General features: G+C 61.1%; 54 protein-coding genes (1 of these 54 only partly in view). 26 read left to right on the forward strand and 28 right to left on the reverse strand.

Annotated elements, in window-relative coordinates; genetic code table 11:
* Positions 1-133: 133 nt before the first annotated feature.
* Both IE071_RS01805 and IE071_RS01810 read left to right on the forward strand, forming a co-directional pair.
* Positions 134-622 carry a dihydrofolate reductase gene (locus tag IE071_RS01805; protein WP_189439471.1) on the forward strand — a complete coding sequence of 163 codons (489 nt, stop codon included), beginning with the start codon at positions 134-136 and terminating at the stop codon, positions 620-622.
* Positions 622-1584, forward strand: a complete 963-nt coding sequence (locus IE071_RS01810) for a Nudix family hydrolase (protein ID WP_229792696.1) — start codon at positions 622-624, stop codon at positions 1582-1584. The genes IE071_RS01805 and IE071_RS01810 overlap by 1 nt, the downstream gene beginning before the upstream one ends.
* A gap of 15 nt (positions 1585-1599) precedes the next feature.
* Here IE071_RS01810 and coaE read toward each other — a convergent pair whose 3' ends face one another.
* The 4 genes from coaE to pilB form a co-directional block, all read right to left on the reverse strand.
* Positions 1600-2220 (reverse strand): dephospho-CoA kinase, encoded by a 621-nt coding sequence (gene coaE / locus IE071_RS01815; RefSeq protein WP_189439472.1) that lies wholly within the window; start codon positions 2218-2220, stop codon positions 1600-1602.
* Positions 2217-3074, reverse strand: a complete 858-nt coding sequence (locus tag IE071_RS01820; protein WP_189439473.1) for a prepilin peptidase — start codon at positions 3072-3074, stop codon at positions 2217-2219. Before IE071_RS01820 ends, coaE begins: the two co-directional genes overlap by 4 nt.
* Positions 3075-3211: 137 nt before the next feature.
* Positions 3212-4486, reverse strand: a complete 1275-nt coding sequence (locus IE071_RS01825; RefSeq protein WP_189439474.1) for a type II secretion system F family protein — start codon at positions 4484-4486, stop codon at positions 3212-3214.
* A 141-nt stretch (positions 4487-4627) separates the two neighbouring features.
* Complete coding sequence (gene pilB, locus IE071_RS01830; RefSeq protein ID WP_189439475.1) at positions 4628-6349, reverse strand: type IV-A pilus assembly ATPase PilB; 1722 nt, start codon at positions 6347-6349, stop codon at positions 4628-4630.
* Positions 6350-6662: 313 nt separating this feature from the next.
* On the opposite strand from pilB, the gene IE071_RS01835 reads away from it, so the two are divergent.
* From IE071_RS01835 to IE071_RS01875, 9 genes are all read left to right on the forward strand, one after another.
* Entirely contained in the window at positions 6663-7517 is an 855-nt protein-coding gene (locus IE071_RS01835) for a glycosyltransferase family 2 protein (protein ID WP_189439476.1), read from the forward strand.
* Positions 7518-7717: 200 nt separating this feature from the next.
* Positions 7718-8800, forward strand: a complete 1083-nt coding sequence (gmd, locus tag IE071_RS01840; RefSeq protein ID WP_229792697.1) for a GDP-mannose 4,6-dehydratase — start codon at positions 7718-7720, stop codon at positions 8798-8800.
* Positions 8801-8805: 5 nt separating this feature from the next.
* Complete coding sequence (locus IE071_RS01845; protein WP_189439478.1) at positions 8806-10311, forward strand: lipopolysaccharide biosynthesis protein; 1506 nt, start codon at positions 8806-8808, stop codon at positions 10309-10311.
* The gene (locus tag IE071_RS01850; RefSeq protein WP_189439479.1) at positions 10299-11291 is read left to right on the forward strand and encodes a class I SAM-dependent methyltransferase; all 993 of its coding nucleotides are present in this window, start codon (positions 10299-10301) and stop codon (positions 11289-11291) included. Before IE071_RS01845 ends, IE071_RS01850 begins: the two co-directional genes overlap by 13 nt.
* Positions 11288-12394: a DegT/DnrJ/EryC1/StrS family aminotransferase gene (locus IE071_RS01855; protein ID WP_229792698.1), complete on the forward strand. Its 1107-nt coding sequence runs from the start codon at positions 11288-11290 to the stop codon at positions 12392-12394. The genes IE071_RS01850 and IE071_RS01855 overlap by 4 nt, the downstream gene beginning before the upstream one ends.
* A 2-nt stretch (positions 12395-12396) precedes the next feature.
* The gene (locus tag IE071_RS01860) at positions 12397-12882 is read left to right on the forward strand and encodes a GNAT family N-acetyltransferase (protein WP_189439480.1); all 486 of its coding nucleotides are present in this window, start codon (positions 12397-12399) and stop codon (positions 12880-12882) included.
* Entirely contained in the window at positions 12879-13910 is a 1032-nt protein-coding gene (locus IE071_RS01865; protein WP_189439481.1) for a glycosyltransferase family 2 protein, read from the forward strand. Before IE071_RS01860 ends, IE071_RS01865 begins: the two co-directional genes overlap by 4 nt.
* A gap of 8 nt (positions 13911-13918) precedes the next feature.
* Positions 13919-15181, forward strand: a complete 1263-nt coding sequence (locus IE071_RS01870) for a class I SAM-dependent methyltransferase (protein WP_189439482.1) — start codon at positions 13919-13921, stop codon at positions 15179-15181.
* A gap of 77 nt (positions 15182-15258) precedes the next feature.
* Positions 15259-16470 (forward strand): glycoside hydrolase family 99-like domain-containing protein, encoded by a 1212-nt coding sequence (locus tag IE071_RS01875; protein WP_229792699.1) that lies wholly within the window; start codon positions 15259-15261, stop codon positions 16468-16470.
* Positions 16471-16539: 69 nt separating this feature from the next.
* Here IE071_RS01875 and IE071_RS01880 read toward each other — a convergent pair whose 3' ends face one another.
* A complete protein-coding gene (locus IE071_RS01880; protein ID WP_189439483.1) occupies positions 16540-17370 on the reverse strand; it encodes a class I SAM-dependent methyltransferase in 831 nt (276 codons plus the stop codon).
* Positions 17371-17621: 251 nt separating this feature from the next.
* On the opposite strand from IE071_RS01880, the gene IE071_RS01885 reads away from it, so the two are divergent.
* A complete protein-coding gene (locus IE071_RS01885) occupies positions 17622-18326 on the forward strand; it encodes a class I SAM-dependent methyltransferase (protein WP_189439484.1) in 705 nt (234 codons plus the stop codon).
* A 41-nt stretch (positions 18327-18367) separates the two neighbouring features.
* Here the strand turns inward: IE071_RS01885 and IE071_RS01890 are convergent, their stop codons facing one another.
* From IE071_RS01890 to IE071_RS01940, 11 genes are all read right to left on the reverse strand, one after another.
* A complete protein-coding gene (locus IE071_RS01890; protein ID WP_189439485.1) occupies positions 18368-19420 on the reverse strand; it encodes a glycosyltransferase family 2 protein in 1053 nt (350 codons plus the stop codon).
* Entirely contained in the window at positions 19390-20316 is a 927-nt protein-coding gene (locus IE071_RS01895; protein ID WP_189439486.1) for an NAD-dependent epimerase/dehydratase family protein, read from the reverse strand. The genes IE071_RS01890 and IE071_RS01895 overlap by 31 nt, the downstream gene beginning before the upstream one ends.
* Positions 20309-21421, reverse strand: a complete 1113-nt coding sequence (locus IE071_RS01900) for a glycosyltransferase (protein WP_229792700.1) — start codon at positions 21419-21421, stop codon at positions 20309-20311. Before IE071_RS01900 ends, IE071_RS01895 begins: the two co-directional genes overlap by 8 nt.
* Before the next feature lie 41 nt (positions 21422-21462).
* Complete coding sequence (locus tag IE071_RS01905) at positions 21463-23661, reverse strand: tetratricopeptide repeat protein (RefSeq protein ID WP_189439488.1); 2199 nt, start codon at positions 23659-23661, stop codon at positions 21463-21465.
* Positions 23658-25745, reverse strand: coding sequence for a tetratricopeptide repeat protein (locus tag IE071_RS01910; protein WP_189439489.1), 2088 nt, complete (start codon positions 25743-25745; stop codon positions 23658-23660). Before IE071_RS01910 ends, IE071_RS01905 begins: the two co-directional genes overlap by 4 nt.
* A gap of 69 nt (positions 25746-25814) precedes the next feature.
* The gene (locus tag IE071_RS01915; protein ID WP_189439490.1) at positions 25815-26267 is read right to left on the reverse strand and encodes a pilin; all 453 of its coding nucleotides are present in this window, start codon (positions 26265-26267) and stop codon (positions 25815-25817) included.
* A gap of 351 nt (positions 26268-26618) precedes the next feature.
* Complete coding sequence (locus IE071_RS01920) at positions 26619-27056, reverse strand: pilin (RefSeq protein WP_189439491.1); 438 nt, start codon at positions 27054-27056, stop codon at positions 26619-26621.
* A gap of 88 nt (positions 27057-27144) precedes the next feature.
* A complete protein-coding gene (locus tag IE071_RS01925; RefSeq protein ID WP_189439492.1) occupies positions 27145-28563 on the reverse strand; it encodes an ArnT family glycosyltransferase in 1419 nt (472 codons plus the stop codon).
* A 145-nt stretch (positions 28564-28708) separates the two neighbouring features.
* Positions 28709-29065 (reverse strand): GtrA family protein, encoded by a 357-nt coding sequence (locus IE071_RS01930; RefSeq protein ID WP_189439493.1) that lies wholly within the window; start codon positions 29063-29065, stop codon positions 28709-28711.
* A 34-nt stretch (positions 29066-29099) separates the two neighbouring features.
* Positions 29100-29834 (reverse strand): class I SAM-dependent methyltransferase, encoded by a 735-nt coding sequence (locus tag IE071_RS01935; RefSeq protein ID WP_189439494.1) that lies wholly within the window; start codon positions 29832-29834, stop codon positions 29100-29102.
* Positions 29824-30786 (reverse strand): glycosyltransferase family 2 protein, encoded by a 963-nt coding sequence (locus IE071_RS01940; protein WP_189439495.1) that lies wholly within the window; start codon positions 30784-30786, stop codon positions 29824-29826. The genes IE071_RS01935 and IE071_RS01940 overlap by 11 nt, the downstream gene beginning before the upstream one ends.
* A gap of 217 nt (positions 30787-31003) precedes the next feature.
* Between IE071_RS01940 and IE071_RS01945 the strand changes: the two genes are divergently transcribed.
* Positions 31004-33133, forward strand: a complete 2130-nt coding sequence (locus IE071_RS01945; protein WP_189439496.1) for an alpha/beta hydrolase family protein — start codon at positions 31004-31006, stop codon at positions 33131-33133.
* A 64-nt stretch (positions 33134-33197) separates the two neighbouring features.
* On the opposite strand, the gene IE071_RS01950 is transcribed toward IE071_RS01945, so the two are convergent.
* The 6 genes from IE071_RS01950 to miaB all read right to left on the reverse strand — a co-directional run bounded on the left by IE071_RS01950 (position 33198) and on the right by miaB (position 39486).
* Entirely contained in the window at positions 33198-34220 is a 1023-nt protein-coding gene (locus IE071_RS01950) for a magnesium and cobalt transport protein CorA (protein ID WP_189439497.1), read from the reverse strand.
* A gap of 52 nt (positions 34221-34272) precedes the next feature.
* Entirely contained in the window at positions 34273-35478 is a 1206-nt protein-coding gene (locus IE071_RS01955; protein WP_189439498.1) for a lipoprotein N-acyltransferase Lnb domain-containing protein, read from the reverse strand.
* Between the two features lie 67 nt (positions 35479-35545).
* A complete protein-coding gene (locus tag IE071_RS01960; protein WP_189439499.1) occupies positions 35546-36391 on the reverse strand; it encodes a CorC family transporter in 846 nt (281 codons plus the stop codon).
* 149 nt (positions 36392-36540) lie between these two features.
* Positions 36541-37002 carry an rRNA maturation RNase YbeY gene (ybeY, locus tag IE071_RS01965; protein WP_189439500.1) on the reverse strand — a complete coding sequence of 154 codons (462 nt, stop codon included), beginning with the start codon at positions 37000-37002 and terminating at the stop codon, positions 36541-36543.
* Positions 36999-37982, reverse strand: a complete 984-nt coding sequence (locus IE071_RS01970) for a PhoH family protein (protein ID WP_189439501.1) — start codon at positions 37980-37982, stop codon at positions 36999-37001. Before IE071_RS01970 ends, ybeY begins: the two co-directional genes overlap by 4 nt.
* A gap of 160 nt (positions 37983-38142) precedes the next feature.
* Positions 38143-39486: a tRNA (N6-isopentenyl adenosine(37)-C2)-methylthiotransferase MiaB gene (gene miaB / locus IE071_RS01975; RefSeq protein WP_189439502.1), complete on the reverse strand. Its 1344-nt coding sequence runs from the start codon at positions 39484-39486 to the stop codon at positions 38143-38145.
* A gap of 171 nt (positions 39487-39657) precedes the next feature.
* Here miaB and IE071_RS01980 point away from each other — a divergent pair, with 171 nt between their 5' ends.
* On the forward strand, positions 39658-40878 hold the full coding sequence (locus tag IE071_RS01980) for a lytic transglycosylase domain-containing protein (protein WP_425503416.1): 1221 nt from the start codon (positions 39658-39660) through the stop codon (positions 40876-40878).
* Position 40879: 1 nt separating this feature from the next.
* Here the strand turns inward: IE071_RS01980 and IE071_RS01985 are convergent, their stop codons facing one another.
* Positions 40880-42058, reverse strand: a complete 1179-nt coding sequence (locus IE071_RS01985) for a S1C family serine protease (protein WP_189439503.1) — start codon at positions 42056-42058, stop codon at positions 40880-40882.
* Between the two features lie 164 nt (positions 42059-42222).
* On the opposite strand from IE071_RS01985, the gene petA reads away from it, so the two are divergent.
* The 5 genes from petA (at position 42223) to IE071_RS02010 (ending at position 46049) form a co-directional block, all read left to right on the forward strand.
* Entirely contained in the window at positions 42223-42828 is a 606-nt protein-coding gene (gene petA / locus IE071_RS01990) for a ubiquinol-cytochrome c reductase iron-sulfur subunit (RefSeq protein ID WP_189439504.1), read from the forward strand.
* Positions 42828-44129 carry a cytochrome b gene (locus tag IE071_RS01995; RefSeq protein ID WP_189439505.1) on the forward strand — a complete coding sequence of 434 codons (1302 nt, stop codon included), beginning with the start codon at positions 42828-42830 and terminating at the stop codon, positions 44127-44129. The genes petA and IE071_RS01995 overlap by 1 nt, the downstream gene beginning before the upstream one ends.
* A 13-nt stretch (positions 44130-44142) precedes the next feature.
* Positions 44143-44883: a cytochrome c1 gene (locus IE071_RS02000; RefSeq protein ID WP_189439506.1), complete on the forward strand. Its 741-nt coding sequence runs from the start codon at positions 44143-44145 to the stop codon at positions 44881-44883.
* An 85-nt stretch (positions 44884-44968) separates the two neighbouring features.
* Entirely contained in the window at positions 44969-45607 is a 639-nt protein-coding gene (locus IE071_RS02005; protein ID WP_189439507.1) for a glutathione S-transferase N-terminal domain-containing protein, read from the forward strand.
* A 10-nt stretch (positions 45608-45617) separates the two neighbouring features.
* Positions 45618-46049 carry a ClpXP protease specificity-enhancing factor gene (locus IE071_RS02010; RefSeq protein WP_229792701.1) on the forward strand — a complete coding sequence of 144 codons (432 nt, stop codon included), beginning with the start codon at positions 45618-45620 and terminating at the stop codon, positions 46047-46049.
* A 42-nt stretch (positions 46050-46091) separates the two neighbouring features.
* Here the strand turns inward: IE071_RS02010 and IE071_RS02015 are convergent, their stop codons facing one another.
* The 4 genes from IE071_RS02015 to IE071_RS02030 form a co-directional block, all read right to left on the reverse strand.
* A complete protein-coding gene (locus tag IE071_RS02015) occupies positions 46092-46496 on the reverse strand; it encodes a DUF3301 domain-containing protein (RefSeq protein ID WP_189439509.1) in 405 nt (134 codons plus the stop codon).
* 37 nt (positions 46497-46533) lie between these two features.
* Positions 46534-47391, reverse strand: a complete 858-nt coding sequence (nadC, locus tag IE071_RS02020; RefSeq protein WP_189439510.1) for a carboxylating nicotinate-nucleotide diphosphorylase — start codon at positions 47389-47391, stop codon at positions 46534-46536.
* Positions 47388-49706, reverse strand: a complete 2319-nt coding sequence (locus IE071_RS02025; RefSeq protein WP_189439511.1) for a DUF1631 domain-containing protein — start codon at positions 49704-49706, stop codon at positions 47388-47390. Before IE071_RS02025 ends, nadC begins: the two co-directional genes overlap by 4 nt.
* A 125-nt stretch (positions 49707-49831) precedes the next feature.
* Positions 49832-50104 carry a Trm112 family protein gene (locus IE071_RS02030; RefSeq protein ID WP_189439512.1) on the reverse strand — a complete coding sequence of 91 codons (273 nt, stop codon included), beginning with the start codon at positions 50102-50104 and terminating at the stop codon, positions 49832-49834.
* 66 nt (positions 50105-50170) lie between these two features.
* Between IE071_RS02030 and purE the strand changes: the two genes are divergently transcribed.
* Positions 50171-50674 carry a 5-(carboxyamino)imidazole ribonucleotide mutase gene (purE, locus tag IE071_RS02035; RefSeq protein ID WP_189439513.1) on the forward strand — a complete coding sequence of 168 codons (504 nt, stop codon included), beginning with the start codon at positions 50171-50173 and terminating at the stop codon, positions 50672-50674.
* Positions 50671-51825 (forward strand): 5-(carboxyamino)imidazole ribonucleotide synthase, encoded by a 1155-nt coding sequence (locus IE071_RS02040; RefSeq protein WP_189439514.1) that lies wholly within the window; start codon positions 50671-50673, stop codon positions 51823-51825. The genes purE and IE071_RS02040 overlap by 4 nt, the downstream gene beginning before the upstream one ends.
* Before the next feature lie 80 nt (positions 51826-51905).
* Here the strand turns inward: IE071_RS02040 and IE071_RS02045 are convergent, their stop codons facing one another.
* Positions 51906-52484, reverse strand: coding sequence for a superoxide dismutase (locus IE071_RS02045; protein ID WP_189439515.1), 579 nt, complete (start codon positions 52482-52484; stop codon positions 51906-51908).
* Between the two features lie 113 nt (positions 52485-52597).
* On the opposite strand from IE071_RS02045, the gene grxD reads away from it, so the two are divergent.
* From grxD to IE071_RS02070, 5 genes are all read left to right on the forward strand, one after another.
* Entirely contained in the window at positions 52598-52921 is a 324-nt protein-coding gene (gene grxD / locus IE071_RS02050; protein WP_189440850.1) for a Grx4 family monothiol glutaredoxin, read from the forward strand.
* Positions 52918-53688 carry an SDR family NAD(P)-dependent oxidoreductase gene (locus IE071_RS02055; protein WP_189439516.1) on the forward strand — a complete coding sequence of 257 codons (771 nt, stop codon included), beginning with the start codon at positions 52918-52920 and terminating at the stop codon, positions 53686-53688. The genes grxD and IE071_RS02055 overlap by 4 nt, the downstream gene beginning before the upstream one ends.
* Positions 53689-53746: 58 nt before the next feature.
* A complete protein-coding gene (locus IE071_RS02060; protein WP_189440851.1) occupies positions 53747-54346 on the forward strand; it encodes a YhgN family NAAT transporter in 600 nt (199 codons plus the stop codon).
* Between the two features lie 98 nt (positions 54347-54444).
* A complete protein-coding gene (gene olsF, locus IE071_RS02065) occupies positions 54445-56160 on the forward strand; it encodes a bifunctional ornithine lipid synthase OlsF (protein WP_189439517.1) in 1716 nt (571 codons plus the stop codon).
* Between the two features lie 636 nt (positions 56161-56796).
* Positions 56797-57671, forward strand: the 5' end (the start) of a protein-coding gene (locus IE071_RS02070) for a TonB-dependent receptor (RefSeq protein ID WP_189439518.1). It continues 1588 nt past the right edge of the window; the window shows 875 of its 2463 coding nt (coding positions 1-875); its start codon is at positions 56797-56799; its stop codon lies off the right edge, out of view.

Genomic DNA, 57671 nt, shown 5'->3' on the forward strand with positions numbered 1-57671 from the left:
GGCCATCCAGCGGGTCCTTTCGCAACTATCTGCGCGGAGCCGCTGCAGCCGCATCCTGCTAAGATTCCACGTCATAGGCGGCGCCATCCCCAGGCGCAGGCCACCTCACTGATCAAGCCTTCAAGGACTCGTTATGGCTATTTCGCTGATTGCCGCCCTCGACGAAAATTTTGCCATTGGCCGCAAGGGTCAACTGCCCTGGCATCTGCCCGATGACTTGCGCTGGTTCAAGCAACTGACTACCGGCAAGAACGTGTTGATGGGCTACAACACCGCCGTGTCGATCGGTCGCGCGTTGCCGGACCGGGTCAACCTGGTGTTGTCGCGCCGCCATGAGGCACCGTTCCCCGGTCAGCTCACCGTGCGTTCGGTGGAAGAGGCGCAGGCGCGCACCGACAATACCGGCCTGATGGTGATCGGCGGCGGCATGGTGTTCGCTGAAGCGTTGCCGCGCGCTCGCCGGATGTACCTGACCTGGGTCGGCGCCGCGATCGATGGTGCCGATGCGTTCTTCCCTGGCGTGCATTTCAGCGATTGGACCGAGGTCTCGCGCGTGCATCACAAGGCCGACGCGGAGCACGCCTACGACTTCGACATGGTCGAATATCTGCGCAACGGCTGATGCCTGTTCCCGCCGCGTCGAAGCCAGTCATGCACGTGATGGCTGCCGTCATGCATGACGCTGACGGACGCGTGCTGCTGGCGCAGCGACCGGCCGGGAAACATCTGGCCGGCCTATGGGAGTTCCCCGGCGGCAAACTCGAACCCGGCGAAGCACCGCTGGCGGCGCTGGCGCGCGAACTTCACGAGGAACTTGGCATCACCCTGCAACGTGCCGAGCCGTTGATTCGGGTGCCATGCCGTTACATCGAGCGCGAACTGCTGCTGGATACCTGGCAAACCGATCAGTGGGAAGGCTCACCGCAATCGCTGGAAGGGCAGGCGCTGCAATGGCTGCTACCGACGCAGGTCGATCCGGCGATGCTGACCCCGGCCGATCGGGCGATCTTGCAAGCCTTGCGACTACCCCACCGTTATCAGATCACTCCGGCGGAAGTGCGCCCGGATCAGCGCGGCATCTGGTTCGAGCGGATCGGCCAGACGATCGAGCACGGCGCGCAACTGGTGCAACTGCGCCTGCCGTTATGGCCACGCGAGCTGGTCCGTGAGCTGGCTGCCGCGCTGCTGCCGCTGGTACGTCGGCGTGGCGCCCAGTTGCTGCTCAACGGCGACGTTGACGGTGCGCTGGCACTGGGTATCGGCGTGCAACTCAAGAGCGCGCAACTGGTCGCCTTGTCAGAGCGTCCGTTGCCATTGCTGCAATTGGTCGGCGCCAGCTGTCACGATGCGGCGCACCTGGCACATGCCGCGGATATCGGTGCAGATTTCGCCACCCTGTCGCCGGTAGCCGCCACTCCCAGTCACCTGCTAACGCCACCGCTGGGCTGGTCCCGCTTCCATTCTTTGGCGGAAGCCGCTGCGTTGCCGGTCTATGCGCTTGGTGGTATGGCGCCTTCGCTTAGCATGCAGGCCCGCCAGTGCAGCGGGCAGGGCGTGGCAGGCATTCGCGAATTCTGGCCCTAGCAGCGCAGACCCGTGTCAGCGCGCATTGGCCAAGGCCAAGTAGCGCTGATGCAGTTCGGCGACGGCGTGGTCCAGCGCGGATTCGTCGCCACTGTTCTCGATCACGTCGTCGGCCAGTGCCAGTCGTTCGGCGCGGCTGGCCTGCTGGGCCAGCATGCGCCGGGCCAGCGTTTCGTCGATGCCGTCGCGTGCGATCAAGCGTGCCATCTGCACCGATTCGGGCACATCGACCAGCAGCACGCGATCGACCCAGCGATAGTGCGCGATGTTTTCAGCCAGCAACGGAATCGCCAGCAGGCAATACGGTCCACGTTCGGCCAGTGCGCGCTCGCGCAGCCACTGGCGCACGCGAGGGTGAATGATCGCCTCCAGCGCCTCGCGTGCGGAGGGGTTGGAAAACACGTGTCGGCGCATGGCTGGGCGATCCAGTCGCCCCGCGTCGTCCAGTACGCCGACACCAAACGCATCGACCACGGCAGCGAGACCTGACGTACCTGGCTCGATCACTGCGCGGGCGGCCACGTCGGCGTCGTGCACAGATACGCCGAGCGCCTCGAAGCGCCGTGCCACTGCCGTCTTGCCGGCAGCTACACCGCCGGTCAACGCAATCACCACGGCATGTGGGTGTTCGTTCATCGCAGGCCGGTCAGCTGCATATAGCCCTGCAGCAGGCCATCACCGGCGACGAACCAGACCCAGCCGGCGGCGGCGATGAAGGGGCCGAATGGTATCGGGATTTCTCGCTCATGCTTGCGCAATGCGATCAGGATGCCGCCGAGCAGCGCGCCGATCAGCGAGGAGAGCAGGATCATCGGCAACAACGACACCGGCCCCATCCATGCGCCGAGTGCGGCGAGCAATTTGAAATCGCCGTGGCCCATACCTTCCTTGCCGGTGAGCAACTTGAACACCCAGTACACGCTCCACAGGCTCAGGTAACCGATGGCAGCCCCGATGATCGCCGAGGGCGCGGTGACGAACATCGGCAGCAGTGCCAGCAACAGGCCCAGCCATAGCAGGGGGAAGGTCAGTTGGTCGGGCAGCAGCTGGGTGCGAAAGTCGATGCCGGACAGCGCGATCAGCGTCCAGGTTAGCGCCAGCCCCGCCAGCGCGGCCCACGATGGCCCGAATTTCCACACGATCACGGCACTCAATACGCCGCTGAGCAATTCCACCAGCGGATACTGGATCGAGATTTTCGCCTTGCAGTAACGGCAGCGCCCGCGCAGCAGCAGCCAACCGAACAGCGGAATATTGTCCGACGCCGACAACGGGTGCTTGCATTGCGGGCAGTGCGAAGGTTCGCGCACGATGCCTGGCGGCAGCGGTGTTGTATCAGCCTCAAGCTCCAGCACATCATGCGCCTCCCGCCGCCAGTCCGCCGCCATGCGCTCGGGCAGGCGCAGGATCACCACGTTGAGAAAACTGCCCACCAGCAGGCCGAGCACACCGGCCAAGGCGATCCACAGGGCAAAGGGGAGGTCGGGCATGTGTCAGCCTTGTGTTTTGGTCCCCGTAGGGTACGGTGCTTCGTGTAGGAGCGCACCTCCGGACTTGATCTGGGAGACGCCTACAACAAAAAAACGGCGGGCAATGCCCGCCGCTCTTGTATCGTGCATTCGGTAGCCTAGAACGTGCCGGCGAGCTTGAAGATCGGCAGATACAGGGCGATCACCATGCCGCCGACCAGGGTGCCGAGCACGACCATGATGATCGGTTCAAGCAGGGTGGACAGCGTGTCGACGGCGTTGCTGACTTCTTCCTCGTAGAACTCGGCGACCTTGAACAGCATGTTGTCCAGAGAGCCGGATTCTTCGCCGATCGCGGTCATCTGCACCACCATGTTTGGGAACAGGTTGGTCTGTTTCATCGCCAGCTGCAGCTGGTGGCCCACCGAAATGTCGTCGCGCATCTGCTTGACGGCATCACCGTACACCACGCTGCCGGTGGCGCCGGCCACCGCGTCCAGGGCCTCGACCAGCGGCACACCGGCTCGGAACGTCACACCAAGCGTGCGGGCGAAACGGGCGATCGCCGAGTTGCGCACGATGTTGCCCATCACGGGCATCTTCAAGGCCATCCGATCGAGGAAGTGGGCGAATTTCACCGATCGCTTTTTGGCGATGACTAGTGCGGCGATACTGCCGCCGATAACGACAATCACCACCAACCAGTAGCTCTGCATGAATTCGGAGGCATTGACTAGGATCTGGGTCGGTGCAGGCAGCTGCGCTCCGGCATCCTGGAAGGTCTTGGCAAATACAGGCACCACGAACAGCAGCATGATCAGGCAGACCATGAATACCACCGCCAGCACCATCATCGGGTAGAACAGCGCCTTCTTGATCTTCTTCTTGATCGCTTCCGTGCGCTCCTTGTAGGTCGCCACGGTGTCCAGCACAGTATCCAGCACACCCGACGTCTCACCAGCATGCACCAGATTGCAATACAGCTCGTCGAACTGCACCGGATAGCGGCCCAGCGCTTCATGCAGTGCTGCGCCGCCCTCGATGTTCTGCTTCACATCGAGCAGGATGTTCTTGAAGCGGACGTTCTTCTGTCCATCGGCAATGATGTCGAACGACTGCACCATCGGTACGCCGGAGGCCATCATGGTGGCGATCTGGCGACTGAAGACGGCGACGTCGCCCGGTTTGACTGTGCTTCCGGTGGCGCCGAACAACGGTTTGGAACGCTCCCGCACGGTTTGCGGGTTCATGCCCTGGCGACGCAATTCGGCCTTGACCAGCGAGGCGTTCTTCGCCGGCATGTCGCCCTTCATGCGTTTGCCGCGCTTGTCCAGCGCCACCCAATCGTAGGTGGTCAGCTTGCTGACCTCGGCACGTTGCGCGCCGAGCGCACGTGTCTTGTCTGCGTTTAGCTTTGCGGTAGCCGTGGCCATGCGCTCTTCCCCCTGTTATTTAGTCCCGGAGCCGCCCAAGTCAGCGACTGGCGAGCTATTCGTACAGCTTATGTCATTTCTGCGGCAGTAAACCGTGGCGTCTGACGCAAGTTCGATGCTACGGATGTCCCATTCCGCGGCTCATTCCTTGGTCACGCGATCGATTTCGGTCAGGCTGGTCAGTCCATTCTTCACCTTGAGCAGGGCCGACGCGCGCAGGTCATTTACGCCAGCGGCCTTGGCCACCTCGCTGATCTGCAGCGCATTGCCGCCTTGCAGGATGATTTTCTGGATGTCCTCCAGCATCGGCATCACCTGATAGATACCCACGCGGCCCTTGTAACCCTCGTTGCAACCGTCGCAACCGACAGCTTCATAGACAGTCAGGCCGGCGTCGATGTCGGCCTGACTGAAACCCGCGGCCAGCAGCACGGCCGGAGGCAGGTCCATGGGTTTCTTGCACTCGTGAAGGCGTCGCGCCAGGCGCTGGGCGATGATCAGGGTGACCGACGAGGTGATGTTGTACGGCGCGATACCCATGTTCATCAGGCGCGCGATGGTCTGCGCGGCGTCGTTGGTGTGCAGGGTGGACAGCACCATATGGCCTGTCTGCGCGGCCTTGATCGCGATCTCCGCAGTTTCCAGATCGCGGATTTCGCCGACCATGATCACGTCTGGATCCTGGCGCAGGAACGAGCGCAAGGCGCTGGCAAACGTCATGCCGCGCTTCACGTTCTGCTGCACCTGGTTGATGCCCTCGACGCGGATTTCGACCGGGTCTTCCACCGTCGAGATATTGCGCTCGGCGGTGTTCAGCATGTTCAGGCCGGTATACAGCGACACGGTCTTGCCCGAGCCGGTCGGGCCGGTAACCAGCACCATGCCGTATGGTTTGTGGATGGCGTCGATGTAAAGCTTCTGCTGCTCCGGCTCGTAGCCGAGTTTCTCGATACCGATCTTGGCCGATGAACCGTCCAGGATACGCAGCACGATCTTTTCGCCGAACAGGGTCGGCAGCGAGCTCACACGAAAGTCGATCGCGCGGGTCTTGGACAGGTTGAGCTTGATGCGGCCGTCCTGCGGTACGCGCTTCTCGGCGATATCCAATTGCGCCATCACCTTGATACGCGAGGCAATGCGGTTGGCCATCTTCATTGGTGGACTGGCCACGGCCTTCAGCATGCCGTCCATGCGCAAACGCACCCGATACTGCGTTTCGAACGGCTCGAAGTGGATGTCCGAAGCGCCACGACGGATCGCGTCGACTAGGATCTTGTTGACGAACTTCACCACCGGCGCGTCGTCGTTGGCGTTCGCGTCGATGCCGGTCGATTCGACTTCGTCGTCGCCGACCTCGAGCTCAAGGCCGTCCAGATCCCCACCACCCATGTCGGGCATGGTGTCACGCATGCTGTTCAGCAGGCCCTCGATTACCCGCTGCAGCGAGCTGCGTTCGACCAGGATCGGCTCCACCATGCAATTGGAGTGGAACTTGATCTCGTCCAGCGCATGCGACTGCATCGGGTCGGCGATGCCGACAAACAACCGTTTGCCGCGTCGGAACAGTGGCAGCGCCATGTGCTTGGTGATCAGCGCTTCGCTGATCAGATCCAGCGGCATGGTTGCTGGATTCAGTGCCGCCACATCCATCATCGGCATGCCGAATTCGGCCGAGGCGATCTGGGTCAACTGGCCACTGTCGACCAGATTATGATCGAGCAACCAGACGCCCAGCGAGGCTTTCTGCTGGCTGCTATCGGCCATCGCCTTGCGTACATCGGCCTCCGGCAGCACCCCTTCAGATACCAAGCGGCGCGCCATGCCGGACAGACCTGCGAGCGACGGTTGTAACTGAGATGACATAACCTACTCGACCTTGCCCCTGTATGTAGTTGAATCTACCGCAGTCCAGCCCGCAGGTCATCCATTCCCTGCACCCGGAACCCGCCTGGATGATGCGGCGCACAAAGTTTTTATGTGCTGGCCCTTTAGTGTTTTGTGCCTCCCCCTGCAAGCAGAAGGAGGTTTGGAGGGGGTAAATCTCACGCCAAGCGCAACGTTGCCTAAGCGCTTCGCAGTGAACAGGGATAGGGAGAAAAGCACAAATCCCCAACTCATCCTCAACCCGCACCCAGCCTTCACGCTATGATCCCAGATCACCCGAGGGAGCCATCTGTTGAATCGCCTGAGCATCATCCTGCCCGCCAAAAACGAGGCGTCCGCGCTGGCCGCACTGCTGCCGCGCCTGCGCGCTGCGCACCCCGAAGCCGAGATCATCGTGGTCGACGACGGCTCTACCGACGATACCCGCAGTATCTGCAGAAGTAGCGGTGTCGAATGCCTGTCCTCGCCGTATTCAATGGGTAACGGTGCGGCGATCAAGCGTGGCGCGCGAGCGGCCACCGGCGGCATCCTCATCTTCATGGATGGCGACGGTCAGCACGATCCAGCCGACATCGTCCGCCTGCTTGATCAATTGAACAGCGGCTACGACATGGTGGTCGGTGCCCGTGACTGGAACAGCCAGGCCGGTGTTGGGCGAGGCCTCGCCAACACCTTGTACAACTGGCTGGCTACCCGCATGACCGGCCACCCAGTACTCGACCTGACCTCCGGCTTCCGCGCCGTGCGTGCGGACAAGTTTCGCGAATTCCTACACCTACTGCCGAACGGCTTCAGCTATCCCACCACCAGCACCATGGCGTTCTTTCGCAGTGCCTACCCAGTTGCGTACTTCCCGATCAAGGCCGCACAGCGTGTCGGCAAGAGCCACATCAAACCTATGCGGGATGGCCTACGCTTCCTGCTGATCATCTTCAAGATCGCCACGCTGTATTCGCCGTTGAAGTTGTTTGTACCCACCAGTGCGCTGTTTTTCCTGCTTGGTTGCGCGAATTACGGCTGGACCTTCTTACACGACGGAAGGCTCACCAACGGCAGTACGCTGCTGTGGAGTGCGGCGGTGATTGTGTTCCTTATCGGACTGGTGTCAGAGCAGATCACCGCGCTTACCTATCGACGTGACAGGTGAGGTCGTGCTTTGAAGAACACAATTAAGAAGCTCTTTGCTTTAGCGTTCGCTACAGTGCATGACGAATCTGTTTCTGAAAGGGATAGTGGCCAGAACGATTGGGCGGAATACCGAATTCGAGATTCTGGTATTGGTTTCATTACGGTTCACCGGGCCGATCCGAAGACACGACGCAAGAATGCAGTTATCCGGAGAGTTTGATGAAGCGAGCGTTGATCACTGGGGTCACCGGGCAAGATGGCGCCTATCTGGCGGAGCTGCTGCTCGGAAAGGGCTACGAAGTGCATGGCATCAAGCGCCGCGCCTCATCATTCAATACGAAGCGTATCGACCATTTATATCGTGATCCGCATGAATCTGATGTGCGTTTTTTTCTTCATCATGGTGACGTCACGGACTCATCAAGCATCATTCGGATAATGCAGCAGACTCAGCCGGATGAGGTCTACAACCTCGCAGCCCAGAGCCATGTGGCAGTATCGTTCGAGCAGCCGGAATATACGGCGGACACCAACGCGCTTGGTACGCTGCGCGTATTGGAAGCGATTCGCATTCTTGGGATGCAGCAGCGGACACGTTTTTATCAAGCATCGACGTCGGAGCTGTACGGCTTGGTACGGGAGACGCCGCAACGTGAAACTACGCAGTTTTACCCGAGATCTCCTTATGCAATTGCCAAACTCTATGCGTACTGGATTACCGTAAATTACCGCGAGGCTCACGGAATTCATGCGAGCAATGGCATCCTGTTCAATCACGAGTCGCCGGTCCGCGGGGAGAATTTCGTTACGCGCAAAATCACCCGTGGTCTAGCTCGCATCAAGCTTGGCCTGCAATCGTGCCTGTACCTTGGCAACCTCGATGCGCGCCGCGACTGGGGTCACGCTCGTGACTATGTGATTGCTCAGTGGTTGATCCTGCAGCAGGGCCAGCCAAACGATTATGTCATCGCCTCGGGTATCCAGCACAGCGTGCGTGAATTTGTATCTGCGGTAGCACGCGAGCTGGAAATCCCGATAGTTTGGCGCGGCACAGGCTTGGACGAACAGGGTCTGGATGTCGACGGACGCGTCATCGTAGCCGTCGACCCGCGCTACTTCCGTCCAGCGGAAGTTGACACGTTGCTCGGCGATTCTAGCAAGGCGAAGCTTGAACTCGGCTGGGAGGCTACCACCGGATTCGACGAGCTCGTTCGTGAAATGGCAGAAGCTGATCTACGTACTGCACAGCGGGATGCCCTCGTTACCAAACACGGCTATCGCGCCGACGACTTCAACGAATAGCATTAATGCGCATTGCTAAAAACATGGCAGCGGCAATGGCCAACTCGGTCGTTGTTGCGCTGATCAACATCCTCGCACTGCCGTTCTATCTACGCTATCTCGGCATGGAAGCCTATGGATTGATCGGCTTTTACGCAATGCTGCAGGCGGTATTGCAGGTACTTGATGTTGGGCTCGCACCCACCGTCAGCCGCGAAATAGCGCACAACGCCGAGGTCGGCGAACAACGGCGGTCCGCGTCCCTGCTGCGGACGCTGGGTGTGGTCTACCTCGGTGTCGCGTTCGCGATAGCCACTTTCGTTGCGCTGGCTTCGCCGTGGATCGGAGCGCACTGGCTGCAGGCAAAGCAGTTGCCCGAGGTGACAGTCGTACAGGCGGTTGCGTTGATGGGCCTTAACCTCGCATGCCGCTGGCCGATAAGTTTGTACAACGGCGCACTCATCGGTGCGCATCGTCTCTCGCTTTCCAGTGCAGTGAGCATCACGATCAACATCGCTGCAGCCGTGACGACGATCTGCGTTCTCGCATTCGGCCCACGCAGTATTCTCGTGTTCTTCCTTGTGCAAGCAGCATTTGGCTTGCTGTACGCGATGGTCATACGCAACGTCGCGCGGCATGTCATCGGTGAGCGGGATGCGCCATGCGACTTTGGCGACCTGCGACGGGTATGGAGATTTTCGGCTTGGATGGGCGGTGTTGCCATCACCTCGCTGTTCTTCACCCAGCTCGACAAGGTATTGCTTAGTAATCTCATCAATCTCGAATCCTTTGGTCATTACATGCTCGCGGTTCTGCTGGTAAGCGGGATTCAGATCGTAATCGGCCCAGTGTTCAGCGTGATCTATCCGAAATTCACCACGTTGCTCGCGCGCAACGACCAATCGTCTCTTGCCCGTTTCTACTCAGATACGAGTCGCATGTTCGCGGCAGTGGTGTTTTCGCTTGCGCTAGGACTGGCATTACATACTCGAGCGATTGTGACCTTGTGGACTGGCCGGCCGGATGTCGCGTTGGACGTAGCGCCAATCGTTGCATTGCTGGCTACCGGTTCCGCGCTCAATGGCATCATGTATTTTCCATACGCGCTTCAGATCGCGAGCGGGCGGCCACGCATTCCATTCACGATCAACACGGTGCTGCTGGCCTTGGCGGTGCCGACCATCGTCTGGCTAGTCACGCGTGAAGGTGCAATTGGCGGCGCGCTGTCGTGGGCAATGCTCAGCGTCCTATATGTCATCGTCGGCACGGTGGTAACGGGCCAGAGGATCGCCGAATTCGCTGGCGTCAGGTGGATCTCGCGCGACATCGCGGTGCCGCTCCTGCTCGCCTTAGTTCCGGCGCTGGTGGGCGCGTGGCTGGGTGATGCGATCAACGCGTCGGTGTGGATCGATACGCTCGTCGGGATATTCGCCGGCTGCATTGGAATCGTCGCTGGCGCGCTATACAGTCCATTTGCGCGCCAATGGGCGCGGGCGTTTCTTGGAGTTCAACGCAGGTCATGTCCGAAATGAGCGAGCCTTTTGTGGAAAATGCGTCCGTGCGCCAGCGACGTTTGTGTTTTCCGCCATCGGCGCCAGCGCTGCAGGGATTCCAACGTGTTGCCTATCTGTTGTTTGGCCTTGCCGCATTCCCGTTTTATTGGGTAGCAGGCGCAGTTCGCGGCGTGCCTGGTCTGCGGTTCCGGTGGAAATGCTTTGAAGTTGGTGTGCGTCTTCTGTTTGTGCGTGGACATCTCGCAGATGCATATCACTGCATCGTTGCACCAATGGATTCAGTCAGGTATTTCGAGATGGACTTCTTCTGGCGGCGAGCACAGGCGCTGCAGCCTGCTCGCGTGCTCGACGTCTCATCACCGCGTTTGTTCACGCTTCTGCTTCTGCGCAGTGATCAGTGGGTGCGGGCCGATCTGCTGAATCCCGATGAAAAGGACCTCGCCCGTACGAGTTCGCTTGCGCAGGCGTTGCAGGTCGATGCGCGCTGCCGCTTCCTGGAGCTTCGTATCGACGCGCTCCCGGTGGATGCGTCGAAGTATTCCCTGGTCGTGTGCATGTCGGTACTCGAACACATTGTCGAGGATATCGAGGCGTTACGTATCATGTGGGGCCGCGTCGAGCCGGGTGGTCGCCTGTTGCTATCAGTGCCATGCTCACACAATGCCGTTGATGAATTCACGAATGTCGACGAATATGGGTTGCTCGAGCACGACCATGAAGGATTTGTTTTCTGGCAGCGTTATTACGATGAGGCACGGTTACAGGCGCTGTTTGCCGTCACCGGCGAGCCGGTGAGCCGGGCCATCTATGCCGAACGCAACCCTGGCGCTTACGATGCAGACGTCTACGCCAAGCGGACGAATTCGCATTATCCACGTTGGCGCGAGCCGTACTCAACGGCGAAGACCTACGCGTACCGCGATAATGTGGCTAATCTACCTGGCATGGGGGTTGTGGCCATGGAGTTCACGAAACCGACAGTGACTGAAGAGCCATGACGCGCATGAACAATGCAATTCCGTGGGCCGAACCTACTCTGTGGGGTCGGGAAGAGGAGTACGTAGTCGATGCTTTGCGCTCCACGTGGATATCTGGCGGTCCCTATGTTGACCGTCTCGAACGTGACTTTTCGCGTTTCGCGAAAACACCACAAACTCTTGCTGTAGCGAACGGTACTGCCGCGCTGCACCTTGCTTACCTGGGTATGGGTATCGGTGAGGGTGACGAAGTTATCGTCCCCGGGTTTGCCTTCATGGCAGCAGCCAACATGGCGCTAATGGTAGGCGCCACGCCGATATTTGCTGACGTTGATCCAGATAGTTGGAACATGACCGTTGACACCGTTGCTCCGCTGGTGACCGAGCGGACGCGTGCAATCGTCCCGGTGCATACGTATGGCAACGTGTGTGCTCTCGAACCGCTGTTGCAACTGGGGCGTGATCGCAACATTTTCGTGATCGAGGATGCCGCCGAGTCGATCGGCTCGACGTACCGTGGACGCATGTCCGGCACGCTCGCGCGGTTGGGTGTGTACAGCTTTCATGCCACGAAGACCATCACCACGGGCGAGGGTGGCGCTGTCGTCACGTCCGATGACGCACTCGCCGAGCGCATGCGGCTCTATCGAAGCCATGGCGTGGCGCGAACTCGCTACTTGCACGAGGTTGCAGGCCACAATTTCCGGCTCACCAACCTTCAGGCGGCTATCGGCTGTGCTCAACTTGAACAAATCGACCGCATCGTTGCGAAGCGAGCTGAAGTCTATGAAGCTTACCGGACCTGCCTGCAGTCGATGCCGGGACTCACAATGCAGACCGTCGAAATGGATGTCTCGCCCGTGATGTGGGCGGTTGGCGTGCGCTTGGATGCGGCCAAGTATCCACAAGGCCGGGATGCGGTGATGGATGGCTTGTCAGTGCTGGGTATCGAGACACGCCCGGGATTCTATTCCGCCAGTGCGATGCCGCATCTGTACGGACCCCAGAGTTTGCCTGTGAGCGAAGCGCTGGCGTCGTCTATCCTTGTTCTGCCCTCGAGCCCGACCCTCGACGCGCCTCGCATCCATCGCATTTGCGACGCCTTGGCGTCGCTCGCGCACTGATCATGAGCGAAACGACTGCGATTGAGTGCATCGCCTTCCGGCCAGGGTGGGAATGTGGTCTCGCACGCTTCTTTGCGGCGTTGGACGAGGAAGGCGACGACGCTTTTTTCCACCCGCACAGGTGGGATAAATCGACGCTACGCTCGCTAGCGCGCAACGCTGGCACTGATCTGTATTATCTGTTTGTGCAATCGCGCAATGTGCTTGCGTATGGGCTTCTTCGAGGGTGGGACGAAGGCTACGTCATTCCCAGTCTTGGTATCGCCGTTCATCCGGCCGCGCGGTCGGCTGGGCTCGGAAGCCTGATGATGGAATACCTTGAGGTAATGTCGCGGCATCGTGGTGCCCCGGCCGTGCGCTTGCGTGTTCACAAGGTAAACGTCCACGCATGCAGAATGTATATGCGTCGCGGGTATCGCCTAACTCCGGACGAAGGCGATGAGCGCTTGCTTGTTGGCCTCAAAACTTTCGATAGGGTTGCGACGTGAGTATCGAACTCAGCATCTGCATTCCTACGCTCAACCGTGCTGCTTTCATCGGCGAGACGCTCGACAGCATCGTGTCGCAGCTAGAATCAGGCGTGGAAATCGTCATCGTCGACGGCGGATCGAAGGATGATACCGAGGTCGTGGTCATGCGTTACGTCGAGCGCCACTCCTGCATTAGGTACATCCGGCGTGGCGAAGATGTTATCGCATCGAATACGGGGTTCGATCGCGATTGCAGTTACGCCGTGGAAATCTCGGCTGGCACCCACTGTTGGTTGATGACCGATGACGACGTCCTCCGTGCGGGTGCGGTTGCGCGCGTCCTTTCGCAGATTCGCGCGGGGCACGACATTGCCATCCTGAGTTGCGAGGTGCGGGACCTGCAGCTGCGCGAAGTTCTTGTCGTGTCGCGTCCCGGTTTCAAGCATGATCGCGTATTCACGGCGGCCGAGTGGGACGACTTTTTCTGTAGCGTTGTTGTGCACTTGACGTTCGTCGGCGCTGTCATTGTGCGTCGGTCGTTGTGGCTGGCGCGTCATCCGGACACTTACTTCGGTACCGGTTTCGTACATGTCGGCGTACTGTTTCGTGCGCCAGTCCCCGGTACAGCGGTTGTAGTTGCCGAACCGCTGATCGTGATCCGCAACGGTAATGGGCAGTGGAACGCGAGGGCCTTCGATATCTTCATGCTGCGATGGCCGCAGTTGCTGTGGTCCTTTGACGGCATCTCGGATACCGCGAAACAAGCCGTCACTCCTCGTGAGCCGTGGCGGCTCCTACGAGTACTCCTGTTGCAACGTGCGTTCGGCCGGTATTCAATGCGCGAGTTTGAGACGGTGCGTGATCGCCTCGGGCCACCGTGGAAGCGTGCGATTGCGCGCGTTATCGCTCGCATTCCACTAGGACTTCTGTACTGGCCGGCGCGGCTCTACGGTCGCTTCAAACACGTCGATCCCCGCTATTTCGTCGAGACGTTGAATGAGGCGATGCGCGTCGCCATCAAGCTTCGGACGTCCTCTTCCGGATGAACACCTGAATGTCCTCTCTTTCGTATACTGTCATCAGCTGTTGCCGCATCTGCGGTGGCACCGAACTCGCCCCTGTGCTCGACCTCGGCGAACAGATGCTTACCGGAGTATTTCCACGCACTCGGGATGAGTGCGTCACGATTGGTCCGCTTCGCCTAGTGAAATGCATGGGCGATCAGGCTTGCGGTTTGCTGCAGCTGGAACACTCTTTCGATCTCGGGGAGATGTACGGCGACAACTACGGGTATCGTTCCGGCCTCAACCAGAGCATGGTGTTGCATCTGCGCGAGAAAGTCCGTCGCATCGCTCATTGGGTGGATCTGCACGAGGGCGATCTGGTACTGGATATTGGCAGCAACGACGGCACCACCTTGGCGGCCTACCCTGCAGCAGGGCTGGATTTGCTCGGCATCGATCCCACTGCGCGAAAATTTCGCGAGTACTACCCAGATCATGTGGATCTGGTGGCGGACTTCTTCTCGGCCGCCGTGGTGCATGCAAGTCGCCCCGGCAAGCAGGCGAGGGTGGTCACTTCATTCTCGATGCTCTATGACTTGGAATCGCCGCTGCAATTCATGCGCGAGATTCACGAGGTGCTGGCCGACGATGGCGTCTGGGTGTTCGAACAGAGCTACATGCCAGCGATGCTGGAGATGAATGCCTATGACACGGTCTGCCATGAGCACCTGGAATACTACGCATTGCGCCAAGTGAAGTGGATGGTCGACCGGGCTGGTTTCCGAATCATCGATGTCGAATTCAACGATATCAACGGAGGGAGCTTTTCGGTGACGGTCGCCAAGACGGCATCCGGGTTGCCCGAGAGCAACGATCTTGTACGTGTGTTGCAGCATGAGGTCGACCTGGGACTCGATACGCTGGCGCCCTACCAGGCCTTCGCGGCGCGGGTTGCCGCATCCCGACAGGAACTACGGGATTTTACCGATCGGGCCCGCCGCGAAGGTCGCAAGCTGGCCGCGTTGGGCGCGTCGACCAAGGGCAACGTATTACTTCAGTATTGTGGCCTAGACTCCGGTGCGGTTGCCGTGGTCGGCGAGGTCAATCCTGAAAAGTATGGCTGCTATACGCCAGGTACGTGGATACCGATTCGACCGGAGTCAGAAGTTCTCGCCTCGAAGCCCGATTATCTCGTCGTGCTGCCCTGGCACTTCCGGGCTTTCTTCCTTGGGAATGCCCGATTTGCCGGAATGCGGCTATTGTTCCCATTGCCAAAACTCGAGGTCGTCCAGGTTGCAGAGGTCGGCGAATGAGTTGGTCGGCAGGTTGTATGCCTGAGTCTCAGCCTGTTTGGGTCAATGCACGGATCGCATTCCGCGGGAGACCCTGAGTGAGCCATATCCCCGCTTCGCCGCAGATCGAGGGATCATCCGGTGCGGATGCTGCTGCAATGAATGCCATTGCGCGCGCTGTCTGTTTCTACCTTCCGCAGTTTCATCCCATACCCGAGAACGATCTCTGGTGGGGTGACGGCTTTACGGAGTGGGCGAATGTGGCTTCGGCGACGCCCCGTTTCAAAGGACATTACCAGCCGCATCTGCCTGGCGCGCTGGGTTTCTACGACCTGCGCCTGGAAGAAGCCCGGATTGCGCAGGCGGCCTTGGCCGAGCGCTTTGGCATTCATGGCTTCTGCTACTACCACTATTGGTTCTCGGGACGACGCCTGCTTGGCCGTCCGCTGGACGAGATGCTCGCCTCGGGCAAGCCGGATTTTCCGTTTTGTCTGTGCTGGGCGAATGAGACTTGGTCTCGGACATGGAGTGGTCGTGAGCATGATGTACTGATTCGTCAGGAGTATTCGAGCGAGGACCATGACCAGCACATTGCGTGGCTGGCCCGGGTATTCGACGATCGCCGCTATATCCGGGTCAACGGTCGCCCACTGTTCCTGATCTATCGGCCCGAGAGCATTCCCGAGCTTGCGAAGGTGCTAGATGAATGGAAGAACTACTGCAGGAGGGAGGGCTCGGCGGAACCTTTCTTCTGTGCGGTAAGCACCGGTTTCTCGACGCTTGACGACGAGGCGATGCTCGCATCGGGCTTCGATGCCATCGTGAACTTCGAACCGAACCGTCAGCATTTTCCTGCTGTCAGGAATGCGACTGGCCATGCCGTGTCGCTGGCTCGGCGGGTATTGCCGCGGCGCTGGTACGACGCATTGCGCAACAGCAAGTGGCTGGCGCAGGGACACCTCAACACCGTGGTCAACTACGCAGCTTACGTTGATGCCAGTATTGAGAGGATTCCATCACGCACGCACCCGACGTTTCCGTGCGTGTTCCCTTCATGGGATAACAGTGCCAGAAAGGTGGCCGCAACGATCATCCAGAACCATTCGCCGGCGCAATACGTGCGCTGGCTAGAAGATGCGCTCGGTCGCGTTTCCGCGTACCCGCCTGGGTCACGACTGGTGTTCATCAATGCGTGGAATGAATGGGCTGAAGGATGTCACCTTGAGCCCGATAGCAAGCACGGTACGGTATTTTTGGAGGCTACCAAAGAGTGCCTTGACAGGCATACCCGGTCTATTTTGAAGGATTAGAGGCGCAAGTGGCCTACATCGGACGTGAGGCGGGATCTATGTATGGAGCAATGCGCGAGTCGAATTTCATCACTTTGTCAGTACGAATGTACATTGGGTGATGCTCGACTGCTCTTGAAAGAACTCGCAGCGGCGGAAGCCGAGCGAACTGTACTTCTCCCGCATCCATTGCTCGGGTATCCACGTTTCCCCGTAGAAATCCTCGGTCAATTCGCCACCGCCGCCCGTGGGGAAAAACTGGAACAGGCCATCGTCATAACGTTGCTCGATCTGATCAAGGCTGGCGTGCGATGTGACTTGCTCATGCACGTTGCCGCGTCGAAGCAGCTTGTAGATGAAGCCGAGTCGTTTGTGCAGGCGGAGTCTTTCGATTTGCCATTTGCCGCGGGTCGTGAAGATCAAGGTTCCACCCGGCACCAGCAGTTCGCCGAGATGCTGGATCCAGCCGATGCAAGCTTTCTCGCTGAGATGGGAGAATACGGAAAACGCTATGCAACAGTCCGCGGAAGCCATTTCCAGCGGCAGCGGCGGTTGCGCATTGGTATGCACCACATTGAAAGGGGGCTTCAAGCTACGTGCGCACTCGACTGCATCGCTGAGACAGTCAAGCAGCAGCAGGCGGTCGGCATCCACTTCTCTCAAGAAAAAGCGCGTGACACGACCCCAGCCACCGCCGAAGTCGACCAACCTATAGCGCCCAACGCTGGCCGTCGGCATATGTTGGAGAGCGAACTTGTAGAAATCAAATGCCTGTCTCAGGTTGGCGTTGCCGTGCATGCCAGTGAAACGTACCTGTACATCCGAGGGAGGCAACCCTGGGATGTCGATTTTTGACTTTTCTCTGTATGTGTGTGGGTCAAGGTTCGCAGCCAGCCACTGTTCGTCCGAAAGGGTATTCATATCCTTGGATTTTCCTTATGGATGAAGCGGCAGAGATGCCGGTGGATGATTTTGACAGATCGGACCGACGGCAGGAAACCGAAGTCGCATATACGACGGGGTAACTGGCGGCATTGTGACTAGCGGGTGAGTCGGATGCACTGGATGAATTTCTATCAATAGTCTTGCCCGCGAGACATATAATCCGGGCTCGATGACTTCCGCGTTGCCTGGGGTTCGATCAGGCAATTCGGCTGCAAACGGACAATTCCATGCGCCGAATCAGAACAATTGCTAAGTACATCAGACGAACCCCATGCCACCCGCAGTGGCTGCTTCCAGTACAGACGTTGAGGTCGGACACTGCCGGATTAGCCGGCAAGGTACTCGATGTGGGCTGTGCAGACAGGTGGGTCGAATCCCGCTGCTTGGCAGGTGCCCAATACATCGGCCTAGATTTGCCGATGACGGGGAAGGGGCTGTATGCGGCAGTACCAGACATATTTGCCGATGCGGCAAGGCTGCCGTTGATTGACGCGAGCATCGACGCTGTCGTTTGCCTGGAAGTGCTGGAACATGTCAGTCATCCGCAGGCTGCATTGGCCGAGTTTGCCAGGGTGTTGAAGTCCGGAGGCGTGATGATCTTCAGCATGCCGTTCATGTATCCGATCCATGACGCGCCGTATGATTTTCAGCGTTTGACGGAATATGGATTGCGGCGCGATCTTGACGCAGCCGGGTTCGACATAGTCCGTATGGAAAAGCTGGGACATGCAGTGCATGCAGCGGCGTTGCTGCTTTGCCTCGCCCTCGTCGGCGGACTTTACGAGCGACGGAGATGGTTCGACTATTTGCGAGTGCCTTTGGTTGCACTCGGTGTGCTGACCGTCAATGTGTTTGCGAGGGTGGTTTCATGGGTGACACCGGACTGGGGCGCGCTGGGTTCGGGATACGAGATTCATGCGCGACGGCGCTGAGCATCTTGATTGACGCTGGGCCAAACGTTGGCGCAGCAGTGTCACTTTGTGATTCGTGGTACCCCGTGACGCAGCAGCAACAGCAACTTTCTCGGCAACGGTGAGAAAACGCGGAAGTATGCTCGCGCCGGTGTGCTCCTTACGTCACGTACCTGACGTCTCAAGATGCGTAGCGTTTTCCATTGATGCCAGAGTGCCCTAGGCACATTCGCATAAATATCAAAAAAGATGCGATGGTTCATTCGGATTGCGCTGACGATCATTCCTTCAAGTAGAACAATGATCAAGTGGATTGCCAGAAGCGGCCACATCAGCGGCGTTGGCGTGAAAATGAAAAGCACGAAGGTCTTGTTGCGCTCGCTCAGGCGTCTTCTCCTTACGCTGCTCTTGAGCCGGTTCCCATCGACGCGAGCCCCGCCAAAACTAGTGCCAAGGCGGTGACGAAAGCCGCTTCCCCTGGCAGTACGCACGCCCACACTGCACGAGCGGGCAAAGCAACACAGATAGAGATCTTCGGCAATCGACTCCATCCATTCCGGGAAGCCCCCGAGCGTGTTCCACAGACTGCGTGAGATCCACAGACAAGCACCAATGGCCATGGCCACTTCGGTGCGCTTCGGGTCAAGGTTGGGGATAGGGTTGTAGAACGGATCAAGCATGCAGCCACGATCAACCAGAATCCCGGTGAGCCAGTCATATTGCGGCAAAGTGAGGATGACGGGGGAGGGCTCGCCCAGCGTTGTATCCATCAGCGTAGAAAGAGCATCGGGAAAGAGAGCGGCATCGTTGTTCAGTAGCAGGATGTATTCGCCACGGGCATGTGCCGCCATGCGGTTGTTGCTGATGCAGAAGCCCACGTTTTTTGCGCTGGCTAGCACTTCGACCTGTGGATAGCGGTCACGCAGTAGAGCCAGAGAATCGTCAGTCGACGCATCGTCGTGGACGATGATCTCGACAGAGAAGTCGCCGTGCTGGGCGAGCACAGAATCCAGGCAGTCGGCCAGCAACGCCACACCGTTATAGTTTGCAATGCATACCGAACAGACCGGAGCTTCCGGACGGTTCACCGCAGGATAGTGTTGAACCACGCCCATGTATTTGCGATTCCTTCGTGCAGCGATGTCGTTGCGCTCCAGCCGTAATGCTGGCGGGCAAGGTTCGCGTCCATCACCACCCGCGGCGTATCCACCGAGCGACCAGTGTCATAGGAACGTTGCAACGGTCGACCGGTGACGGCCTCCATCACATTGAACAGTTCATTGAGGCTTACCCCGACACTACTGGCAGCGTTAAGTACTCGTGCCCCGCCCGACATCGGCGTGGCCAGTGTGGCGATGCACAGTGCTACGAAGTCCTCGATGTACAGATAGTCACGAGTGGCCGAACCGTCCCCCCATACCGTTAAGGTTTCACCGCGGCTGATCTTACCTAGGCCGGTAGGGACGATGCCGAAGCCAGTGCGTTCGTGCTGGCCGGGTCCGTAGATATTGGATGGCCGCAGGATGGTCGCGCCACCACCGTACTGGCTACACCAAGCGCCGATGAAGTGTTCCGCGGCGATCTTGCCCGCCCCGTGATAGGAGCGCGGTCGAACGGGGGAGGACTCGGTTGCGAGCTCTTCCGGCGCGGTGGCATACAGGCTGCCGCCGGAGGATAGGTAGAGCAGATTCGTCTGCGGATGCGCCTGCAGCGCCTGCAACAGGGCCACGGTCGGACGCAGGTTGTGCTGCAGTTCCGCCATCGCATGACCGGCCGAGCTGCCCGGCGTGGAACGCGACGCTGTATGAATCACGGCGCGACTGCGCTTGACCAGTGGCAGAAAATGATCGGATTCATCTGGTTCGCCAATGACGATTTCGACGTTGGCCAGAGCCAGGTCGATGGGTTGGCGGCTGACCGCGATCACCTGCTCGCCGCGCTCTGCCAGCATGCGCGCCAGATGTATCCCGACAAATCCGCCTGCGCCCAAGATCAGGATGCGATCACTCAATGCTGTCACTTCCAAGCAACCCTCTATAGATTCGAGTGTAGCGCTGCGCGCAGTCGTCCCAAGTACCGATCTCGCGAACGGCCCAATCGCGAGCCGCAGCACCGAAACGTCGGTTGGTGTCGGCGTTCTCCAGCTGCATCAATGCAGCACTGTATGCTTCCGTCGAATCGCAAAGCATCCCGGTCACCCCATCATCGACGAGGCTCGCATGAGCAGGCATGCGTGAAGCGATGATAGGTAGCGCGGCAGCCATGGCTTCCAGCATCACCTGTGGCCGCCCTTCGGCATGGCGACTGAGCGTGATCAACCCGCAGGCGCCGGGGAACCAATCAGTGGCCAGTTGCTCAGGTGCAGCCGCGCCGTGGTAGTGAACCCAATCCGGTACGGTGACGCCCTCCTGCATTGGTCCGAACAGGTGCAACTCGCGATCTGTGTGATGGAACAAATCCTGCGACCATTCAAACAGAGGCCCGATCTTGTCGACAGTCAAACGGGTCACTACCAACCAGCGCTTGGAAGCCTTGTCGGGGGAGCGCTGGATGGCGTACCAGTGTGGGCTGATCCCAAAAGACACGGGAATCACTTCGGCGACATCACCGAAGGCTGCCAACAGGGGCGTGTGCATCCATTCCGCATTCGGACATATCACCACCTTGCGTCTGCGCATGACCCGTCGCAGTAGGTGGCGCATGAGCGGCAGGCGCAGCAACTTCAGGTCATTGCCCAATACCGTGATCAGCGCCGGTTTGCCGTTACGCGGCAACGGCAGAGCGCATTGCAGCCAGTTAATATGGTAGACGTCTACGGCAAAATGGCGACGATAGGCGGCGGCGATCATGCGCAGCAATTTTAGAGGCGTGAGTAGGGTGCGCACGCCACCGCTACGCATCAGATGGGAAATGCCACCAGTTGCCATCAATCGCATCAGCCAAACCGTTTCCTGCTGTGTCGTGATCGATGTGACAGTAGAGGGCAATTCGCCGGGGGGCGCCCAGACCGCGAGCTTGATGTCACTTCGGCGGCCCAGTGCTGCCACTAGGTGCCGCATGAATACACCGCGCCAATCCGTGGCGTCGGCTGGATAGGACGTGCTGAGCAACAGCACGCGCAAGATCTCCGGTGAACCGCGGGAAGGTTGGGCCTCACTCATCGCAAGCCCGGCAAGTCGTGCAGCTCGGTCAGTGTCTCGTTCAAGCGCCCGCCGATGTTCAGCGTCTGTAGACGCTCAAGTGCAGTGCGTGCGTCAGCAATGCGATTTTGCGCCACCAGCATGCGGACCAGGGTAACCTGGTATGCGGGCTCATTCGGTGCTCCCTTTATGGCCTGCTGGAACATTTGCTCACCCAGGTTCTTGTCGTCCAGCACGTTCCAGGCGTAATCGCCGTAAGTGGCAAACAAACGGGCGCTGGGGTTGGGATGGAGGATCGCGGCGTGGAAAGCGTCGATCATGCGGTCCCTAGGTAGGTCGCAATGTTGTTCGCGGTTGCACTGGGTCAGTGCGACCAGCGAGCTTTCGTCCTGTACGCCAGGTTTTCGCGCCTTCAGTTTGGCGATCATGCTGGTCCACCAGGCGTCCTTCAACGGCAGGTGCATGCGTGAGTTCATGAAAATCAGCGCCTGCTCGGGCAGGATCGACGCATCCGGTAGCGCGGCGGAACGCTCCAGCGGAGCATAGGCCAACTGTGTGAACGGGGAGGTTGGATCGTAGTGCGAATTGATGATGTAGGTTCGGCCCAATTCGTATTGGGCGCGTGGCGATTGCGGCGCGCGGCTGGCCAGGTCTTCGGCGAGTCGCAGGGGGTTGCCCCAGGAATGGGCGGTGAGCGCGGTCGATGCCGTCCAACACAGCATCAAACCAGCCAGCAGCACATAGCGCGGCAACGCCATCGGCAAGGTGCCATCGGTCAGAACAGCTTCAGTCGCTACCCAGAGAGCTGGTGCCTGCTCGACTGCCTCAGTCGATTGTGGAAATGCAGCCGCGGATGAAGCCACTCCAACAGTGGGTCTCGATGGAGCAGCGAGCAGCGGAATGATCGCCAGCAGCAGACCGAAACTGGAGAAGTAGTTGCGATGTTCATAGATCAGCTCCAGTGGCAGGATCGTGCCAGTGAGCAGTTGAGAGCCGAGGAACAACGCAATGCCGAGTGCGGCCAAGGGGTAGCGTCGGCGCAGCCAGATCGTCAGAGCGATCAGAGCGCCAAGAAACACTATGCTGGCCAGCGTAGTCCATGGGGTCAGCAGCCCGATCGAGATGTGGAAATTGTCGTGATAGAACGACAGCGCAGCCGGCGTCGGCAGCAGCGTCCACACGATGTAGTCGACGATAATGCGCGACTCGCTGAACAGGCGCGTGGCCAAGGTGAAATCCCGTGTAGCCCAGACTTCGGAGTTGAATATGCCGGGCAGTAGCCACGCCAATCCCAACACCAGCGGCAGTGCCAGCACTAGCAGGAACAATGCGATGATGCGTCGGTCGCGGCGCCGTGCTGGGGGCGCTTCGGATGCTGTAGCCGTGGCGGTGTCTTGGGGAAGCTGAAAGCCGAACAGGATCCATTCGGTCAGTAAAGCATACAGCGGCAACATCACCGCCGTTTCCTTGGCCAATATGCCTACCGCTGCCGGGATGGTGATGCTGACCAGACAGAAGATGAAGCCTTGGCTGCTGGACGAAAAGCTACCCCACCCCAAATCTCTCCTGGGAGCGAGGGAGGGGGTGGAGCGGAGAGTAACGGGCATCCCCAGCATGCGGCGGCGTCCGGCAACATAGCCGATTAAGCCCAGCAGCACGAACAGGTTGGCCATGCTCTCCATGCGCTGCACCACATACAACACGCCGGTCAGGTTGATCGGCAGCAACATCCAGCCGGCGGCAACAAGGGCGGCGATGATGCCGACCGTCCGTGCTCCGGCGTCATGGGGCATTTCGGTGCCTGATGAAGCTCCCACAACGGAGTGCGCCTTTTTGCGGACAGCAACTTGGATTAGCGCCTGGGACAGCAAAAACACAAGCAATCCGTTCAGCAGATGGATGACTAGGTTGGTGAGCTTCATCCAGTAGGGATCGAGCCCGCTGGCGAGGTAGTTTGCGGCGAAACTCAGCGAAGCCAGCGGCCGCTTGAATTCGCTCGCGGGCGAGGACAGCGCCGCGCGCACCAGCGAGGACACGCTGGCGTCATGCGGCTGAACGCTAGGATTGTCCACGATGTTGGGGTAGTCATCGAACAGGTAGGCGCCCGACAATCCCATGCTGTAGATCGCGGTGGTCAGCACAAGTGCCGACAGCAGAAGCCACCAGCCCGCGCGAGTGGGGCCGGTTCTGGCTGGAGTGATGGCTGATGCGTTCATTCGTGGGTGGCAATCTTGGCTTGGGCGTCCTGACGCAGTGTATCGCGCAGTCGCCGAATCTCCCTCGGCCAGTAGTCCTGCTGCTGCAATACCCAAGCGTGTAACCATGGCATACCGTTGGCGGGCGGCGCTTGTTGCGTTTGCAATTCGCGATAGCGATCGAGGTGGGCCAACCCTTCCTGCGGATAACCCGCGGCGCCGAGCAGGGCGGCCTGATTCAGCGCGGCGCCTGGGCGCACGTCCCAGGCGAGTGCGGCGTTGAAATCGTGCAGTGCCGCTGCCGGATCATGTCGAGCCAGGGCAATGTGGGCCTTCAGATACAACAGATCCTGATGACGGCCGTTCACTTCAATTAGCTTCGGGTTGTCCAACCCTGCGTCCAGCAGACTATCCAACGCAGTCAGGTCGAGGCCGTGGCAACGACTCTGCGTGGCAGCTTCGATACTCGAGTCGAACCAGTGCACCAGCAGAGTGCCGGGATCGCGCGTGTGGAAGATGGCTCGGCGAGCCAGCTCAAGATCGCTGGCTGGTACGCTACCAAGCATGCAGTGCGCGCCGATCAGGTTGAAACTGAGCTGTACCTGATCTGGATCGATGGGCAGCGCTGCGGTCAGGCGAGCGACGGCCGCCTGCGGTTTTCCAGCAGCCATTTCGAGCAGAGATGCGTTGGCCTGTGCGCGGGGCGAGCCGGGATTGAGTCGTGCCCACAGCAAAGCCTGGTCGTGAGTGTTGCCCCATAGCACGGTGCTGGCATGGGTCATCAAGGCCAGTCCAGACAGCAGCACGAGAGCTAGCGCACCCTTGAGCAATGCTGCCGATACGGGCTTGTTCGATGCAGCCTTGGGCGGCCTTGTCGGGCCAATGTGGCGGCTCAGGGGATGGATGCCTACCAGCCACAAGGCCAGCGGCCAGAACATCAGCATCGCGGGCAGGTAATTGCGATGCTCAAAGTAGAGCTCGAGCTGCAAAGTTGTGGACTCCATCGCCTGGCCGACGAAATAGAAAAGGATCGCCAGCGCGACGGCAGGAAACTTCCTGCGCAAGCACCAGGCAGCTACTATCAGGCCGAGCACGGCGAGCACCGCGGGTAGCGTGGTCGCTGGCGACCACAGCGACGTCGAGGCTGACACCTGGTCATTGAACAGGCCTGGTGTAAACGAGCGCGGCAGCCACAGCAGATCAAGATAATCCATCAGCACGCGTGGCTCTGTCAGCAATCGCTGACCCATGGTCCAGGGTCGTAGTGCCGATACACCGTGGACAAACCCGCTCCATCCGGCGTGCAGCAGGTAAGCGCCGAGCAGCAGCGACGGCAGGCCGGCCAACAGCTGCATGCTGCGGCGATAAGCGGGTGGCAGTTGCCTGGAGCCTGCAGTGGACAGTGCAGGCTCCAGCTCGTGCATTGCGGGGTTGGGTCGCTGCAGCCAGATGTACTCGATCACCAGGGCCAATGCTGGCAGCAGGGCGCCGTTGGCTTTGCTCAGTACGCCAAGTATGGTGCAGCCGCCCAGCCCAGCCGCGATCCAGCATAGTCCGCGGCGCGGGTGGCCATGCAGCATCGCGTGGCGCCCGCGCAGCCATAGCAGCAGGCCGAGCAGGGTGAAACTGGTGGGCAGCATTGCCTCGCGCTGCACGATATACAGCGTGGTCGAGACGAGAAGAGGGTGCAGTAGCCAGAATGCGGTACCGAGCACGGCGGCAAGATCGTTGCGGTCATGTTCGGCCGGCGCGAGCGATTCACGGCCAAGCCGACGCAGCAGCAGGGCCAGCAGCACCCCATTGAGCAGGTGCAACAATAGGTTGGTGCGCTTGAACGGATACGGCGCGGCTGGCCAGTCGCGTGCGTCGAGCAAGAAACTCAGCAATGCCAGCGGCCGGCCGGTGGGGTCGGCCGCGCCGGAAGTGATGTAGCGAAAAAACGTGGCCAAGTTGTCCACTGGTCCACTGGCGCCCAGCGACGGAAGGTTGCCGAAATCATCGAAGAGGAAGCCGCCGTGCAGGCCCGGAGCGTAGCTCCATGCGGCGAGTGTGAGCAAAGCGCCGGCCAGCAATAGGATTGCCAGCAGAGGATGGCGGAATGACATGGAAGCCCCGACCTAAAAGGAGAAGGGCCGCACTGGGCGGCCCTTCGGGTCATCGCAAAAGCGATGTGATTACTGACGGCAGGAGGTTGGCAGATACTTCGTAGCAACAGTCGTAGTGGTGCCCTTGCAGGTCCATTCGATCGAACCGGCATGCGTGATTGCCGAAAGCCCGAAGAACTTCCCAGAAAGAGCGGCGTTAGCCGAATTGCCATACGCTACTTTGATAACGCCATTCGTGGAACCATCAGTAGCACCTGTAGCGACGCTAATAACATACTTGCCTACGATATTGGTTTTGGGCGCGAGACCTGCCGATGCGTTGGATCCTGGGAAGTTGCCGGTATTTGAGTAGTACTCGGCAATCGCGGTCTTGGCGCCGTCGGCCAGCACGGCACCTTCCGACACCTGCGAGCGGACTAGATAATCCTGGTAGGCCGGAATGGCGATGGCGGCGAGGATCGCAATGATCGCAACCACGATCATCAGTTCGATCAGGGTAAAGCCTTTCTGCATGTTCTTCATGGTGGTTCCTCTGTATTTGGTTAGCTAACCGTGTGATGCCCCCTGAGCCCCAGTCCCGTATCCCCCTAGGCGGGAACGGACCCCATAACTCATGGTCAGGAACGACCAGGAAGCTCGCGGCAGAGTCAAGCAGCTTGTGTGCCACAACTGCCGCAGGTGTATTCCCGCATAAATGTGGGCTTCTGGATTGTGCCTAGCGTCACGAAAGGCTGCAAGCGTGCTCTATTGACTCTGGCAATTGCAAAAGGTGTGCTCGTTGTAGTTGCCCCCATGCTGCCATCCTTAGGCAAATAGTGACGTTTTTTGTCAGCTTGTTGCCCGAAGATAGTGTTTCCGAGGTGCTCGCCATGGTTATTGTCGGCAAGTAGTCGGTAGGTATTTTCCGTCCAGCGTGCTTGGAGTACATGTCCAGGCGATACTGCCGGCATGACTGATCGGCGACAGCACCAGATACTGGTTGCTGATTTGGCTGTTGGCTTTTGGCCCATTGAATAACACTTTGATGACGCCGTTAGTCACGTCGACACTGGAAACGTAGCTACCAATAATGGACGTATCCTTGGCTATGCCGGCACTTTGATTGCTGGGTGGGAACTCCCCCGTATTGGAAACGTAGTCCCAAACCGCTGCCTTGGCTCCACTGGCCAGAACCATACCCTCGGACACTTGAGCTCGAATGAGGTAGTCCTGATACGCCGGGATGGCAATGGCGGCGAGGATCGCGATGATCGCCACGACGATCATCAGTTCGATCAAGGTAAAACCGGCTGAAATGCGCTGGCGCAACATGGTGGACTCCCCTGAAAGTACACCATGACAGGCACGTTTTGTACCAACCGCGGTTTAGTGGTGTGCGTTTCATCACGCTTGCAGCATGTTATCGCGATGATCTATGCCTGATACCCTCTATGTAGCGGTGGCGGTGGCTTGTTCGCTGGCGCTTGTGTCGCAACCAAGTGGTAATTCCATAAAGAGTAGTGGTGGCCAGCAGCATCTCAAATGATCGGAATGGTATGGAGTAGCGGGGCTCTGCCTGCAATGTGGTGTAGACCAGTGTTGCGAACGTCAACAAGCAGATCACCGAGACCAGCGAGGTGTGGCCGGCTTGCGTGCGCTGTCCGCGCAAATTGCGTTGGCGTAGCCACGTCATCGGCAAGCTTGCCAATGCGAACAGCATTAGCAACAGGTTGATGGTATGGCAAATCGCGGCCAGTGCGATCCAGGGTGGACTGATCTGGAACGGTGCGTTTTGGGTCGGGTAGACGTAAAGGTCGCCTTGCCCGATGACGACATCCCAACCCCATAGCTCTCTCGGCTTTTCAAGGAAGTACCAGGCGGCATAGCGCCAAGGATGCCGGCCAAAACGCTGCATGATTGTTCTGGCGCCAGCCATGGGCGAGTCTAGTAATGCGGTGTATTCCACATCGACGGCATGCAGCGTGTCGCGTGTGTTTGCTTGCGTGGCGGCATCGCCAAATATTGAATTCCGATACATGTCGTGGTAAGTCGGCCATGCACCCTGTACGAAGTTCTGCAACGCGCGGTCTTTCGACGAGTTGCCGGCGATTGGGGCGGGGATCTGTATGTTGCGGATAGCCCAAGCCCCAGGCAATAGCAACGCCCCCACTGCCAGCGCTGCGCAAATTTTTCGGAGTGCAAGTTTACGCCACACCAGGAAGCCTGCCAGCAAGACTCCGAACGGGAGCAACATGGCATTGGTCAACGCTGCCGCGCCCAGTGTCAGACCCGCGGCGGCTGCCCACCACAGGCTTTCGCGCTGGCATGCTCGAGCGAATAACAGCAGCCCGAGCGCACACAGAAACCCGAACAGTGTCTCGGTGAGCAGATAGCCGTTGATGGTGATGCTATGCGGCCACACGGCCATTAGCAGACCACTGGCGATGGCCCAACGTGTTGGCAACCAGTGCTTCCCCAGTTGGGCGGCCAGGGTAACGGTCAGCGCCCCAAGCAACGCCTGACACAACAAGATGGCGGCATACCAAACGTCGCCCGCACCCAGCAGCTTCATCCAGAGCGCTAAAAAAATAGGGTAGCCGGGGTCGCGAAAGTTGTCAGGGTTGAGTAGTGCGGCATTCGGCGCGTCTTTGGCGAAGACCCCGTGATTTGCCAAGTTCCACGCATATGCGTAGTACTGCGTGGCATCTCCACGCACCGGGTTCAGCACCAGCGCGTTGCTTACATAGTACCAGCGCAGAGCAAGTGCCAGCAGGGAGATGGCCGACAGCGCCAACAGCCATTGCCAATGTTTTTCGGAGGTGGGGGCGGGGGTGGCCATACGTGGCTATCTGCAGTTGTCCAGATGCCGAGTATGCATGACCTTGTCAAATCGGCGTAGTAGTAGCCGTTGCCGCTTGAGCGAGCTGGTGTGATGTGAGAGGCAGAGCGTCTTGATATGGCACATACGGTGCGGAGCGGTGAAGTCAGCGTGCTGATCGATAGGTCCAGAGACTGTGCAGTGCAAAGGTGATTGGCGTGACCAGTGCGATCACAAGCAATATTCCGATGCGGTAGTCCAGATGTGCGCCTTCGGCGGTAGCGGCTATCGCCATGGTGGCGAGACAACCGAACAGAGAGATGCCTACATAGCGCAACAGGGTTCGGTGACTCATTCGGCTGGAAAAACTCCAGAGAGTATTAGTGGTGTAGGAAAACATGGTCGCGGTCAGAAATGCGATCGGATTGGCTACATACGGGAGCATGCTCAGCCGGGTGATCAGCGTCACAGCGATAACCACGTGGATGCCGGTTGCCATCAATCCGGTGATGCCGAATCGCATGAGTCGCCTGAACCAGGGTGGCCATTGCCATCTTTCATTTTGCACGGACAATGCCCATCAGCGAGACGCCGGCAGGAAGGTTGAACCTCGTCAGCATACGCCGTTCGCTGGAAAAAATAGCGTAGAGGGTCGAGTTGATGAATAGTGATGGGGTTTCCGTACCGGACGATCTTTTGCGCGAGACGATTCGATCCTTCAGCCGTGCCAGTACCGCAAGCGGAAGCAGAAGCGTGTTGAAATAGGTGACCCTGTCAACGTGCAGGCCACTCTCGTTGAAAACCCGGCGCAAAGTTCGGGCGGTATAACGGCGCTTGTGGTGCAGGAAGACATCGTGCTCGCTCCGCAGCCACTGATATGCAGGTACGGTGATCAGCATCCGACCACCCGGCGCCAAGTGTTTCCGAAGAGCGGTAAGCGTTTCCACGTCCTCATCGATGTGTTCGAGTACGTCGAACATGCAGATGAGATCGAACTGCTCGCCCGGGAAAGGTATGTTGTCCGGGCAGTTGCCGGCACGTATGGTGAATCGGTCAAGGGTTTTCTCGGATGAAAGTTTTCTGGCGTTGTCATCCATTTCGAGGGCGCTCACGCTTCCATGCAGTGACAGCATCATCAGATTGCCACCGGTTCCCGAGCCTACTTCAAGAATGCGCGCGGGGTGTGTCAGCCCCATTGTCTCGATGATATGCCCGAGGATTTTTCGGCGTGCGCGGAACCACCAGTGTCTGGATTCCAAGGTTGCCATTTCCACATAGGCCTCAGGGTTCACGACTACCACCGTAGATCTGGCGCACGATATACACCGGTCGTTGCTTTGACTCGGTGTATATCCGGCCGATGTATTCACCCAGAATCCCAACACTCAGCAGTTGCAGGCTTCCAAAAAACAAGATGGATACCAATAACGAGGCGTAGCCGGGCACGTCGATACCGTAGATCAGCGTTCGGGTGACAATGAATATCAGATAGACAAGTGTCAGCAACGTACTGAACGAACCGATGTAGGTCCATATACGCAGTGGCACGCTGCTGAAGCTCGTGAACCCCTCAAGAGCGAAATTCCACAATTTCCAACCGGTGAACTTGCTTGAGCCTGCCGCCCTTGCCGGACGCGTGTAGTCAAGTACTTCGGTTCGAAAGCCGATCCACGCGAACATGCCTTTCATGAACCGTTGTCGCTCAGGAAGGAGCTTCAAAGCATCGACCGAGGCGCGGTTCATCAATCGAAAGTCGCCAACGTTGTTGGGTATTTCCACATGCGAGACGCGATTGTGAATCTTGTAGAATAGGTTTGCGGTACCGCGCTTCGCTATCGAGTCGCTGTGGCGGTCAATGCGCCTTGCCAGCACCACATCAGCACCAAGGCGCCACTTTTCAATCATCTTGATGATCAGTCCGGGCGGGTCCTGAAGATCCGCGTCCATGGGGATAACCGCATCGCCCACCGCTGCGTCTAAGCCTGCGGTCAAGGCTGCTTCCTTGCCGAAGTTTCGGGACAGTTCGATGATCTTTACCCTAGGGTCGGATCGTGATGCCGCGAGTAGCCGTATGAGTGTGTCGTCCTTGCTGCCATCGTCGATGCATACAATTTCGAATGCCACAGTGTTGATGCTTGCGAGCGTCGAGGCGATGGTTTCAAAAAATGCCTCGACAGCTGCTCCCTCGTTATAGAAGGGGACAACCAGCGACACAACGGGACTTGCTTGCATATCGATACTCATTCTGGCGGTTCAGTGTGGCGTCCCACAGCACAGCCAAATGGTAGCGCACTGTCTCGCACTCGCGCCGGGAGTTCGGCGCTTAGATTGTTAGCAGTGGTACTTCTGAAGTCATAGACAGGTGTCAGGCGCTGCGCTTCTACCCTTGACGTCGGGATTAAACTTGCTTGATCCAGATTTGACGCTTACCGTCACGCTTTCAACCTAGTAGGAACCTCCCATGAAACCTCTGATTGCCGTGCTGCTGCTTGCGTTGATGGCTGCGCCTGTGATGGCGGGCGATGTTGTGGACACCACGTTCGTCAAGACTGAGGGCGTGCATGCGTTCAACGTGCGCGATCTGGTGATGATGGATCGGGTCAGTGATCCGCAGTTGTCGCCGGACGGGCGTTATGCCGCGTTTGGCGTGCGCAGCACCGATTACGCGGCGAACAAGGGTGTCAGCGCGGTGTATGTGCTGGATCTGAGCAAAGATGGCCAGCCGGTGAAGGTGGTCGACAAGGGTGGTTCGGCGCGCTGGTCGGCGGATGGGCGCAGCCTGTATTTCGTGGCGCCGGCCAAAGGTGTGGCGCAATTGTGGCGGGTGGATCTGGGTGGCAAGGGTGGCTTGGATCTGGCCAAGCATGTGGCGCCGGTGCAGGTGAGTCATTCCGTGCTGGATATTGGCGGTTACAAGCTGTCGCCGGATGGCAAGCAGGTGCTGTTGTCGTATGAAGTGTTCACCGATTGCACCACCTTGGCGTGCACCCATCAGCGCGTCGAGGCGCGCGACAAGGACAAGGCCAGCGGTACGTTGTACAGCAAGCTGTTCGTGCGGCACTGGGATACCTGGGCGAATGGTCGGCGCAACCAGCTGTTCGTGGCCAGTTTCGACGGCAAGGGGCAGCTGGCGGCCGAGCCGAAGCTGCTGAGCCGCGGCATTGATGGCGACGTGCCGAGCAAGCCGTTTGGTGACGAGAGCGAGTTCGCGTTTGCGCCGGATGGCAAGAGCGTGTATTTCGATGGGCGCATTGCCGGTACCAGCGAGCCGTGGTCGACCAACTTCGATGTGTACAGCGTGCCGGTCGATGGCTCGACCCTACCTAGGAACCTCACTGCCGACAACAAGGCGTGGGATGCGTTTCCGGTGGCGTCGCCGGACGGCAAGACGCTGTACTACCTGGCGATGAAGACGCCGGGTTCCGAGGCCGACCGCTTCGCGATCATGGCGATGGATCTGGCCAGTGGAACCCGGCATGAAGTGGATCCGAGCTGGGATCGCTCACCCGGTGGCCTGACGATTTCCGCCGACGGCAAGACGCTTTACGTGACGGCCGACGACAACGGCCAGCATCCGCTGTTCGCGATCGACGCGGCCAGCGGCAAGGTCAGCCAGTTGGTCGGCGATGGCACGGTAGGCGGCTATTCGATGGCTGCCGGCAAGCTGCTGCTGACGCGCGATGATCTGAAGCGGCCGTCCGACGTTTACCTTGCCAGCGCCGACGGCAGCGGCCTGAAGCAGATCACCCATTACAACGCGGCCGATCTGAAGAACACGAAGATGGGTGACGCGGAGTTCTTCACCTTCAAGGGCTGGAACAACGAGACCGTGCAGGGTTATGTGGTCAAGCCGGTCGACTACCAACCGGGCAAGACCTATCCGGTCGCTTTCATCATCCATGGTGGCCCGCAGGGCGCGATGGAAAATGGCTGGAGCTACCGCTGGAATCCGCAGACCTATGCCGGTCAGGGCTTTGCCGTGGTGACGGTGAACTTCCACGGTTCCACCGGTTATGGCCAGGCGTTCACCGATGCGATTTCCGGCGACTGGGGCGGCAAGCCGCTGGAAGACCTGAAGCTGGGCTGGAAGGCCGCGCTGGACAAGTACACCTTCCTGGATGGCGATCGCGCCTGTGCCATGGGTGCCAGCTACGGCGGCTACATGACGTACTGGATCGCGGGCGTGTGGAACCAGCCGTGGAAATGCTTGATCGATCACGACGGCGTGTTCGATACGCGCGCGATGTACTACGACACCGAGGAGTTGTGGTTCGAGGAGCGCGAGAACGGCGGCACCCAGTACGAGCACCCGGAGAACTACGAGAAGTTCAACCCGCTCAACCACGTCAAGGACTGGCGCGTGCCGATGATGGTGATTCATAGCGGCAACGATTTCCGCATCCCGATCACCCAGGGCCTGGGCGCGTTCACCGCCATGCAGCGCCGCGGTATTCCCAGTCAGTTCCTGACCTTCCCGGACGAGAACCACTGGGTGCTGAAGCCGCACAACAGCGTGCAGTGGCATGACGCCGTCAACGAGTGGCTGAAGAAATGGACGGCCAAGGACGCGCCGAAAGCGGCGTCGAACTGATCCACCTCGTGTGATGAAAACGGCGGCCTTCAGGCCGCCGTTTTTGTTCGCACCTACCGCCGGATCACAGCCACTTCGCCCGCTTGAGCGCGAGGAAAATGGCGCCGACCACGCAAGCAACGACCGCGATGATCGCGGGGTAGGCCCAGGGTTGGCTGAGTTCGGGCATGTGGGTGAAGTTCATGCCGTACCAGCTGGTGAACAAGGTGGGCACGGCGAGCATCGCGGCGTAGCCGGCGAGTTTCTTCATCACCTCGTTCTGGCCCAGGGTGACCAGCGAGAGGTTGACGTTGATCGCGGCGTTGAGCATCTCGCGCATCGCGCCAATCGCCTCGTTGACCCGGAACACGTGGTCGTAGACGTCGCTGAAATACGCGCGCAGTTCATCCGGAATCAGCTTGGGATGCAGCTTCACCAGCTGGCTGATGACATCCTGCAGCGGCGCCACCGCGAGGCGCAGTGTCATCAGGTCGCGCTGCATGTCGTATAGCCGCCGCACCGTTCCGCGGTTGAACGTGGCAACGAAGATATCCTGCTCCAGCTTCTGCAGCTCCTCGCGGAAATCGCGCACGATCGGCAGCAGGTTGTCGACGATGAAGTCGAGCACGCTGTACAGCGCATAGCTGGGGCCCAGCGCGAGCAGGTGCGGCGCGTGTTCGCAATCGCGCCGTGCCGGTGCGTAGGACAGCGAGGCGCCGTGGCGCACGGTGACCAAGTAACGCGGGCCGAGAAAGATGTGCGTCTCGCCGAACGCGAGCCGGGTGCTGATCAGTTGCGCGGTCTGCACGACCAGGAACAGCGAATCGCCGTAAGCGTCGACCTTGGTGCGCTGGTGGGCGTTGTGTGCGTCCTCGATCGCCAGATCGTGCAGGCCGAATTCTTCCTGCAGTTTCTGCAGCAGCGCTTCATCTGGCTCGTGCAGACCGACCCATACGAACGTATCCGGTTGCGCCAGCACCTCGCTGATCGTGTCGAGGGTGATCTCGCCGATCCGGCTGCCGTCGGTCCGATAGGCGACGCAGTTGACCACCATGGGCTGGTCGGCGGTCGACGGCGAGATCGGTGGCGGCGGGGTGATCAGGTTCATGCGTGCATCATGCCCCGCCACGGAAGACCGGGCAATTACATGTCATCGTCCATTACCGATTTCGGCGCAGGCTCCAGGCCAGCGCCAGCCAGCACTGCAGCGCGAACAACAGCCATGGCTGGTTCTGTTGCACGCTGTCCGGCAGCAGGTGCAGCAGCACCGCGATCAGGATCGCCAGCAGTTGCAGCGCGATCACGCCGTCCATGAAGCGCGAGGCGGCGAAGCCGCGGCGAGAGCGCCATAGCGTCGGCAGCAGCAGGAAGGCGAGCGGGTTGAACAGCAGCAGGTTGGCGTTGGCCCAGGCCGAGTGGTGAGTGGTCAGCGTCCACAGCGCCAGCAACACCAGACCGATGATGCCGGCCGAGAACAGATACAGCGTGCCGAGCAGGGCGTAACCGGTCGGCCACCAGCGTCGGCTCGCTGCGGTCAATGCGGCAAGCAGCAGCCCGGCCAGCGCCAGCGGCAGGCGTAGGTCGGGTGCGGTAGCCGGCGGCACGTCCAGCCGGTTTGCCGAGACGAGTTGTTCGCTCTGTACAAGCGGCTGCAGTCCACCGTGGCCATTGTCGATGCGTACTTCGCGCAGTTGCACCTGCAGCACCTCGGGCAGAAAACTTTCCTGCCAGGCGCTGAGCGGCTGGTCGGCATACGGGCCCAACCCCAGGTCCATCAGCAGCATCAGCCATGGCTGCGCGCTCATCAGGCGGGCGGTCTGCTGGCGGAAGGTCATGCCGCCGGCGCGCGCGACAAGTTGGGTTTTCAGAACGCCGCTGAGCGCCTTGTCCAGCGCGTCGCGCACGCGGGTGGTGCAGTTGTCGGCGTAGTAGTCGTAGTTGTAGCCGGCGTTTTCCGGGCGCAGATTCCACAGCAGGAAATCGCGCAGCGCGCTGGCCTGCTCGGCTGTGAGTGCCAGTGTTTGGCGAGTGACCGAGCGGCCCGCTTCGACGTAGTAGCTCTGGTCAAGGTTGCTGGGCGCCGCGTCCATCAGATAGTGCATGCGGCCGCGGGCGAAATTGAGAAAGAAGTTTTTCTCGTCGAAATCGAACACGCCGTAGTTGAAGTTGATCGTTTCGCCCGACGCGCTGTCGCGCAGCTCGATGGCGTCGTGGCCGAAACGCTCCCAGTAGGTTTCACCGGGGCCGTAGGTGATCAGCGATACCTCGAGGTTGGCGCCGGGGGCATTTGCGACGCTGGCACGAGCGGGTAGTGCGAAGACCAGCCAGAGCATGACAAGGCAGAACGTGGAACCGATGTATCGCATGAATCCAACCTTGTCGTAGTGGTGCTCTGTCCACAACGGACTTCCCACGGGATTGCGCTTTGGTCGCTCAGTCTTTCTGTCGCACCACGCGGAACTGTTGCACGCGGCGGTCATCAGCTTCAGTGACATGGAACAGGTAACCGCCGATGCCGACCTCTTCGCCCACTTCGGGCAGGTGGCCGAACTCGGATGTGACCATGCCGCCGACGGTGTCGTACTCCTCGTCGGAGAACGCCGTGCCGGCCTGTTCATTGAAATCCTCGATCGGGGTCAGCGCGCTGACCAGCCAGTCGCCGCCGGGCTGCTCGTGCATCAATTCGGGCTCTTCCGCGTCGTCGTGCTCGTCGTCGATCTCGCCCACAATTTGTTCGAGCACGTCCTCGATGGTGATCAGGCCGGCGACGCCGCCGTATTCGTTGACCACCAGCGCCATGTGGTTACGCGAGCGACGGAACTCGTCCAGCAACACGTTCAGGCGCATCGATTCGGGAATCAGCACGGCCGGGCGCAAGATCGCATGGATGTCGAAATGCTCCGCGGCACCGAAGAACTTCAGCAGATCCTTGGCCAGCAGGATGCCAAGGATCTCGTCCTTGTCGTCACCGTGCACGGGAAAACGCGAGTGACCCGATTCGACCACGACGGCAAGGAGGTCGGGCAGCGGCGACTCGGCCGCCAGCATCACGATCTGCGCGCGCGGAACCATGACGTCGTCCACGCTCAGTTCGGTGACCTTGATCGCACCCTCGACCATGGTGAGGGTGTCGACGGACAGCAGTCCGTTGGTCTGGGCGGAGCGCAACTCCTCAATCAGTTCGCTGCGGTTGCGTGGCTCGCCGGAAAACATGTGGCCCAGCCGGTCCCACCAGGTGCGGTGTGCCGGGCCGCTGGTACTGCCAGGGTCGTCGTTCATCACTCGTTTGAATGCAGCCCGTAACCGGGCGGAAGACCGATTCTAGCGGAAAAATTCTGACGATTCAGAGTCTTCGCCATCGGGTTGGAGGGCTGGTCTGCGTACGGGAGAGGCGAAAAGCCCTTCCTTGCAGCTAGCTTAGGAGCGGCTCAAGCATACGGATCGGCGATGCCGAGGCCGGCGAGGATGCGGGTTTCCAACGCTTCCATCGCCTCGGCTTCGTTGTCTTCGATGTGGTCGTAACCGAGCAGGTGCAGCACACCGTGGATGGTCAGGTGGGCCCAGTGATCGCGCGGCCGCTTGGCCTGCTCGGCAGCCTCGCGCAGCACCACCGGCGCGCAGATTGCCAGGTCGCCGATCAGCGGCAACGCTACGCCGGGCGGCAGTTCGGCGGGGAACGACAGCACGTTGGTGGCGTAGTCCTTGCCGCGATAGTCGCGGTTGAGCGCACGGCCTTCGTCGGCGTCGACGATGCGGATCGCCAGCTCGGCTGGCTTGCGTCGTTTCGCGTCACGCAGCGCAGCTTCCGCCCAACGGCGAAAGCTGACTGCAGAGGGCAGACCGGTGCGTGGCACCGCGTAGCCGACGGCAAGCGTGAGCAGTCGACTCATGGGGCGTCCTCTTCCTTCTGCTCGAACGCCTCGTAGGCGCGCACGATCTTCGCCACCAGCGGATGGCGCACCACGTCGCGCGAGGTGAAGAACGTGAAGCTGATGCCGCTGACGTCACGCAACACTTCCACCGCTTGGCGCAGGCCGGAGCGCGTGTTGCGCGGCAGGTCGACCTGGGTGACGTCGCCGGTGATCACCGCGACCGTGCCGAAGCCGATGCGGGTCAGGAACATCTTCATCTGCTCGACCGTGGTGTTCTGCGCCTCGTCGAGAATCACGTAGGAATCGTTAAGGGTGCGGCCGCGCATGTAGGCGAGTGGTGCGATCTCGATCACGTTGCGCTCGATCAGCTTGGCCACCTTCTCGAAACCCAGCATTTCGTACAGCGCGTCGTACAGCGGGCGCAGGTAAGGGTCGACTTTCTGCGACAGGTCGCCGGGCAGGAAGCCGAGCTTTTCGCCGGCCTCGACCGCCGGGCGCACCAGCAGCAGGCGTTGCACGCGGTTCGCTTCCAGCGCCTCGACCGCGCTGGCCACGGCCAGGTAGGTCTTGCCGGTGCCGGCCGGGCCCACGCCGAAGTTGATGTCGTGACTGGCGATCGCGTGCAGATAGCGCGCCTGATTCGGGCCGCGACCCTTGATCACGCCGCGCTTGACCCGGATCGCCACTTCCTGGGTGCCTTCGGTCGACGCCGCCGTAATCGCATCGATACCGGATTCGGCCAGGTGCAGGTTGATCCGGGCACCGGTCAGCGATTCGTCTTCGGTAGTGGCATACAGCGAACGCAATACTTTCTCGGCAGCCCTCGCCGGCGCGTCATCGCCGATCACCTGGAAGATGCTACCGCGGTGGTTGATCTCCACACCGAGACGCAGTTCGATCTGGCGCAGATGCTCGTCGAACGGCCCGCACAGGTTGGCGAGGCGGGCGTTGTCCTCGGGGTCGAGGGTGAAGTCGCACTGGTTGAGGCCGTTGGTCATGGGAGTCCGGAAGTCTGATTTTGGCTCCTCACCCTGCTCGCCCCAAAGGGACTTCCTTCGGTCGCAGGGGGAGGCTGGAAGGGGGTGAGGCTTTTGACTTTTAGATCAAGAGCGAACCCCTCCCCAACCCTCCCCTGCAAGCAGGGGAGGGAGTTAATGCTCAGGCGGCCACGTCATCGGCGACCCTGATCCGTCCGCGCAGCGAATTGGCCATCGCCTCGGTGATTTCCACGTCGACGAACTGGCCGATCAGGCGGTGGTTGCCGGAGAAGTTCACGTAACGCATGTTTTCGGTACGTCCCATCAGTTCGCTGGGATCGCGAGTGCTGGGCTTTTCCACCAGCACGCGCTGCACGCTGCCGATCATCGCCTGGCTGATCTTCTTCGCATTCGCGTTGATCGCGGCCTGCAACCGCATCAGTCGGTCATGCTTTTCCGCAGCGGGTGTCTCGTCGGCGAGATTCGCCGCCGGCGTACCGGGGCGCGAGGAGAAGATGAAGGAGAAGCTCTGGTCGAAACCGATGTCGTCGATCAGCTTCATGGTCTTCTCGAAATCCTCGGCGGTCTCGCCGGGGAAGCCGACGATGAAGTCGGACGACACGCAGATATCCGGGCGCACCGCGCGCAGCTTGCGGATCTTCTGCTTGAACTCGATTGCGGTGTAGCCACGCTTCATCGCGCTGAGGATGCGATCGGAGCCGGCCTGCACCGGCAGGTGCAGGTAGTTCGCCAGCTGCGGCACGTTCGCATAGGCCTCGATCAGGGAGTCCGAAAACTCCAGCGGATGCGAGGTGGTGAAACGGATGCGGCCGATCCCATCGATCTGCGCGATCGCGTGGATCAGCACGGCGAGATCGGCGATGCCGCCGTCATGAGTGGGGCCGCGGTAGGCGTTGACGTTCTGGCCGAGCAGGTTCACCTCGCGCACGCCCTGCGCGGCGAGCTGGGCGACCTCGACGATCACGTCGTCGAACGGACGGCTGAGCTCCTCGCCGCGGGTGTACGGCACCACGCAGTAGCTGCAGTACTTCGAGCAGCCTTCCATGATCGAGACGAACGCGGTCGGGCCTTCGGCGCGCGGCTCGGGCAGGCGATCGAACTTCTCGATCTCGGGGAAGCTGATGTCCACCTGCGGCTTGCCGCTGGCGCGTTGCTGCTCGATCAATTGGGGCAGGCGATGCAGGGTCTGCGGGCCGAACACCAGGTCGACATACGGCGCGCGCTTGACGATCGCCTCGCCTTCCTGCGACGCCACGCAGCCACCGACGCCAATCAATACCGGCTTGCCATCCTTCTTGTGCTGCTTCCAGCGGCCGAGCTGGCTGAACACCTTTTCCTGCGCCTTCTCGCGGATCGAGCAGGTGTTGATCAGGATCACGTCCGCCTCGGACTCATCCTGAGTCAGTTCCATGCCGTGCGACGCCTTCAGCACGTCGGCCATCTTGGCCGAGTCGTACTCGTTCATCTGGCAGCCGTGGGTCTTGATGAAAAGCTTGCCGCTCATGGCGTGGGATACCGTGGTTTGTGAAGCAGGACGTGCAATCCGCTGAACCGCACAGTTTACCCGTGTGACGACGGCCTCGCCAGTTGATCGGCATGGCGGATCAAGCACTTGCAGCGGTCAGGACCAGTGTATTCAGCCCGGGAAGTGCCGTGCCACAGGCGTAGAACGGTCATGGCGCACGAAATCGCCGGCACGCACTTGGCGTTGGCGACGCATGGCGGCACACTGCGGCCCATGTTCGACGTCGCATGGCATGGGGGAAGCGTCGATCGGCCTGCCGGGGGCTTCCCAATTCGTTCGATCCTGTCCGGGGTCGTGCTGGTCTGTGCGCTGTTGTGGTGGCAGACGGCGCAGGCCGGCACGCTGTATCAGTGCACCGGTTCCAGCGGCGAAACGGTGTTCAGCAGCAGCAAGGCCGGTTATCGCGGCTGCAAGGTGATCAGCAGCTATGCCGAGTCGGCGCCGCGGCGTCAGACGCCGCCACCGCCAGCAGCCCGGATTGGGTTGACGGGAGTGAGCGGTTCGGTGGCGACCACCGCGCGCAGTCTCTCCGCGAATGGGCTCGAGTCGACATCGCTGGTCAATGTGCAGGGCTCGGTCGCGACCAGCGCGCGCGAACTCGGCGAGGCGAAGGTGCAGCGTGCCTCGCTGGCGTCAGTAATGGGCTCGGTCGAAACCACCGCGAAGCCTGCGCTGGCGGTGGCCGGCGCAGGCACGCCTGGCCAGTGGAACTATCACGAGTCGCGCGGCGCCGAAGCACCGTTGGCGGCGGTTGCCGATGCTCCGGATACGCGTGTGTTGCGCGGCGCGGTGTATCGCATCGTGCGTGGGGACGGCAGCGTGGAATACACCAATCTGCGTCCGGCCGGCGAGAAAGACCGTACCGTAACGATGTTGTTCACCTATATCGCCAGCTGCGTCGCCTGCGACCTGCACTCGACGATCCGCTGGGGCAGTGTGTCGCTCAACCTCACCGCGTATGCCGACACGATCCGCGCCGCCAGCATCGAGTACGGCGTCGACGAGGCCTTCCTGCGCGCGATCATCCACGCCGAGAGTGCGTTCAATCCGCGCGCACTGTCGCTGAAGGGCGCGCAAGGGCTGATGCAGCTGATGCCGGGCACAGCCAGCGACATGGGCGTGCTGGATGCGTTCAATTCCGATCAGAACATTCGCGGCGGTGCACGCTATCTGGGCCTGCTGTTGCATGCTTTCGACGGCAGCGAGCGGCTGGCCGCCGCCGCCTATAACGCCGGGCCCGGTGCGGTGCAGCGCTACAAGGGCGTGCCGCCCTACGCCGAAACGCAGGTATATGTGGAGCGGGTGGGTACTCTGCGCAAGCGCTACGGCGCGGCAATCCATCCGCCGCTGGCGTCACGCGGACCCGGTTGAATCACTGGTCCGGCGTGGGACCGGTGCTCATCATCGGTCGTTGCGCCAGGGTGACGTCGAGGTGGAACGGACTGCCGCTGCGCAGGCCGGAGATCTCCACCTTGCTGCCGGGTTTCAGTGCGGCCTCGCGCCGGCGCAGATCGGTCGGATTGAGAATGTCGTCATTGCCGATGCGCAGCAGGATATCGCGCGGCTGGATGCCGGCCTGCGCGGCCGGGCCGCCGACATACACCGCAGTGACCTGCGCGCCACGCGCAGCCGAGGGCAGGCCGCTGTTGGCGGCCACCGGCACGAACGTATAGTCGGCGCCGATCCAGCCGCGCACCACGTGGCCGGTGCTGATGATCTGATCCAGCACTTTCTTGGCGGTGGCGGCCGGAATCGCGAAGCCGATGCCTTCGGCGCCGGCGGCCTTGCCGATCAGCAAGGTGTTGATGCCGACCAGTTCACCCTCGGTATCGACCAGTGCGCCACCGGAGTTGCCAAGGTTGATTGCGGCGTCGGTCTGGATGAAATCCTCGGCACTGGAGCTGTTCAACTGGCGTCCGATCGCGCTGACGATGCCCATCGTCACGGTCTGGTTGAGACCGAGCGGATTGCCGATCGCCAGCACCACGTCGCCGGGACGCAACGGCTGCTGGTCGGCCATCTGGATCGCCGGCAAGTTGCTGGCGTCGATCTTCAATACCGCCAAGTCGGTTTCTTCGTCCGCGCCGACGAGGGTGGCATTGGCGACGCGACCGTCGTACAGCAGTACCTGGATGTCTTTCGCGTTGGCGATCACGTGGTTGTTGGTCAGTACGTAGTCATGGCCCTGGGCGCTGACGATGACGCCGGAGCCGAGGGTTTGCTCGCGGTGCTGGTAGGTGGTGGGCTGGCCGCCGAACAGCTGTTGCAATACCGGGTTTTCGTACATGCGTACGGCTTGTTCGGTGACGATCTTGTTGGCGTAGATGTTGACCACCGAGGGTGCGGCGGCGGCTACCGCGTCGGCGTAGGAGACCGGGCCGCTGCCGCCATGACTCTGGCTGGTTGGCGCAGTCGGAGGCGTGGCCAGGCCGAAGCGGGCGCGCAGGTGCTCGCCGCTGCCGGGCCAGAACAGGCCGACCACGAAGGCCATCGCCAGTCCGAGGATGGCGAAGCGTGCAATGAAGAGGAGCGTGCCGGCGGCATGTTTCATGTCGAAAGGAGAGGGTCCCGGCAGGTCGTGGTGAATGTCGCGATGGATGGAGTTCGCCGCGATGGCGTTTATTGTACGGGGCAGGGCCTGACGCTACACTAACGCGATTTTTGCGGGGTCCCAAACCCCACCTTAGACAGACATTGCAAGTACCGGAGAGCCTGATGGCGAACGAAGTCGTCGACCACGGCCGCCGCCGTTTCCTGACAGCAACCACCGCGGTGGTTGGTGGTATCGGAATCGTGTCGGCAGCTGTGCCCTTCATCAAGTCGTGGGAACCCAGCGCGCGCGCCAAGGCCGCTGGCGCTCCGGTTACCCAGTCGCTGGCCAAGATCGAGGCAGGGCAGATGCTGAGCGTGTCCTGGCGCGGCCTGCCGGTGTTCGTGCTCAATCGCACCAAGGCCCAGCTCGATACGCTGCCGATGGTGGATTCGCGTCTGGTCGATCCGAAGTCCGACGGCGCTTCCGCCGGGCAGCAGCCGAAGTACGCGCAGAACGAGGCCCGCTCGATCAAGCCGGAATGGCTGGTGATCGTGGGCATCTGCACGCACCTGGGCTGCGTGCCGGAGTTCGTGCCGGAGATCAAGCCCGAGCCGTTCGATCCGGACTGGAAGGGCGGTTTCTTCTGCCCTTGCCACAAGTCGCGCTATGACCTGGCCGGCCGCGTGTTCAACGGCGTTCCGGCGCCGAAGAACCTGCAGGTGCCGCCGTACCATTTCGTCGACGACAGCACCATCCAGATTGGCGTGGATCCGAAGGAGGCTGGCTAATGGCCAACGTATTCACGAACATCGGCGACTGGGTCACCGAGCGCGCGCCGAACATGATGCCGGCGTACCGCAAGCACATGACCGAGTACTACGCGCCGAAGAACTTCAATCTCTGGTACTACTTCGGCTCGCTGGCGCTGCTGGTGCTGGTCAACCAGATCGTCACCGGCATCTTCCTCACCATGAACTTCAATCCGAGCGCGGCGGGAGCCTTCGCCTCGGTCGAATACATCATGCGCGACGTGGAGTGGGGCTGGCTGATCCGCTACATGCATTCCACCGGCGCCTCGCTGTTCTTCGTGGTGGTGTTCCTGCACATGTTCCGCGGCATGATGTACGGCTCCTACAAGAAGCCGCGCGAGCTGGTGTGGCTGCTCGGCATGCTGATCTTCCTGGCGCTGATGGCCGAGGCCTTCATGGGCTACGTGCTGCCGTGGGGCAACATGTCGTTCTGGGGCGCCAAGGTGATCATCTCGCTGTTCGGCACGATTCCTTACATCGGCGGCACGCTGGTGGAATGGATCATGGGCGACTTCCTGCCGGCCGATGCCACGCTCAACCGCTTCTTCGCGCTGCACGTGATCGCGCTGCCGCTGGTTCTGTTGTTGCTGGTGGTGCTGCACATCGCCGCGCTGCACGAAGTGGGTTCGAACAACCCGGATGGCGTGGAGATCAAGAAGGGTCCGAAGGGCAACCGCTGGGACGCGCTGAAGCCGGCCGACGGCATTCCGTTCCACCCGTACTACACGGTGAAGGATCTGGTCGGCGTGGGCTTCTTCCTGCTGATCGCCGCGTTCATCATCTTCTTTGCGCCGACCTTCGGTGGCTGGTTCCTGGAGCACGACAACTTCATTCCGGCGAACAACCTGGTGACGCCGTCGCACATCAAGCCGGTGTGGTACTTCACCCCGTTCTACGCGATCGTGCGCATGATCCCGTCGTTCCTCGGCTCGGCCGTGTGGGGTGTGCTGGCGATGTTCGGCGCCATCGCGGTGCTGTTCCTGCTGCCTTGGTTCGATCGTGGCCAGGTCAAGTCGATCCGCTATCGCGGCACCGGCTACAAGGTGGCGCTGGGGCTGTTCGTGTTGTCGTTCTTCATGCTCGGCGCCGTCGGCGCGGGCATCACCGCCGAGGTGATTCCGGAGTGGTTCGGCAATGTCGACGTGACGTTCTGGGAGAACCTGTTCGGCCGCACGATGACGCTGATCTACTTCGGGTTCTTCGCCTTCCTTTGGGCCTATACACACTTCGGCTGGGAAAAGACCAAGCCGGTTCCGGAACGGGTGACGACGCATGACTAAGCGGCAGCTGCTAATGAAGCGATACATCTTCCCGCTGGTGTTGGCGTTCAGTCTGATCGTCGGCAGCGTCTCGGTGCAGGCGTCGGAAGAGGGTGGCCTGCCCTCGGCCGGCACCAATGTGCAGGATCAGGCTTCGCTGCAACGCGGCGCCAAGCTGTTCTTCAACTACTGCGTCGGCTGTCATTCGCTGAAGTACATGCGCTATGAGCGGATCGCCACCGACCTGGGTCTGTCCGAACAGGAAGTGATGCAGAACCTCAATTTCACCGGCGCCAAGTTCGGTGAAACCGTGGTTTCGCACATGCCGGAAGAATCGGCCGCCAAGTGGTTCGGCAAGGCACCGCCGGATCTGTCGCTGGAAGTGCGTGCGAAGGGTGCCGACTGGGTTTACGCCTACCTCAACTCGTTCTATCTGGACTCGAGCCGTCCGGTGGGCTGGAACAACACGGTGTTCCCGAATGCGTCGATGCCGTTCCCGCTGTGGGAACTGCAGGGCCTGCAGACGGCGGAAATGAAGCCGGCCAAGACCGGTGCGGATCCGGAAGTGGAGAAGTTGGTGCTGTCGCAGCCGGGCAAGTTGACCCCGGCGCAGTTCCAGCAGGCCACCCGCGACCTGACCAGCTTCCTGGAGTACGCCTCCGAGCCGGCCGCGTTGGAACGTCACCACTACGGTATCTGGGTGCTGCTGTTCCTGGCGTTCTTCACCTTGCTGGCTGCCATGCTCAAGAAGGAATACTGGAAAGACGTCCACTGAGTCTGGATGGCCTGATCCTGGATAGTATTATCCGATTGCGGCGGCCACGAGCCGCCGCAATCGTCTCACCGATGGGGAATCGCGCATGGTTCAAAGCGCTCGCTCGCGTACGGTATTGACGCTCTACACCACGGCCGATGACATCCAGTGTCATCGTGCGCGGCTGGTGCTGGCCGCCAAGGGGGTCAGCTACGAACGAGTACTGGTGGATCCGGCCAAGCCGCCGGAGGATCTGATCGATCTCAACCCGTACGCCAGCACGCCGACCCTGATCGACCGCGACCTGACCTTGTTCGATACCTCGGTGGTCTGCGAATACCTCGACGAGCGCTATCCGCATCCGCCGCTGATGCCGATCGACCCACAATCGCGCGCGCGCCTGCGGGTTGCGGCGGTGCGTATCGAAAAGGACTGGCTGCCCGAAGTGGAGACGATCCGCGCTGGCGGCCGGCCGGTCGAGGCAGCACGCAAGCGTCTGCGCGAGCAGCTGCTGTCCACGCTGCCGCTCTTCAAGGCTTCGAAATTTTTTCTCAATCCGGAAATGAGTCTGGCCGACTGTCTGGTGGCGCCGGTGATCTGGCGACTGCCGTGGCTGGGCGTGGATCTGGGGCGCGAAGGCAAGCCGATCGTCGATTACGGCGAGCGTTTGTTTCATAGTCAGGGTTTTGCGCGCAGCATGACCGATCAGGAAAAGGCGATGCGGCAAGTCCATGAGCACGAATGAAACAGCAGCAATGAGTTCCAATCGCCCGTACCTGCTGCGGGCGATCTACGACTGGATCAGCGACAACAATCTGACGCCCTATGTGCTGGTCGACGCCGGTTTCGCCGGTGTGCGAGTACCGCCGCAGGTGGTCAAGAACGGTCAGGTGGTACTCAACCTGGCGATGCGTGCGGTGGCGAATCTGGACCTTGGCAACGAGTGGATCAGTTTCCAGGCGCGTTTTTCCGGTGTCAGCCAGACCATCCAGATTCCGGTGCAAGCGGTGTTGGCGTTGTACGCGCAGGAAAACGGGCAGGGCATGATGTTTCCGGCGGACGAGGAAGGTGGTGATATGCCGCCGCCATCGGCACCCGAGCCCGACGATACCTCGCCCAAACCGGCCGCCGACGAAGGTGGCGACAAGCCGAAGCGCGGCGCGCCGCATCTGCGGGTGGTCAAGTAAGCCGTCTGCTGCGGTTCGCCAAGCGTGACGGTAACGCCGCGCTTAGTGCAGCCGATGATCGGTCCGCGGACGAAGTTGCACGACGTTGCTGCCCGGTGCAGGCAATGCCGTGCCGACAATTACCTCGTCGTGCGGCAGCAACTCGATCGTCGGAAGACTCAGACTGGTGAGTGCGTTGCCGATCATCCACAGCCGCCCCGGCTCGCGGTCATGGCCGTCGATGCTTACCTCGAAGCCGTAGCAACGTTCGAGCATGCGCAGACCGTTGACGCGGCGCAGGCGCACGCCACGCAGTCCAACGGTCTCATCCAGCAGTTGCAGGCCATGCCGCAGACATTGTCGCCGCGCCTCTTGCACGGCGCGTTCGCGCGCCGTGCTGAGCTTCAGCCACAGCCCGACGATGGCGCCGAGCACCAGCAACAGCAGCAGGTTGGAAAGATCACTCATTCCCGCAGTGTGTGGGCGCGACCGGCCACGCGCAAGCTCAGTCCAGCTGCAGTCGCAGCGACAGGTCGACCGCCCGTACGTGCTTGGTCAACGCCCCGACCGAGATGAAATCGACGCCGGTGCGGGCAAACTCGCCGATCGTGTGCAGATCGACATTGCCGGAAACTTCCAGCGGTACGCGACCAGCGGTGAACTGCACCGCCTCGGTCATCTGTGCCAGTTCGAAATTGTCCAGCATGATCCGGTCCACGCCGGCTGCCAGCGCTTGCGCCAACTCGTCGAGATTTTCCACCTCGACTTCCAGCAACAGGTTCGGGTGCAGCTGTCGTGCTGCCTGGACAGCGGCAGCGATGCTGCCAGCGGCGATGATGTGGTTTTCCTTGATCAGGATCGCGTCGTACAGACCCATGCGCTGATTGTGGCCGCCACCGCACCGCACCGCGTACTTCTGCGCAACGCGCAGGCCGGGGATGGTCTTGCGGGTGTCCAGCACGCGCACCGCGGTACCGGCGACGGCAGCGACATAAGTCGCGGTGACTGTGGCGGTGGCGGACAACAGCTGCAGGAAATTCAGTGCCGAGCGTTCCGCGGTGACCAGCGAGCGGGCATGCCCGGACAGACGGCAGATCACCGTGCCGGGATCGACCCGGTCGCCATCATGAACTTGCCAGTCGATCCGCACAGCCGGATCGAGTCGACGGAAGCAGGCATCAAACCATGCCGTGCCGGCGATCACCGCTGCGTCGCGACAGGTCAGTTCGGCGTGCGCAAGGGCGTCGCTCGGCAGCAGCGTGGCGGTGGCGTCACCCGCACCCAGATCCTCGGCGAGGGCGCGTTCGATATCGACGGCAATCTGTGCGGCATCCGGCAGCGCAAACGATGGAGCGTGACTCATTCGGTATCGGTGCCCTTGGCTGGCGCTTCCGCGGCTGGCGTGGCGTCAGGTTGGCTGAGCTTGCCGACGATCGCGCTCATCGCACGGTCGAACAAGGCGTTGGCGGCGAGCACACGGGCCTGACCGTCGGTGAGCAGTACCGCCAGTTCCCGTGGCGCGTAATCGGCCACTTTCAGGCCGCGTCGGTTGACGAACAAGTAGCGCCCGCTCATCGGGCTGATCCATGACAGCTTGGCGCGGGTCATCTCCTCGTCGGCGAGGCAGAACTCCAGCCAGGTACCCGGCTGCAACGCCTGGACCTGATGCCATTCGGGGCTGTCCAGTGGCACCTCGACGACTTCCTCGTCGTCGGCATTGTCGGCGGCCGTTGCTGCGGTGTCGCTGTCGATGACCGGCTGGATGCTGTCGGGGATCGCCAGCATGGCAGCATCTTCGTCGACCGTGACGACCTCGGCGGTATCCAGCGTCTCGCCGAGCTGCTGCCGGTAGTAGGTGTGCAGCTGGCTGAGCAGACGTTCGATGTCTTGCTCTTGAAACGCCACATTGGTCAGGCCCTGACGCAACGCGCGCTCGATGCCGGGCAGCATCTGCCGCAGTGCCTGCCGGCTCTCCGGGGTCGTTGCCGGACGGGTGCTGGCGATGAAGTCGTCGATGAAACGCAGCGCGCTCTTGAACTCGGGCGAGGTTTCGCCCTGACGCAGCAGGGTCAGCACCAGATGATTGGCCCAGGCCCGCGCGAGTACGCCATGCACCAGCGGCGGCAGTTTCTGTCCGCCGATGCGATCGAGGATCTCGCGTGCAGCGCGTCGGCGCGCCTGCTCGAGTTTTTCGCGGCCGCGGGTGGATTCGGCGACGCGTTGTTCGGCCACTTCAGAGCGACGCTTGTTGATGTCCTGGAACTGCTGCAGGTCGACCAGCAGGCGCTCGAAGATGCCCATGTCGTCGTCGAAGTCGTGCAGCAGCTGATCGACGATCCACTTCACTTTCTCGTGCAGCCGGCGGTCGCGATCGGACTCTTCCGACCAGCCCTTGGCCTGCTCGGCCAGGCAATCCAGCAACCGGCGCGCCGGATGCTGACGATGGGCGAACAGCTTGCGGTCGAGGATCGCCGCCTTGAGGTAGGGAATCTGAAGCCGTGCCAGCATGACCTGCATCGCGGCAGGCAGGTTGCGGTCTTCCAGGATGAATTCGAACAGCATGCCGACCAGATCGATGGTGTCCTCATCGATGGTGGCGACATGGCTGGGTCGTTCGCCGCGCAGAGCGCCGATCTGCGTCAGCAGTTGGCCTTTCAGTTGCAGCACTTCGCGGCTGAGTTCGACGGCATCGTCGGGCCGTGCGTATGGCAACGGACCGGCACTGGCGATCTGGCTCTGCAGCACACTGAGCGCGCCGAGCAATTCGTTCGCCGACGGCAGCGGGCCGCTCGGTATCGCGTGCATGCCGCCGTCGCCGCCGAGACCGACAGCGGGGCCGCGCCGCGCGCTGAACAGCGCGTGCAGGGTCTGCAGCAGATCGCCGGGAATCTCGCCGGCTTCGTCCGCGATCGCGGCGGAGGTGCCATCCATCGGGCTGCCACTGGCAGCTTTTGCTTTCGCGTTGCCGCCGCGTAGTGATTCGTGGCGCAATTGCGGCAGCACGCCGGCACGGGCCAGTTCGGTGTTGATCTCGTGGTAGAGCTCTTCAAGCGACGACAGCACGTAGCGATCGAACAATTTGTAGATGATCAGCTTGACGCGCATGTCCGCGGTGAGCTCGTGCAGCGCCTGACGGAACGCCTGCGTCAGGATTGTCGGCGCCACCGGGTTGCTGGCGTTCTCGATCTTGTGGCCGCCGCAGATCACCGACAGCCGCTGATTGACCGCAAACAGATCGTTTGAGAGCCGTGAGTCGTGCTTGCTGATCATGCTGGTGATCGCCAGCGATTCCTCCAGCTCGTTGTCGGCCACCAGGGTCAACTCGATCGTGCCCGGCGATGCGGGCATGCCGTTGCTCGGTGATGATTGCAGTGGGTGTGCCAGCTCGCCGAGGTTGCGGTTGATCGCACCCAGGAAACTGCGTTCCACCGCAGGACGGCGTTTGCGCACTTCACGCATGCCGTCGAAATAATGTGTCTGCGCAGCGTTGTTCTCGGCTCTTTCGGCAATATCGAACAGGGCATCGTCGACATGCTCGAAAGCATTGCCGATCCATTGCTGCAGTCGTTTGCCGGCGATGCTGCGGACGGCGTTCATCAACTCGCCGACGCGCTCGCTGGAAGGATCCAGGCGCTGGCTCAAATTGACGACTCTGGATGGATCACTGGCTTCGTTCACCGCCAACCCCCTGAAACATTGCAATGCGCGGCCGGAACACGGATGCGCCGCATGGATGATGACGATAAGCCATAGTAGGTATCTGTGTCATGCGCGGACCACAAGCAGCCCTTGCCCGCAAAACTTTACGAATTCGCTGGGAAGCCGGTCAATTGCACGGTGCCGATGCCTTCCTCCGGCAACATCACCGGAATGCCGTCCTCGACGCGGTAGATCACCTTGCGGTCGGTGGTGATCAGGGCTTCGGCGATCCGCTCGCGTACGGCCACCCCGGCGACGGAATCGACCTTGCCGGCCGCGATCGCGTCATTCAGCGCATCGAGCTCATGCTTGCTCAGCGGGCGCACCGGCGTTTTGCTGACCGGGCAGCACAGGATGTCGAGTAGGCGCTTGTCCATGGTGGTTCTGCAGGTGTGCCGAGGCTTGGAAAGCCCGTACAATAGCCGTTTTTGGACGGTCCGGCCATGACAGGAACAACCAAGCCGCTGCGCGTTGGCGTGGTAATGGGTTCGCGTTCGGACTGGGAAACCATGCAGCACACGGCCAACGTCTTGACCGAGCTGGGCGTGCCGCATGAGGTTCGAGTGGTGTCCGCGCACCGCACGCCGGATCTGCTGTTCAGCTACGCCGAACAGGCTCCGGCGCGGGGCATCCAGGTGATCATCGCCGGTGCCGGCGGCGCCGCGCATCTGCCCGGCATGCTGGCGGCCAAGACCCGTCTGCCGGTATTCGGCGTCCCGGTGCAGTCGAAGGCGCTGAACGGGATGGACTCGCTGCTGTCGATCGCGCAGATGCCGGCCGGCATTCCGGTCGGCACCCTGGCGATCGGCCGTGCCGGCGCGGTGAACGCCGGCCTGCTGGCCGCGGCGGTGCTGGCGCTGCACGATCCGGCGCTGGCCAGCGCACTGGACAACTGGCGGACGCGGCAGACGCAGGCCGTGCTCGAGCAGCCGGATCCGCGTCAATGAGCGAGAGGCGGCAGTCCGTACTGGGCATTCTCGGTGGCGGCCAGTTGGCGCGCATGCTGGCGCTGGCGGCGGCACCGCTGGGCGCGAAGACGCTGGTGGTGGACAGCGCCGCCGACGCCTGTGCTGGCCAAGTCGCACCCTTGGTGGTGGCCGACTGGACCGATTACGCCGCGCTGGAGGCGTTTGCCGCGCAAGTCGACGTGGTCACCTTCGATTTCGAGAACGTGCCGGCCGAGACGGCGCACTGGCTGGCCGAACGCGTGGCGGTATTCCCCGCGCCGCAGGCGCTGGCGGTAGCGCAGGATCGACTGGCCGAGAAAACCCTGTTTCGCGAGTGCGGCCTGCCGACACCGGCCTTCATGACGGTAGACACGCGCGAGCAACTGGATCAGGCACTGGCCGCGGTGGGTGCGCCGGCAATCCTGAAAACTCGCCGACTCGGCTATGACGGCAAGGGCCAGTTCCGCCTTCGCGAATCCGCTGATGCAGATGTCGCATGGGCCGCGCTCGGTGCGCAGGCATCGAAGCATGGCTTGATCCTGGAAGCGTTCGTGCCGTTCGAACGCGAGTTGTCGGTGCTCGCCGTGCGTGGTCGCAATGGCGATTTCCGCACCTGGCCACTGACCCGCAACTGGCACACCGATGGCGTGTTGGCGATGAGTTTGGCGCCGGCGCCGGATATCGAACAGTTGCAGCAGCGCGCCACCGCGCTTGCCCGCACCTTGGCCGAACGGCTGGACTACGTGGGCGTGTTCGCGCTGGAGTTGTTCGTGAAGGACGGCCAACTGCTCGGCAACGAGATGGCGCCGCGGGTGCACAACTCCGGTCACTGGACCATCGAGGGTGCGCACACCAGCCAGTTCGAGAACCATGTGCGTGCGGTGCTGGGCCTGCCGCTGGGCGATACCGACGCGCGTGGCCTCTCGGCGATGTTCAACTGGATCGGCGATCTGCCCGATGCGGCACCGGTGCTGCAGGCGGTCGACGCGCACTGGCACGACTACGGCAAGCAGGCACGGCCGGGCCGCAAGGTGGGCCACGCTACCGTGTGTGCGCCGGACGCCGGTCAGCTGGCGGCACGACTGGCCGGGATTGCCGGGGCACTCGGGCGCAAGGCGCAAGTTGCGCCGGTGCTGCAGGCGTTGGACTGAGCGGGCTCGAATCCAGCCACAAAAAACGGAGCCGCGAGGCTCCGTTTTTGTTTCAGCGCCAGTGGATCAGGCCAAATGAATCAGCCCAGGTTGCTGGCCGCGAAGTCCCAGTTCACCAGATTCCAGAACGCTTCCACATACTTCGGGCGGGCGTTGCGGTAGTCGATGTAATACGCGTGTTCCCACACGTCCGTGGTGAACAGCGGCTTGTCGCTGCCGGTGATCGGGGTAGCCGCGTTCGAGGTGTTGACGATGCCGAGCGAGCCGTCCGGACGCTGCACCAGCCAGGTCCAGCCCGAGCCGAAGTTGCCGGCGGCGGATTTGCTGAACTCGTCCTTGAACTTGTCGAACGAGCCGAACGCCTTGGTGATCGCATCGGCCAGCTTGCCGCTGGGCTCGCCGCCGCCTTTCGGGCTCATCGAGTTCCAGTAGAACGTGTGGTTCCAGATCTGCGCGGCATTGTTGAATACGCCGCCGGAGGACTTCTTGATGATGTCTTCCAGCGTGGCGCCCGCAAACTCGGTGCCTTCGATCAGCTTGTTGAGGTTCGTCACGTAGGCCTGGTGGTGCTTGCCGTAGTGAAACTCCAGCGTTTCAGCGGAAATATGCGGTTCCAGTGCGTTCTTTTCGTACGGAAGCGGGGGAAGTTCGATCGCCATGATGAGGCTCCTTAGCGGTAGCTGGGGGAGGTAGGCCGGCGCAGCGGACGGCAGCCGACGGGTGACTGATACAATATCGGTCTGCCTGCATTGTAAAGATGAAACACCGAACTATGGACATCAACGAGCGAATCAGGGCGATCCTGACCGAACATCCCATCGTGCTTTTCATGAAGGGCACGCCGGAATTTCCGATGTGCGGTTTCTCCAGTCGTGCTGCCCAAGCCTTGTCGGAAGCCGGTGCCGTGTTCCACACGGTGAATGTGCTGGCCGATCCGCAGATACGCGCCGCGTTGCCACATTTCGCGAACTGGCCAACGTTCCCGCAGCTGTTCATCCAGGGTGAGCTGATCGGTGGTTGCGACATCATCGAGGATCTGAAATCCGCCGGTGAGCTGTCCCGCATGGCCAGCGACGTCGCCGGAGCGGCGTCTTGACGACGTTGCCGGTTTCCCGGTTGCCGGACGGCTGGTCGCCGGCTGCCGATACCCTGGCTGATCGCGTGGTGCTGGTGACTGGCGCGTATGGCGGACTCGGTGGCGCGGTGGCACGTGCGGCCTCACGCGCGGGCGCCACGGTGGTGATCACCGGCAAGCGCAAACGCCAGCTGGAACAGTTGTACGACGCGATACGCGCCGAAGGCCTGGCCGAGCCGGTGATCCATCCCCTGGATATGGAGGTGGCGACGCCGCGCGAATACGCCGCACTGGCCGAAGGGCTGGAGCGCGATTTCGGCCGGCTCGACGGCATCGTGCATGCCGCCGTCAGTTTCTCCGGGCTGACGCCGATCACCATGCACAAGCCCGACGCCTGGTTGCGCGCGATGCACGTCAACGTGAATGCGCCATTCGCGCTGACCCAGGCCTGCCTGCCGTTGCTGACCCAGGCCAGCGACAGCGCGGCGGTGTTCGTGCTGGACAATCCCGAGTTGCTGCAGCGTGCACACTGGGGTGGTTACGGCGTGTCGAAAGCTGCATTGGAACGCTTCGTGGCAATCCTGCACGGGGAAACCGACCACAGTGCGTTGCGTGTTCATGCGATGCTGCCGGCACCGATGCGCACGTCGCTTCGGCAACAGGCGTACTTCGGCGAAGACATCATGCAGCGTGCGTTGCCGGATGCCGCCGCGGCCGCGGCGATCTACCTGCTCAGCGCACAGGGTGCGGCGGCACGTGGTGCGGTACTGGATCTGCGGGTCGACTGAACAGCGGCACTTGGTGCCGTGATCGCCTCACCAGAATGGAGTTGAGATGGAAACGCAGATGACCACGTTGTCGGCGGGAATCATGTTGTTTCTGATCATGGATCCGCTGGGCAATATTCCGTTCTTCCTGAGCCTGCTCAAGGATGTGCCGCCGAAGCGCCGGCGCCGGGTGATGGTGCGCGAATTGCTGATTGCGCTGGGCGTGTTGCTGGCGTTCCTGTTCGGCGGCCAACACATCCTCAAGCTGCTGCAGCTGAAGCCGGATTCGATCAGCATCGCTGGTGGCATCGTGCTGTTCCTGATCGGTATTCGCATGGTGTTTCCGCCGGCCGACGGCGGCGGCATCTTCGGCAAGCCCGGGCAGGGCGAGCCATTCATTGTGCCGATGGCGATTCCCGGCGTGGCCGGCCCCTCGGCGATGGCTGCATTGCTGCTGTTGACCAATACCCAGCCCGGCCGCACGGCCGACTGGACGATTGCGTTGTTGCTGGCATGGCTGGCCACCTCGTTGATCCTGCTCAGCGCGACCTATCTGTTCCGCTGGTTCGGCGAAAGTGTGCTGACGGCGCTGGAACGCGTGATGGGCATGTTGTTGATTGCGCTTTCGGTGCAGATGTTCATGGCGGGCGTGGCGTCGTTCCTGCACCTGAACGTTTGAAACAACGGCGCCGTCGGATCTGCCGCCTGTAGTTCATCGGGTGATGGCCCAGCTGTCATAATCGACCGGCAGGATGGGGGAAATCCGAGGGCGCAGACATGCTGAGCATCGAACAATCCCTTACCGAGCGCCTGCCATGGCTGGCGCAGTATCCGCGCATCCGCCGACCGATGGCGGGGGTGCTCGGACGGTTGGCCGACGAAGACGGCTTCAACCACGTATTGAAGCAAGTCGGTGCCGCTGAAGGTTTTGATTTTGTCGAGCGCGTGCTGGACATCCTCGGCACCAGCTATCAGCTCAATCCGCGCGAACGCGAACACATCCCGGTCGATGGCCCATTGCTGGTGGTGGCCAATCACCCGCTCGGCATGCAGGACGCACTGGCCTTGCTGCAGCTGATCGGCTCGGTGCGCCGCGACGTACGTTTTCTCGGCAACGACTGGCTGGCCGTGATTCCGCAGCTGAGCAAGCTGATGTTGCCGGTGGATGTGTTTGGCAAGGGCGCCGCATCGCGCCTGCGCGGCATTTACCGCGCACTGGACAACGGCGAGGCGCTGATCGTGTTTCCCGCTGGCGAGGTCTCACGTGTGCGTGCAGGTGGCGTGCGCGATGGTCAGTGGTCGGATGGGTTTGCGCGGCTGTCGTTGCGCAGCAAGGCGCCGGTGTTGCCGATCCATGTCGCCGCGCGCAATTCGGCGATGTTCTACGGCCTGTCGATGCTGGCCAAGCCGCTGAGCACGGCGATGCTGCCACGCGAGGCGGTGGCGCCGGGCAGGCGGCGGATCGGTTTCAGCATCGGTGCCTTGGTCAGCGCCGAGGAACTCAAGCAGCGCAGCGGTGGCTCGCCGAAACAGGCCACCAAGCTGATGCGCCGGCATGTGTATCGGATCGGCCAGCATCGTGGCCTGATCTTTGGTGGGCAGGCGCCGCTGGCGCTGCCGGAACCGGCCGAACAGGTAGCGGCGGAACTGATCCGATCCGAAAAACTGGCGGACCTCAGCGACGGCAAGCAGGCGTGGTTGTTCAAGGGCGCGCTCGACAGCGCGGTGATGCGTGAAATCGGTCGGTTGCGCGAGTTGACCTTCCGCAAGGTCGGCGAGGGCACCGGCGCGCGGCGCGACCTGGACGCCTATGACCCTCATTACGAACACCTGGTGCTGTGGGATCCGCAGGCGCTGCGCATCGTCGGTTCCTATCGTTTCGGGCACGGCGGCCGGCTGATTGCCGAACGCGGCATGGCCGGGCTGTATACCTCCAGCCTGTTCAGCTATTCACCGGCGCTGGAATCGCGGCTGGCACAGGGCATGGAGCTGGGGCGCAGTTTCGTGGCGCCAGCGTACTGGCGTTCGCGCGCACTCGATCAGCTGTGGCAGGGCATCGGCCTGTATCTGCAGCGGCATCCGGAGCTGCATTATGTGTTCGGCCCGGTCAGCATGTCGGTCAGCCTGCCACGCGAGGCACGGGAGTGGATCGCTGCCGCACATCAGTACTATTTCGGTGCGCCGGGCTTGGCCGCTGCACGACAGCCGTTCGTCGTCTCGCCTGAAATCGTGCATAGCGTGCGCGCGGCACTGGAAGGTCTGGATGCGTCTGCCGGCCTCGGTAAGCTGAAACATCACCTGGATGCACTGGGTGTCAGCCTGCCGGTGCTGTATCGCCAGTATGTCGATCTGGTCGAACCCGACGGCGTGCAGTTCCTCGACTTCGGGGAAGATCCGGATTTTTCCGGCTGTGTGGATGGCCTGGTGATGCTGGATCTTGCCTCGCTCAAGCCAGCCAAGCGCGCACGTTATCTCGGCAAGCAGGTTACCTGATCGCCAAAGCGTTCACTCTGCGACAGAGTCGCTGGGTGGGTGCCCTTGTCGCAGGAGGGCTGGTGGACAGGAGCGAGACAAGCAAGTGTCACCAGTGAGGTGATGCCGTCTGCGGGAAACCGTCTTGAGTAGCGTTGGCGCGGGGAAGGGTGGCGAATGTCGGTCTTGCCACGCCCGCGCGTGGGTTCCAGGAGGAATTACATGGCCAATTAATCAATTAATTGGCAACGGCTGGAATTGTTGTAAAATTGTTGTAAGGTAAATCCGGGAAGATGACAGGGGCTACCAACGGCATGTCACCCGTGCTTGCACGGAATAGTCGTAAATAATTTCGAAATCGACGCATCATTTTCACCCAACTCGCACGTTGGGTTTTTTTGTGCTCGGCGTTTACGTTTTTTCTTTCGCTTAAACGCAGTATTTACGTCAAGAAATTGCGATTTTGGCTTTTGCGAAATAACCCGTTAGCTAATTAATCGGGATCACTTTGGAACACCGACGGCTATCGGAGTTCCACGCTCCGGCTGGATGGCTGGTTGAGAGTGTTCGGTGACCCGGATGGCCAGGGAAAGGCCGCTATGCGATCGGCACTGAGCCGGTCATTCAATTGTTTGAACTTGCGAGATGGAATCCACCATGAAACGAACCTATCTATCTGTATCCATTGCGCTGGTTTTCGGCATGGTGTCTTCGCTGGCACTGGCGCAGAGCAGCACTCCGGATCAAACAAATACTGATCAGGCTGCCACGACCAAGCCCGCACAGCGAGCCAGTGCGTCGAGCACCTCCAACACGACCACCTCGAACGACACCAAGCGTGTGCAGCAATTGGGCGCGATCCAGGTGCAGGCGCAGTCGCTGTCGCTGGGTGGCGGCCTGATGTCGGTGCAGACCGCGCCCAAGGCGGTTTCCACGATCACCCGCGACGCGATCGTCAAGGCGGCGCCTGGCGCCACGTTCGTGCAGATGGTCGACAGCATTCCGGGCGTCAATGCGTCCACTGACGACTTTACCGGCCTGGCCAACGGCAACTACAGCATCCGCGGCTTCACCAGCGACGAGATCGGTACCACCGTCAATGGCGCGCCGATCAACGACAGCGGCAATTACAAGGTCTATGCGACCGAGTATGGCGACGCCGAGAACTATGGCGACATCACCGTGCTGCAAGGCTATCCGGATGTGGACACGCCGATCGGCGGCGCGGCCGGCGGCTCGATTGCCTGGGCCACCATCGATCCCTCGCATACGGCCGGCGTGGACGTGCGCCAGACCTTTGGCAGCAACGACTACCGCCGCACCTTCCTGCGTCTGAATACCGGCGATACCGGCCCGGTACGTTCGTGGCTGTCCTACTCCGACAACACGGCCGACCTGTGGCGTGGTCCGGGTCAGCAGAAAGTGACCAAGGTGGACGGCAAGACGCTGTGGACCATCGACGACAACAACTCGGTCTCGGCCTCGTTCCAGTACAACCGCCAGTTCAACTACTCCTACCAGAGTTTGACCAA

The organism is Rhodanobacter panaciterrae, assembly GCF_014651895.1.
GTDB classification, from domain to species: domain Bacteria; phylum Pseudomonadota; class Gammaproteobacteria; order Xanthomonadales; family Rhodanobacteraceae; genus Rhodanobacter; species Rhodanobacter panaciterrae.

Excerpts from the sequence above, each read along its gene's own strand:
- IE071_RS01805 (WP_189439471.1), top strand. The coding sequence starts at position 134 with ATGGCTATTTCGCTGATTGCCGCCCTCGACGAAAATTTTGCCATTGGC.
- IE071_RS01810 (WP_229792696.1), top strand. The coding sequence starts at position 622 with ATGCCTGTTCCCGCCGCGTCGAAGCCAGTCATGCACGTGATGGCTGCC.
- coaE (WP_189439472.1), bottom strand. The coding sequence starts at position 2,220 with ATGAACGAACACCCACATGCCGTGGTGATTGCGTTGACCGGCGGTGTA.
- IE071_RS01820 (WP_189439473.1), bottom strand. The coding sequence starts at position 3,074 with ATGCCCGACCTCCCCTTTGCCCTGTGGATCGCCTTGGCCGGTGTGCTC.
- IE071_RS01825 (WP_189439474.1), bottom strand. The coding sequence starts at position 4,486 with ATGGCCACGGCTACCGCAAAGCTAAACGCAGACAAGACACGTGCGCTC.
- pilB (WP_189439475.1), bottom strand. The coding sequence starts at position 6,349 with ATGTCATCTCAGTTACAACCGTCGCTCGCAGGTCTGTCCGGCATGGCG.
- gmd (WP_229792697.1), top strand. The coding sequence starts at position 7,718 with ATGAAGCGAGCGTTGATCACTGGGGTCACCGGGCAAGATGGCGCCTAT.
- IE071_RS01845 (WP_189439478.1), top strand. The coding sequence starts at position 8,806 with ATGCGCATTGCTAAAAACATGGCAGCGGCAATGGCCAACTCGGTCGTT.
- IE071_RS01850 (WP_189439479.1), top strand. The coding sequence starts at position 10,299 with ATGTCCGAAATGAGCGAGCCTTTTGTGGAAAATGCGTCCGTGCGCCAG.
- IE071_RS01855 (WP_229792698.1), top strand. The coding sequence starts at position 11,288 with ATGACGCGCATGAACAATGCAATTCCGTGGGCCGAACCTACTCTGTGG.
- IE071_RS01860 (WP_189439480.1), top strand. The coding sequence starts at position 12,397 with ATGAGCGAAACGACTGCGATTGAGTGCATCGCCTTCCGGCCAGGGTGG.
- IE071_RS01870 (WP_189439482.1), top strand. The coding sequence starts at position 13,919 with ATGTCCTCTCTTTCGTATACTGTCATCAGCTGTTGCCGCATCTGCGGT.
- IE071_RS01880 (WP_189439483.1), bottom strand. The coding sequence starts at position 17,370 with ATGAATACCCTTTCGGACGAACAGTGGCTGGCTGCGAACCTTGACCCA.
- IE071_RS01885 (WP_189439484.1), top strand. The coding sequence starts at position 17,622 with ATGCGCCGAATCAGAACAATTGCTAAGTACATCAGACGAACCCCATGC.
- IE071_RS01890 (WP_189439485.1), bottom strand. The coding sequence starts at position 19,420 with ATGGGCGTGGTTCAACACTATCCTGCGGTGAACCGTCCGGAAGCTCCG.
- IE071_RS01905 (WP_189439488.1), bottom strand. The coding sequence starts at position 23,661 with ATGAACGCATCAGCCATCACTCCAGCCAGAACCGGCCCCACTCGCGCG.
- IE071_RS01910 (WP_189439489.1), bottom strand. The coding sequence starts at position 25,745 with ATGTCATTCCGCCATCCTCTGCTGGCAATCCTATTGCTGGCCGGCGCT.
- IE071_RS01915 (WP_189439490.1), bottom strand. The coding sequence starts at position 26,267 with ATGAAGAACATGCAGAAAGGCTTTACCCTGATCGAACTGATGATCGTG.
- IE071_RS01920 (WP_189439491.1), bottom strand. The coding sequence starts at position 27,056 with ATGTTGCGCCAGCGCATTTCAGCCGGTTTTACCTTGATCGAACTGATG.
- IE071_RS01925 (WP_189439492.1), bottom strand. The coding sequence starts at position 28,563 with ATGGCCACCCCCGCCCCCACCTCCGAAAAACATTGGCAATGGCTGTTG.
- IE071_RS01930 (WP_189439493.1), bottom strand. The coding sequence starts at position 29,065 with ATGCGATTCGGCATCACCGGATTGATGGCAACCGGCATCCACGTGGTT.
- IE071_RS01940 (WP_189439495.1), bottom strand. The coding sequence starts at position 30,786 with ATGAGTATCGATATGCAAGCAAGTCCCGTTGTGTCGCTGGTTGTCCCC.
- IE071_RS01945 (WP_189439496.1), top strand. The coding sequence starts at position 31,004 with ATGAAACCTCTGATTGCCGTGCTGCTGCTTGCGTTGATGGCTGCGCCT.
- IE071_RS01950 (WP_189439497.1), bottom strand. The coding sequence starts at position 34,220 with ATGAACCTGATCACCCCGCCGCCACCGATCTCGCCGTCGACCGCCGAC.
- IE071_RS01955 (WP_189439498.1), bottom strand. The coding sequence starts at position 35,478 with ATGCGATACATCGGTTCCACGTTCTGCCTTGTCATGCTCTGGCTGGTC.
- IE071_RS01960 (WP_189439499.1), bottom strand. The coding sequence starts at position 36,391 with ATGAACGACGACCCTGGCAGTACCAGCGGCCCGGCACACCGCACCTGG.
- ybeY (WP_189439500.1), bottom strand. The coding sequence starts at position 37,002 with ATGAGTCGACTGCTCACGCTTGCCGTCGGCTACGCGGTGCCACGCACC.
- IE071_RS01970 (WP_189439501.1), bottom strand. The coding sequence starts at position 37,982 with ATGACCAACGGCCTCAACCAGTGCGACTTCACCCTCGACCCCGAGGAC.
- miaB (WP_189439502.1), bottom strand. The coding sequence starts at position 39,486 with ATGAGCGGCAAGCTTTTCATCAAGACCCACGGCTGCCAGATGAACGAG.
- IE071_RS01980 (WP_425503416.1), top strand. The coding sequence starts at position 39,658 with ATGGCGCACGAAATCGCCGGCACGCACTTGGCGTTGGCGACGCATGGC.
- IE071_RS01985 (WP_189439503.1), bottom strand. The coding sequence starts at position 42,058 with ATGAAACATGCCGCCGGCACGCTCCTCTTCATTGCACGCTTCGCCATC.
- petA (WP_189439504.1), top strand. The coding sequence starts at position 42,223 with ATGGCGAACGAAGTCGTCGACCACGGCCGCCGCCGTTTCCTGACAGCA.
- IE071_RS01995 (WP_189439505.1), top strand. The coding sequence starts at position 42,828 with ATGGCCAACGTATTCACGAACATCGGCGACTGGGTCACCGAGCGCGCG.
- IE071_RS02000 (WP_189439506.1), top strand. The coding sequence starts at position 44,143 with ATGAAGCGATACATCTTCCCGCTGGTGTTGGCGTTCAGTCTGATCGTC.
- IE071_RS02005 (WP_189439507.1), top strand. The coding sequence starts at position 44,969 with ATGGTTCAAAGCGCTCGCTCGCGTACGGTATTGACGCTCTACACCACG.
- IE071_RS02010 (WP_229792701.1), top strand. The coding sequence starts at position 45,618 with ATGAGTTCCAATCGCCCGTACCTGCTGCGGGCGATCTACGACTGGATC.
- IE071_RS02015 (WP_189439509.1), bottom strand. The coding sequence starts at position 46,496 with ATGAGTGATCTTTCCAACCTGCTGCTGTTGCTGGTGCTCGGCGCCATC.
- nadC (WP_189439510.1), bottom strand. The coding sequence starts at position 47,391 with ATGAGTCACGCTCCATCGTTTGCGCTGCCGGATGCCGCACAGATTGCC.
- IE071_RS02030 (WP_189439512.1), bottom strand. The coding sequence starts at position 50,104 with ATGGACAAGCGCCTACTCGACATCCTGTGCTGCCCGGTCAGCAAAACG.
- purE (WP_189439513.1), top strand. The coding sequence starts at position 50,171 with ATGACAGGAACAACCAAGCCGCTGCGCGTTGGCGTGGTAATGGGTTCG.
- IE071_RS02040 (WP_189439514.1), top strand. The coding sequence starts at position 50,671 with ATGAGCGAGAGGCGGCAGTCCGTACTGGGCATTCTCGGTGGCGGCCAG.
- IE071_RS02045 (WP_189439515.1), bottom strand. The coding sequence starts at position 52,484 with ATGGCGATCGAACTTCCCCCGCTTCCGTACGAAAAGAACGCACTGGAA.
- grxD (WP_189440850.1), top strand. The coding sequence starts at position 52,598 with ATGGACATCAACGAGCGAATCAGGGCGATCCTGACCGAACATCCCATC.
- IE071_RS02060 (WP_189440851.1), top strand. The coding sequence starts at position 53,747 with ATGACCACGTTGTCGGCGGGAATCATGTTGTTTCTGATCATGGATCCG.
- olsF (WP_189439517.1), top strand. The coding sequence starts at position 54,445 with ATGCTGAGCATCGAACAATCCCTTACCGAGCGCCTGCCATGGCTGGCG.